51 protein-coding genes (2 of these 51 cut by a window edge) are annotated in these 57,671 nt (G+C 52.5%); 16 read left to right on the top strand and 35 right to left on the bottom strand.

Going from position 1 to position 57,671, the window contains the following annotated elements; translation table 11 throughout:
* Positions 1-180 carry the end of a late competence protein ComER gene (comER, locus tag GC101_RS34105; protein WP_042139487.1) on the top strand. The gene continues 672 nt to the left of window position 1, outside the view, so only the last 180 of its 852 coding nucleotides appear in the window; its start codon lies beyond the left edge, outside the window; it ends in the stop codon at positions 178-180.
* Between the two features lie 207 nt (positions 181-387).
* On the opposite strand, the gene leuS is transcribed toward comER, so the two are convergent.
* Both leuS and GC101_RS34095 read right to left on the bottom strand, forming a co-directional pair.
* A complete protein-coding gene (gene leuS / locus GC101_RS34100) occupies positions 388-2,835 on the bottom strand; it encodes a leucine--tRNA ligase (protein ID WP_171720918.1) in 2,448 nt (815 codons plus the stop codon).
* Positions 2,836-3,693: 858 nt separating this feature from the next.
* The gene (locus GC101_RS34095; protein ID WP_171720917.1) at positions 3,694-4,761 is read right to left on the bottom strand and encodes an AI-2E family transporter; all 1,068 of its coding nucleotides are present in this window, start codon (positions 4,759-4,761) and stop codon (positions 3,694-3,696) included.
* A gap of 266 nt (positions 4,762-5,027) precedes the next feature.
* Between GC101_RS34095 and bglS the strand changes: the two genes are divergently transcribed.
* Positions 5,028-5,702 carry a beta-glucanase gene (gene bglS / locus GC101_RS34090; RefSeq protein WP_246354643.1) on the top strand — a complete coding sequence of 225 codons (675 nt, stop codon included), beginning with the start codon at positions 5,028-5,030 and terminating at the stop codon, positions 5,700-5,702.
* 136 nt (positions 5,703-5,838) lie between these two features.
* Here bglS and GC101_RS34085 read toward each other — a convergent pair whose 3' ends face one another.
* Positions 5,839-7,428 carry an extracellular solute-binding protein gene (locus tag GC101_RS34085; protein ID WP_171720916.1) on the bottom strand — a complete coding sequence of 530 codons (1,590 nt, stop codon included), beginning with the start codon at positions 7,426-7,428 and terminating at the stop codon, positions 5,839-5,841.
* A 143-nt stretch (positions 7,429-7,571) separates the two neighbouring features.
* Between GC101_RS34085 and GC101_RS34080 the strand changes: the two genes are divergently transcribed.
* Both GC101_RS34080 and GC101_RS34075 read left to right on the top strand, forming a co-directional pair.
* The gene (locus tag GC101_RS34080) at positions 7,572-9,317 is read left to right on the top strand and encodes a sensor histidine kinase (RefSeq protein ID WP_171720915.1); all 1,746 of its coding nucleotides are present in this window, start codon (positions 7,572-7,574) and stop codon (positions 9,315-9,317) included.
* Positions 9,295-10,905, top strand: coding sequence for a response regulator transcription factor (locus tag GC101_RS34075; RefSeq protein WP_171720914.1), 1,611 nt, complete (start codon positions 9,295-9,297; stop codon positions 10,903-10,905). The genes GC101_RS34080 and GC101_RS34075 overlap by 23 nt, the downstream gene beginning before the upstream one ends.
* Before the next feature lie 61 nt (positions 10,906-10,966).
* Here the strand turns inward: GC101_RS34075 and GC101_RS34070 are convergent, their stop codons facing one another.
* The 5 genes from GC101_RS34070 to GC101_RS34050 form a co-directional block, all read right to left on the bottom strand.
* Positions 10,967-15,478 (bottom strand): carbohydrate binding domain-containing protein, encoded by a 4,512-nt coding sequence (locus GC101_RS34070; RefSeq protein ID WP_171720913.1) that lies wholly within the window; start codon positions 15,476-15,478, stop codon positions 10,967-10,969.
* 277 nt (positions 15,479-15,755) lie between these two features.
* A complete protein-coding gene (locus GC101_RS34065) occupies positions 15,756-15,965 on the bottom strand; it encodes a hypothetical protein (protein ID WP_039300906.1) in 210 nt (69 codons plus the stop codon).
* Between the two features lie 14 nt (positions 15,966-15,979).
* Positions 15,980-16,501: a PRC-barrel domain-containing protein gene (locus GC101_RS34060; protein WP_039300903.1), complete on the bottom strand. Its 522-nt coding sequence runs from the start codon at positions 16,499-16,501 to the stop codon at positions 15,980-15,982.
* Positions 16,502-16,589: 88 nt separating this feature from the next.
* A complete protein-coding gene (locus tag GC101_RS34055; RefSeq protein ID WP_171720912.1) occupies positions 16,590-17,741 on the bottom strand; it encodes a cysteine desulfurase family protein in 1,152 nt (383 codons plus the stop codon).
* 270 nt (positions 17,742-18,011) lie between these two features.
* Positions 18,012-18,506 carry a 2-thiouracil desulfurase family protein gene (locus tag GC101_RS34050; protein ID WP_171720911.1) on the bottom strand — a complete coding sequence of 165 codons (495 nt, stop codon included), beginning with the start codon at positions 18,504-18,506 and terminating at the stop codon, positions 18,012-18,014.
* Between the two features lie 132 nt (positions 18,507-18,638).
* On the opposite strand from GC101_RS34050, the gene GC101_RS34045 reads away from it, so the two are divergent.
* Both GC101_RS34045 and GC101_RS34040 read left to right on the top strand, forming a co-directional pair.
* Complete coding sequence (locus GC101_RS34045; protein ID WP_171720910.1) at positions 18,639-19,322, top strand: SOS response-associated peptidase; 684 nt, start codon at positions 18,639-18,641, stop codon at positions 19,320-19,322.
* Positions 19,323-19,577: 255 nt separating this feature from the next.
* On the top strand, positions 19,578-21,410 hold the full coding sequence (locus GC101_RS34040; protein WP_216626861.1) for an alpha-glycosidase: 1,833 nt from the start codon (positions 19,578-19,580) through the stop codon (positions 21,408-21,410).
* A gap of 523 nt (positions 21,411-21,933) precedes the next feature.
* Here the strand turns inward: GC101_RS34040 and GC101_RS34035 are convergent.
* The 8 genes from GC101_RS34035 to GC101_RS34000 all read right to left on the bottom strand — a co-directional run bounded on the left by GC101_RS34035 (position 21,934) and on the right by GC101_RS34000 (position 28,475).
* Positions 21,934-22,359 carry a GNAT family N-acetyltransferase gene (locus GC101_RS34035; protein WP_171720909.1) on the bottom strand — a complete coding sequence of 142 codons (426 nt, stop codon included), beginning with the start codon at positions 22,357-22,359 and terminating at the stop codon, positions 21,934-21,936.
* Positions 22,360-22,374: 15 nt separating this feature from the next.
* Positions 22,375-23,133, bottom strand: coding sequence for an amino acid ABC transporter ATP-binding protein (locus tag GC101_RS34030; RefSeq protein WP_171720908.1), 759 nt, complete (start codon positions 23,131-23,133; stop codon positions 22,375-22,377).
* On the bottom strand, positions 23,126-23,866 hold the full coding sequence (locus tag GC101_RS34025) for an amino acid ABC transporter permease (RefSeq protein ID WP_171720907.1): 741 nt from the start codon (positions 23,864-23,866) through the stop codon (positions 23,126-23,128). Before GC101_RS34025 ends, GC101_RS34030 begins: the two co-directional genes overlap by 8 nt.
* A 12-nt stretch (positions 23,867-23,878) precedes the next feature.
* Positions 23,879-24,739, bottom strand: a complete 861-nt coding sequence (locus GC101_RS34020; protein WP_171720906.1) for a transporter substrate-binding domain-containing protein — start codon at positions 24,737-24,739, stop codon at positions 23,879-23,881.
* A 232-nt stretch (positions 24,740-24,971) separates the two neighbouring features.
* Positions 24,972-25,982, bottom strand: coding sequence for a glutathione S-transferase C-terminal domain-containing protein (locus GC101_RS34015; protein WP_171720905.1), 1,011 nt, complete (start codon positions 25,980-25,982; stop codon positions 24,972-24,974).
* A 64-nt stretch (positions 25,983-26,046) separates the two neighbouring features.
* Positions 26,047-27,024, bottom strand: a complete 978-nt coding sequence (locus GC101_RS34010) for a glutathione S-transferase family protein (RefSeq protein ID WP_171720904.1) — start codon at positions 27,022-27,024, stop codon at positions 26,047-26,049.
* Positions 27,017-27,475, bottom strand: a complete 459-nt coding sequence (locus tag GC101_RS34005; RefSeq protein ID WP_171720903.1) for a GNAT family N-acetyltransferase — start codon at positions 27,473-27,475, stop codon at positions 27,017-27,019. The genes GC101_RS34010 and GC101_RS34005 overlap by 8 nt, the downstream gene beginning before the upstream one ends.
* Positions 27,476-27,500: 25 nt before the next feature.
* Positions 27,501-28,475: a glutathione S-transferase family protein gene (locus GC101_RS34000; protein WP_171720902.1), complete on the bottom strand. Its 975-nt coding sequence runs from the start codon at positions 28,473-28,475 to the stop codon at positions 27,501-27,503.
* Positions 28,476-28,703: 228 nt separating this feature from the next.
* On the opposite strand from GC101_RS34000, the gene GC101_RS33995 reads away from it, so the two are divergent.
* Complete coding sequence (locus GC101_RS33995; protein WP_171720901.1) at positions 28,704-29,543, top strand: helix-turn-helix domain-containing protein; 840 nt, start codon at positions 28,704-28,706, stop codon at positions 29,541-29,543.
* A gap of 4 nt (positions 29,544-29,547) precedes the next feature.
* Here the strand turns inward: GC101_RS33995 and GC101_RS33990 are convergent, their stop codons facing one another.
* The 4 genes from GC101_RS33990 to GC101_RS33975 form a co-directional block, all read right to left on the bottom strand.
* A complete protein-coding gene (locus GC101_RS33990; protein WP_171720900.1) occupies positions 29,548-30,021 on the bottom strand; it encodes a YhjD family protein in 474 nt (157 codons plus the stop codon).
* Positions 30,018-31,277: a DNA polymerase IV gene (locus GC101_RS33985; RefSeq protein WP_171720899.1), complete on the bottom strand. Its 1,260-nt coding sequence runs from the start codon at positions 31,275-31,277 to the stop codon at positions 30,018-30,020. Before GC101_RS33985 ends, GC101_RS33990 begins: the two co-directional genes overlap by 4 nt.
* Positions 31,270-31,467, bottom strand: a complete 198-nt coding sequence (locus GC101_RS33980; RefSeq protein ID WP_171720898.1) for a hypothetical protein — start codon at positions 31,465-31,467, stop codon at positions 31,270-31,272. Before GC101_RS33980 ends, GC101_RS33985 begins: the two co-directional genes overlap by 8 nt.
* Before the next feature lie 840 nt (positions 31,468-32,307).
* Positions 32,308-32,514 carry a ribbon-helix-helix protein, CopG family gene (locus tag GC101_RS33975; RefSeq protein ID WP_039300864.1) on the bottom strand — a complete coding sequence of 69 codons (207 nt, stop codon included), beginning with the start codon at positions 32,512-32,514 and terminating at the stop codon, positions 32,308-32,310.
* A gap of 428 nt (positions 32,515-32,942) precedes the next feature.
* Here GC101_RS33975 and GC101_RS33970 point away from each other — a divergent pair, with 428 nt between their 5' ends.
* From GC101_RS33970 to GC101_RS33955, 4 genes are all read left to right on the top strand, one after another.
* Positions 32,943-33,185, top strand: coding sequence for a DUF7667 family protein (locus GC101_RS33970; protein WP_171720897.1), 243 nt, complete (start codon positions 32,943-32,945; stop codon positions 33,183-33,185).
* On the top strand, positions 33,182-33,409 hold the full coding sequence (locus GC101_RS33965; RefSeq protein WP_171720896.1) for a hypothetical protein: 228 nt from the start codon (positions 33,182-33,184) through the stop codon (positions 33,407-33,409). The genes GC101_RS33970 and GC101_RS33965 overlap by 4 nt, the downstream gene beginning before the upstream one ends.
* A 221-nt stretch (positions 33,410-33,630) precedes the next feature.
* On the top strand, positions 33,631-34,242 hold the full coding sequence (locus GC101_RS33960) for a hypothetical protein (protein ID WP_171720895.1): 612 nt from the start codon (positions 33,631-33,633) through the stop codon (positions 34,240-34,242).
* An 80-nt stretch (positions 34,243-34,322) separates the two neighbouring features.
* Complete coding sequence (locus GC101_RS33955; protein WP_171720894.1) at positions 34,323-34,652, top strand: hypothetical protein; 330 nt, start codon at positions 34,323-34,325, stop codon at positions 34,650-34,652.
* A gap of 62 nt (positions 34,653-34,714) precedes the next feature.
* Here GC101_RS33955 and GC101_RS33950 read toward each other — a convergent pair whose 3' ends face one another.
* The 6 genes from GC101_RS33950 to GC101_RS36660 all read right to left on the bottom strand — a co-directional run bounded on the left by GC101_RS33950 (position 34,715) and on the right by GC101_RS36660 (position 37,071).
* Positions 34,715-35,095, bottom strand: coding sequence for a phage holin, LLH family (locus tag GC101_RS33950; protein ID WP_171720893.1), 381 nt, complete (start codon positions 35,093-35,095; stop codon positions 34,715-34,717).
* Position 35,096: 1 nt separating this feature from the next.
* Complete coding sequence (locus GC101_RS33945) at positions 35,097-35,990, bottom strand: M15 family metallopeptidase (RefSeq protein WP_171720892.1); 894 nt, start codon at positions 35,988-35,990, stop codon at positions 35,097-35,099.
* Positions 35,977-36,354, bottom strand: coding sequence for a hypothetical protein (locus tag GC101_RS33940; RefSeq protein WP_171720891.1), 378 nt, complete (start codon positions 36,352-36,354; stop codon positions 35,977-35,979). Before GC101_RS33940 ends, GC101_RS33945 begins: the two co-directional genes overlap by 14 nt.
* The gene (locus GC101_RS33935) at positions 36,341-36,538 is read right to left on the bottom strand and encodes a hypothetical protein (RefSeq protein ID WP_171720890.1); all 198 of its coding nucleotides are present in this window, start codon (positions 36,536-36,538) and stop codon (positions 36,341-36,343) included. The genes GC101_RS33940 and GC101_RS33935 overlap by 14 nt, the downstream gene beginning before the upstream one ends.
* The gene (locus GC101_RS33930) at positions 36,520-36,843 is read right to left on the bottom strand and encodes a hypothetical protein (protein WP_171720889.1); all 324 of its coding nucleotides are present in this window, start codon (positions 36,841-36,843) and stop codon (positions 36,520-36,522) included. The genes GC101_RS33935 and GC101_RS33930 overlap by 19 nt, the downstream gene beginning before the upstream one ends.
* 99 nt (positions 36,844-36,942) lie before the next feature.
* Positions 36,943-37,071: a hypothetical protein gene (locus GC101_RS36660; RefSeq protein ID WP_281365945.1), complete on the bottom strand. Its 129-nt coding sequence runs from the start codon at positions 37,069-37,071 to the stop codon at positions 36,943-36,945.
* 104 nt (positions 37,072-37,175) lie between these two features.
* On the opposite strand from GC101_RS36660, the gene GC101_RS36410 reads away from it, so the two are divergent.
* The 3 genes from GC101_RS36410 (at position 37,176) to GC101_RS33915 (ending at position 39,162) form a co-directional block, all read left to right on the top strand.
* Positions 37,176-37,406 carry an XRE family transcriptional regulator gene (locus tag GC101_RS36410; RefSeq protein WP_246354637.1) on the top strand — a complete coding sequence of 77 codons (231 nt, stop codon included), beginning with the start codon at positions 37,176-37,178 and terminating at the stop codon, positions 37,404-37,406.
* 6 nt (positions 37,407-37,412) lie between these two features.
* Complete coding sequence (locus GC101_RS33920) at positions 37,413-37,871, top strand: ImmA/IrrE family metallo-endopeptidase (protein ID WP_171720888.1); 459 nt, start codon at positions 37,413-37,415, stop codon at positions 37,869-37,871.
* A 79-nt stretch (positions 37,872-37,950) separates the two neighbouring features.
* Positions 37,951-39,162: a tyrosine-type recombinase/integrase gene (locus tag GC101_RS33915; protein WP_171720887.1), complete on the top strand. Its 1,212-nt coding sequence runs from the start codon at positions 37,951-37,953 to the stop codon at positions 39,160-39,162.
* A 67-nt stretch (positions 39,163-39,229) separates the two neighbouring features.
* On the opposite strand, the gene cymR is transcribed toward GC101_RS33915, so the two are convergent.
* Positions 39,230-39,649 carry a cysteine metabolism transcriptional regulator CymR gene (gene cymR, locus GC101_RS33910; RefSeq protein WP_039294546.1) on the bottom strand — a complete coding sequence of 140 codons (420 nt, stop codon included), beginning with the start codon at positions 39,647-39,649 and terminating at the stop codon, positions 39,230-39,232.
* A gap of 319 nt (positions 39,650-39,968) precedes the next feature.
* Here cymR and mnmA point away from each other — a divergent pair, with 319 nt between their 5' ends.
* Complete coding sequence (gene mnmA, locus GC101_RS33905) at positions 39,969-41,090, top strand: tRNA 2-thiouridine(34) synthase MnmA (protein ID WP_171720886.1); 1,122 nt, start codon at positions 39,969-39,971, stop codon at positions 41,088-41,090.
* A 156-nt stretch (positions 41,091-41,246) separates the two neighbouring features.
* Here mnmA and GC101_RS33900 read toward each other — a convergent pair whose 3' ends face one another.
* The 4 genes from GC101_RS33900 to GC101_RS33885 all read right to left on the bottom strand — a co-directional run bounded on the left by GC101_RS33900 (position 41,247) and on the right by GC101_RS33885 (position 49,109).
* A complete protein-coding gene (locus GC101_RS33900; RefSeq protein ID WP_171721041.1) occupies positions 41,247-44,156 on the bottom strand; it encodes a glycoside hydrolase family 48 protein in 2,910 nt (969 codons plus the stop codon).
* Between the two features lie 30 nt (positions 44,157-44,186).
* Entirely contained in the window at positions 44,187-46,877 is a 2,691-nt protein-coding gene (locus tag GC101_RS33895; protein ID WP_171721040.1) for a glycoside hydrolase family 9 protein, read from the bottom strand.
* Between the two features lie 453 nt (positions 46,878-47,330).
* Positions 47,331-48,641, bottom strand: coding sequence for a replication-associated recombination protein A (locus tag GC101_RS33890; protein WP_171720885.1), 1,311 nt, complete (start codon positions 48,639-48,641; stop codon positions 47,331-47,333).
* 186 nt (positions 48,642-48,827) lie between these two features.
* Positions 48,828-49,109: a CD3324 family protein gene (locus GC101_RS33885; protein WP_039294537.1), complete on the bottom strand. Its 282-nt coding sequence runs from the start codon at positions 49,107-49,109 to the stop codon at positions 48,828-48,830.
* Positions 49,110-49,711: 602 nt separating this feature from the next.
* Here GC101_RS33885 and GC101_RS33880 point away from each other — a divergent pair.
* Positions 49,712-51,727 carry a methyl-accepting chemotaxis protein gene (locus GC101_RS33880; protein ID WP_171720884.1) on the top strand — a complete coding sequence of 672 codons (2,016 nt, stop codon included), beginning with the start codon at positions 49,712-49,714 and terminating at the stop codon, positions 51,725-51,727.
* Between the two features lie 738 nt (positions 51,728-52,465).
* Here the strand turns inward: GC101_RS33880 and GC101_RS33875 are convergent.
* The 4 genes from GC101_RS33875 to aspS form a co-directional block, all read right to left on the bottom strand.
* Positions 52,466-54,667, bottom strand: coding sequence for a HelD family protein (locus GC101_RS33875; RefSeq protein ID WP_171720883.1), 2,202 nt, complete (start codon positions 54,665-54,667; stop codon positions 52,466-52,468).
* Between the two features lie 116 nt (positions 54,668-54,783).
* Positions 54,784-56,085: an NCS2 family permease gene (locus tag GC101_RS33870; protein WP_171720882.1), complete on the bottom strand. Its 1,302-nt coding sequence runs from the start codon at positions 56,083-56,085 to the stop codon at positions 54,784-54,786.
* Between the two features lie 194 nt (positions 56,086-56,279).
* Positions 56,280-57,038 (bottom strand): tRNA threonylcarbamoyladenosine dehydratase, encoded by a 759-nt coding sequence (locus GC101_RS33865; protein ID WP_171720881.1) that lies wholly within the window; start codon positions 57,036-57,038, stop codon positions 56,280-56,282.
* A gap of 76 nt (positions 57,039-57,114) precedes the next feature.
* Positions 57,115-57,671: the final stretch of an aspartate--tRNA ligase gene (gene aspS, locus GC101_RS33860; protein WP_042139534.1), read on the bottom strand. 1,222 nt of this gene lie beyond the right edge of the window; the window shows 557 of its 1,779 coding nt (coding positions 1,223-1,779); its start codon lies off the right edge, out of view; the stop codon is at positions 57,115-57,117.

The raw sequence follows: 57,671 nt of genomic DNA, 5'->3' as shown, positions 1-57,671 counted from the left end.
GAACGGGTTGCCGTCCGCGGAGGCATTACAGCGGAAGCGCTGAACCACCTGCGCACGAGTCTGGAAGGGGTGTTCGAACGCCTGATCACCACTACGCATGACAAATACGATGAAGATGTGGAAAAGCTCGACGAGCTGTTCGGGCGCAGTAGCATCGTCCAGAGCCCACTTGACCGCTAAGGCAGCTGCGGCGATAGCCTTCTGCCAACGTCCATTGCCATAGCTTATTGCAAGGGCTGTATGCCTTGCCATCGTCCTTCTCCTCTTGCCATGCCGCCTTAAGCTACGCTCTGCCTCTCCGTTCTCCGCTTCCGGTGAACTGCCGGAAACCAATAAAACCCGCAGCACGGAGTCATCCGTTGCTGCGGGCAATGTTGCGTTCTTCGCTTAACCCACTACTATATTTACCAGCTTGCCGGGAACGGCAATAATTTTACGTACGGTTTTGCCTTCGACGGCTGCCTTCACGTTCGGCAGGGCCAGTGCATGGTTCTGCATATCTTCCTGACCCATATCCATAGGGATCAGTGCGCGCTGAACGATTTTACCGTTAACCTGCACGACGATTTCCACTTCCGCATCTACGGTCCAGGCTTCATCATAAGCCGGCCATGCGACATAGCTGATGCTTCCTTCGTGACCCAGCAGCTGCCACAGCTCTTCGGCAATATGCGGTGCCAGCGGCGACAGCATCTGGACGAACTGTTCTGCGGCTTCTGTGGACAGGCTCTCCTGCTTGTAAGCGTCGTTGATGAAAATCATCAGCTGGCTGATCGCCGTATTGAACCGCAGATGTTCAAAGTCTTCGGTTACCTTCTTCAGCGTCTTATGCCAGGTCCGTTTGAATTCATCGGTACCGCCATCTGCCGAGATCTTAGCGCTGATGCTGCCATCTTCGTTCACGAACAGGCGCCATACGCGGGAGAGGAAGCGGTGGATGCCTTCCACGCCTTTTTCATTCCAAGGCTTAGTCGCTTCCAGCGGCCCCATGAACATTTCGTAGACGCGCAGTGTATCTGCGCCGTAAGCTTCTACGATTTCATCCGGGTTGATGACGTTGCCGCGCGATTTACTCATCTTCTCATTGTTGTTCCCCAGGATCATCCCCTGGTTCACGAGCTTGTGGAACGGTTCCTTCGTATCGACTACGCCGATATCATAGAGAACCTTGTGCCAGAAGCGGGCATACAGCAGGTGGAGCACCGCATGCTCAGCTCCGCCGATATACAGGTCAACCGGCAGCCATTCCTTCTGCTTCTCCGGTGAACACAGCTCCTGATCATTATGCGGATCGATATAACGCAGGTAGTACCAGCAGCTGCCGGCCCATTGCGGCATGGTGTTGGTCTCGCGGCGGGCTTTCATGCCGGTCTCCGGATCGATCGTTTCAACCCACTCGGTTACATTCGCCAGCGGAGATTCACCTGTGCCCGAAGGCTTAATCGCATCCACATCCGGCAGTACCAGCGGCAGCTGGTCTACAGGAACGGTCTTCATTGTGCCGTCTTCCAGATGCAGAATCGGAATCGGCTCGCCCCAGTAACGCTGGCGGCTGAACAGCCAGTCACGCAGGCGGTAGGTTACTTTGCCCTTGCCGCTGCCTTTCTCTTCCAGCCAGGCAATCATTTTGGCAATGGCTTCGGTATTGGACAGGCCATCGAGGAATCCGGAATTCACATGCGGACCGTCGCCGGAATAAGCCTCTTCTTCGACGTTGCCGCCTTGCACTACTTCAATAATGTTCAAGCCGAACTGCTTGGCGAACTCCCAGTCACGGGTATCATGACCCGGTACAGCCATAATCGCTCCGGTTCCGTAGCCGGCCAGCACGTAGTCGGCAATCCAGATCGGCACCTGTGCGCCGTTCACCGGATTAATCGCATAAGCGCCGGTGAAGACACCGCTTTTCTCCTTGGCCAGATCGGTACGTTCCAGATCACTCTTGCGTGAAGCCTTGTCGCGGTAGTCCGCAACGGCAGCCTTCTGCTCTTCTGTTGTAATCACATCAACCAGCTTATGCTCGGGTGCCACAACGCAATAGCTTGCTCCGAACAGGGTGTCCGGACGGGTGGTGAACACTTCAAGTGTAGCCTCATGCCCTTCAATGGCAAAAGTCACCTCAGCACCGGTCGATTTGCCGATCCAGTTGCGCTGCATATCCTTGATACTCTCTTCCCAATCCAGCTCCTCCAGATCCTCGAGCAGGCGGTCAGCATATTCGGTAATTCTCAGAATCCACTGGCGCATCGGTCTGCGGACCACGGGATGGCCGCCGCGCTCGCTTTTGCCGTCGATCACTTCTTCATTCGCCAGGACGGTACCCAGCGCTTCACACCAGTTCACGGAAACCTCAGCTACATAAGCCAGACCGCGGTTGTACAGCTGGATGAAAATCCACTGCGTCCATTTGTAGTAACCCGGATCAGTTGTGCTGATCTCGCGGTCCCAGTCGTAGGAGAAGCCCAGCGACTTGATCTGGCGGCGGAAATTGTCTATGTTCTTGAAGGTAATGTCACGCGGATGCTGTCCGGTATCCATCGCATACTGCTCAGCCGGAAGTCCGAAAGCGTCCCAGCCCATCGGGTGCAGCACGTTGTAGCCGCGCATCCGTTTGAAGCGGGAAACAATGTCTGTAGCGGTATAGCCTTCAGGATGGCCTACGTGCAGCCCTGCGCCGGAAGGATATGGGAACATATCCAGTGCGTAGAACTTCGGTTTGCCTGCTTCTTCACTTGTTTTGAATGTCTTGTTCTCGTCCCAGAATTTCTGCCATTTCGGCTCGATGGTCTGGGCGCGGTAGCCGGTGTGGGCTTGGGTAAATGTGTTGTCGCTCATCTTATGCTCCTCCTTGGAGTGTTGCTGTCTTGGTTAACGCTTTTTTAAAAAGAGTTCAGAGAACAAACTGCACTGCGAAAAAGTTTTGGGCTTCCGATCGCTGTTATTCTCCGATTTCATGATTTGAACCGCTATTTGCGGTAGAAATCCGAGAATAAAGGCGAACACTTCGTTTCTACAGCTCCAAAATTTCTCTCCGTTCCGTTTCTCTGTAACTTTTATAGATTCCATCTGTTCGCCTGGCGGAGCAGCAAAGTCCAAGAACCCGCAATGATTCGCTGAGCCGGAAGGGCTGAAAAGCCAACCCGCCGTTGATTCGCCGGGGTGGCAGGAACCCGCCCAAGCTTCGCCGGGCCGGCAGAATCCGCAAAGCCCAGGACCCGCTTCGGTTCGCGGAACTGCTGGAATATCCTTGACCGTGCGGCGCCACTGGAACCATCCCAGCCTTCCCGCCACTCCGCCGGGCTAACCGCAAAAAAACCTCCCATCCCTAGCGTATTATCGCTAGGGACGAGAGGTTTGAATTCCCGTGGTACCACCCTAGTTAGCGGCGGACATTCTTTGTCCGGCACTCACTTTGACACCCTTTAGCGGGGGTGAGGCGACGACGGTTCACACGCCGGTCTCCTTATTAATGAAGCTTAAGGAACCCTGCGGCTCGCGCCATTACTCCGAGGTGAGTTCACTGCGGTCCGTTAACCGGCTCGCACCTGGGGTGCCGGCTCTCTGAATAACGGTCTCACGAATTAATACTCCTCTTCATCGCACTGCTATGTGTACTGCTCTTTACTCGTAATATTCACCACATTATAACCAAAAGATACATGTACCGTCAATGATTTAACGATATCCCTGCTTTTATGCCGGCTTTCTGCGGATATAATAGGCGATGATATGCTGAATGACCACTTTGCCGGCTGCGAAGAACGGCACCGCCAGAATCAGTCCGATCATTCCGGCGATCTCCCCGCCGACCAGCAGCGCGAAGATAATCAGCAGCGGATGCAGATGCAGCTTCCGCCCGACCACCTGTGGCGAAATAACGTTGCTCTCCAGCATTTGGCATAGTGTATTCACCACAGCAACCATCAGTACCAGGCGCCACGAGAGGGTTGAAGCCATTACAATGGCCGGAGCCGCCCCCAGAAACGGACCCATATAAGGCACAATGTTAAAGACCGCTACTACGCAGGCGAAGAGCAGCGCATAAGGCATACCGATAATCATATAGCCGATATAGGCCAGCACGCCGATGATGATGCAGACAAGAAACTGCCCGCGGATATAGTTGCCGAGTGCCTCATCAATGTCCTTCAGCAGGGTGACAATCGACTTGCGGCGGGACCGGGGCAGGCAGGATACGACGGTTCTTTCGAACACATCGAAGTCCTTCAGGATGTAGAACACCAGAAAAGGCACAATGAATGCATTGAACAGGATGCCAATGGTTGAAGCAATATTATCAAGGAAGTGGGAGATGCCTTCGGCCAGGCGGTTTTCCAGCTGATAAAACCAGTTATTCATTCCCGTCTCCACACCGGGCGGAATCAGTCTGGAGTTCATGCCCCGCATCAGGCCCTGCGCATGCAGTGTCATCTCCGGCAGATGCTCGTTTAGCTCCTCAAGCTGCTCGATGAACATGGGGATCAGGTTGATCAGAATGACCGCCAGTGAGGTGAGAAATACGGCATAGATCAGCAGGACGGCCACGCTGCGCGGCATTTTTCTCCTGGAGAGCATGGAAACCACGGGATTCAGCACATATGAGATGATCATTGCCGCCAGGAACGGGGCGAGGATCGCTTTTAGAAACAGGAATATTCCCTCCAGCATGGGGCGGAGCAGCCAGACGAAATACAGAATGATCAGGGAGAGCAGCACGCCGATCATCCAGCGGAACCATTTACTTTGGGACCATTGCTCCATGAGCACACCCTCCTTGCAGCAGTTCTGGACTGGCTTCAGTACTAAGTAAGTATATGTATGCCTGCCGCAAAATAACCGCCATTTCCCGCCAGCCTCATGAAACTTGATGATCTTGATTATTTGGTATGCAAATTCACAACTTGTTATAGTCCACCCCGCCCGCATCAGGTAAGATTAACCCGTAATTACAAACGCTTTCACGGGGAGCTGATGGTGTAATGAGGAATTGGAGAAAAATGTGGAGGGGCAGCCTGGCTATAGCATTGATGAGCTGTTTTATGATTACAACGCCTGCTTCGGCGGCAACGGTCTTTTGGGAACCGCTAACCTATTTCAATGCAGATACATGGGCCAAGGCAGACGGCTACTCCAACGGGGGCATGTTCAATTGTACGTGGCGTGCGAATAACATCAGCTTCACCAGCGGCGGACAGCTGCGGCTGGCCCTTACAAGTCCGGCCTACAATACCTTTGACGGTGCCGAACTGCGCTCTGTGTATAAATACGGCTACGGTAAATACGAAGTGAATATGATGCCGGCCAAAAACACCGGAATTGTCTCCTCCTTCTTCACGTACACCGGCCCGTCGGACGGCAACCCCTGGGATGAGATTGATATCGAATTCCTCGGCAAGGATACGACCAAGGTGCAGTTCAATTATTTCACGAACGGTGTAGGCGGCCATGAAAAGGTGGTAAATCTGGGATTTGACGCCTCACAGGGCTATCATATCTATGCTTTTGACTGGCAGCCCGGCTCGATCAAGTGGTACGTCGACGGAGTGCTGAAGCATACGGCCACCAGCAATATCCCCACCCACGCCGGTAAAATTATGATGAACATCTGGAACGGTACAGGGGTAGATTCCTGGCTCGGCGCTTATAACGGTGCGAATCCGCTCTACGCCTATTATGATTTTGTGAAATATACCAGCAACTGAACAGGCCCCCCGGGACCAACTGCTTATGCTGCAAAAAAACAGGAGACTGCGTATGCCGGAAGCATCCGGTATACACAGTCTCCTGCTGTATTCCAAGGCAAACCCGGCTGTCCTCAAGGGAGCTTCCGGTACCGTATTACGGCTGGGCGAGATACCACTCGCCCACTTCCCTGGTAACCTGCTCACCGCCATACTGCGACCATTTGGTGACAAAGGCGGGGAATTCGCTTACCGAAAGATCACCAAAGATGATCTGCTCGAACGTCTTCTGTTCCAGCTTCTGCAGCAGCTCCCAGCTGGTCCGCATGGTGCGTGTGGGCGGACCGGTGAACTGATCCTGGAGGGAGGCATCCAGCTGCGAGAGCAGCACAGGAGCTATATCTTGGGGAATCTCCTTAATCACTCTGGACGGAATACGGGCTCCATCGAAGGTCAGCGTATAGGACTCGACACGGATCCCTCCCTGCGGGAGCAAGGCCGGATCCGTCACAGTCTCGCCATCCTGCTCCGTCCAGTCATATCCCTTAGCCAGCCCGTTTGCGAATTCTCCGCTCGAGGTGGCGTAATAATCGAACAGATAATTCTGATAGGTGAAAAAGATTTCCGGATGCTCCATCTTCTTATTGATCAGAATGGCTCCGTTAACAGGAAGCAGCCCCCGCCGCTGCACCCTCCCGTCAGGTCCCGAAGGAAGGGGGACGGCCTGGATTACGGCCTCCGGGTCAAGATCCGCCAGCTTGGTCAGCGGCCAGCCCCTCATCCAGAACGGCCCGGCAATGATGCCGGCCTTGCCCGAAGTGAATAGCGCTGCGGCTCCTTCTTCATCCTGCCAGGCGTTATCCTTGGAGAGGTACCCTTTGTCCACCCAGCTCTTCATGAGGGCAAGCGCCTGCCCGGCGGCCGGCATCACGGACCCGTACTGCAGAGTGCCGTCCGGCAGAGTGTTCCACTGCTCGGGGACTGTCCCGAAGGCTCCGAAGATCCAGCTTGCATCGCCCATCCAGGTGCTGGCTCCATTTCTGAAGCTTACAGATAATCCGAACGTATCCTTCAGGCCGTTCCCGTCCGGATCACCGTTTGCAAAGGCATCCATAACCGTCTCCAGCTCATCCAGGGTCTCCGGCACTGGTAGCTTGAGCTTCTTCAGCCAATCTGCGCGGATCCATAATACCGGGTCCGAGTTATATTCATAATCGAGAATGGGAATTGCATATTGCTGGCCGTCCCGCTCCAGGCTGTTCCAGACCGCCGGCTCCTCGTCCATTGCAGCCTTCCATGCCGGAGAGGCATAACGCTGGAACAGGCTGCCGGCTTCCCGGAATTGACCGGAATCAATCAGCTCCTGAATCACTTCGCGGTCCCGTGTGGTTACGATATCCGGCATATTCCCTTTGGCCAGCTCCAGACGCAGCTTATTGGCATAGATCTCTGAGGAGCCGGGTAACGTCCATAAATAACGGATGCGGATTCCCAGCCGCTCTTCGGCCCAGCGGGTATGCACGTTAGACTCCAGGCTTTCGCCTTCTTTGAAGCTCATGTCGGGATTAATCACTCCGACGGTATATAAATCTACAGCGGGAACGTATTTGCCAAGCCGTTCATCATAATGTACAGTCTGAGCCTCTGGCTGCACGGCTGCCGGAATGATATCAGAGGGATCATCTCCGGCGAAGGAGCAGCCGGAGACCAGCATGATTCCTACAGCGAGAAGTGCATATAGACGCATAGTCTCCTCCTAACAGCGTTTTCATAGTAACGAATATTCAAAAGTATAGCATAACTGCCGGTGCAAATATGGTATAGTTTTCATGATTCATGAAAGCGGTTCAATCTATTATATACTTGAAGAAAAAGGATGATTAACAGCGGATGCGCGCTAACTTGTTCGTCAAAATGGTTGCTATTCTGATCTCGCTCATTATGGTAACCCTTATCTTCTACGGGTTCTCCTACCGCAAGGATATCCGCGTCATCACCCGGCAGATCAAGACGACTGACCTGAACCATCTGGAGTTTCTGACTGCGCAGATCGACAATAATATTAACCAGCTGGCCGGAAGCGTATATGCCCTGCGGCGGGACCCGACGATCCGTGATTATGTGCAGCTGCAGCAGCTCGGCCATCTCATAGATGTCAGCCAGACCATCCGCACGGTGCTGGAGAAGCTGTCCCTGCAGACCGGCTCAAGCACCTGGGAGAATCAGCTTCTAATCTTCAACCTGCTTAAGGGAGAGACGCTCTCCACCGATCCTTCCCTGAGCTTCGACACAGCCGATTTGCGGCATTCGCTGCCTGCAGGCTGGGAATATTCGCCCGGCCCCTCCGGGAATAGCGGCGCTGGCGGCTTCCGGCTGATGCTCTCCGATCCGGCTAATTTCCGGGAGAAGCCGTCCCAGGCTAATATGATCATTGAAGTGAAGTTCCCTGTCTCCAACATTGCTAAAATGCTCGGGAGTTACCAGCCGCCGGGCAGCGGCGGTACCTTTCTCTATCATACCGGCTACGGGGTACTGAATCCGCAGCCTGCGGACGAACAGATTGCCGGGCAGCTGGTGAGCCAGTTGCCCGATTTCCCGCAGGCTCAGGAGATCTCAACGATTCTTAAGCTGGGGAATGGAAGCTATCTGGTCAGCGCCGTCCGCTCGGCCACGCTGGGCTGGCATGTCATCCACTACTCCCCGCTGGAGCAGATTCTGCAGCCGATTCACAGCAGCCGTTATTCTTTCATTACAGCGACCGTTGTGCTGCTGGGGATGAGCCTGCTGCTGACGCTGCTCTTGTACCGTCAGGTGCAGCGGCCGATCAGCCTGCTCCTGCGTTCGCTGAACCGCATGAAGGAAGGCCGCTGGTCCACCCGTATCCATGTCCGGACCAACAGTGATTTCTCGCTGCTGAACCAGGAGTTTAACGAGATGGCTGCCACGCTGCAATCCTTGATTGAACAAGTGTATCTGGAGCAGCTGCGGGCTAAGGACGCTTATCTCAAACAGCTGCAGTCACAGATTAACCCGCATTTTCTGTACAACTGCCTGTTCTTCATAAAGAGCAAGGCCAGCATCGGAGATACGGACTCTGTCGAGGCCATGGCACTGAATCTTGGAGAGTACTACCGCTATATCACCAGGATGGATCATTCACTGACTACGGTTGCCGATGAAGTCAAGCTGCTCGAGAATTATCTGTCGATCCAGAACCTCCGCAAGCAGCGGCTCAGGTATGAGCTTGAGATTCCCGCAGAGCTGCTGGACGAGCGTATTCCGCGCCTCTTGATCCAGCCGCTGGTGGAGAACAGCATCATCCACGGGATTGAGCGAAGAATCGGCCTCGGCTTCATTCTCATCCGTGCCGCCCGCAGCGGCAGTGAACTCGTCATCTCCGTTGAAGATAACGGAGCCGGAATGGATGAGACCGGAATCGCCTTGCTGCAAGACCGTCTGAATGAACAGGAGCGCCTGGACGGCGGCTGCGGCCTCTGGAATGTGCAGCAGCGCCTGAAGCATCAATTCGGCGAAACATCGGCAATCCTGATTACAGCATCTGAGCAGGGCGGACTTATGGTCACCCTGCATATCCGGAAGAAAGAGGACAACTATGTATCAGATTCTGCTGGTTGACGACGAACCCTATGTTGTAGACGACTTATTCATCTCCATCCCCTGGAATGAGCTGCAGGTCGAGCAGGTGCACAGAGCCTATTCGGGATACGAGGCGCTGGAGATTCTCCGCCAGCACCCGGTGGATATTGTGGTCACCGACATTAATATGCCGGAGATGTCCGGCCTGCAGCTTATCGGGCATACCCGCCGGGAGTGGAAACACATCAAAACGGTTCTGCTGACCGGATATTCGGAATTTGAATACGCCAAACAGGCCATTTCCCAGCAGGCCAGCGCTTATCTGCTGAAGCCGATCGGCAACGGGCCGCTCATGGAGGTGCTTGAACAGCTGCTGCTGGAGATCCGGAAGGAATGGGAGACCCGCGCTTCCTATCAACGGACGCTGCAAACCTTCCGCGAGCACCTGCCTCTGCTGCGGGACCGGCTCCTCAACGGGCTGCTGCAGGGCCGCAAGCCGGGCAACCGGCAGCTGGTAGAGCAGCTTGACCAGTTCAGTCTGCCCTTCACACTGGAGCGGCCGGCGGCCTTGCTGGTGATCCGGCTGGAGGATTATTTTCAACAGCATGATGTGAACAGTATGCAGTTATTTGAATATGCGATTGTCAACATCGCCCATGAGCTGTTTCAGGAGCGGTTTGCCATGTGGTCCTGCAAGGATGTCCATGATTATCTTGTGCTTGTTCTTCAGCCGCTTACGGAGGATTGCCGGGACAACCTGCCGTCCCTGCACAGTCAGATGATCCAGACGGCTTACCAGCTGCAAAAAAACGTAAGCACCGTCATCGGCGGCGGCATTTCCGTGATTGCTACAGGCTGGGGATCGTTCCCGGATCAGGTGTACAGCCTGTACCAGACTGCCATATCCACGATCAGAGCGCATATCGGCCACGAAACAGGTGTTTTTCTGAAGGCGGAAGACACCGCAGAGAAGCGGATCACGACCCTTCAGTCGCTGTATGAGCCGCCCACTCTGTTCCATCTGCTGGAGGCTAGTAACTGGGACAGCATCGAGTCCAAAGTCCGGAATATCCATGCCGAGCTAATAGAGACGGACGGCCATTCCCCGGAGCATATTGAAGAGGCCAAGCTGTATATGGAAACGGCCTTCTACTATTTCGCCCACAAAAACAATACAATGCTCGGGGACATCACCGGGAGCACCATGCCTGGCGGGGGAAGCTTCCACACTCCGGACAAGCTGCTGGATTATGCACTACGGATGCTGGCGCTGCTTAAGGAGCATTTTGACAGTGAACGCAAGGATATGCGCAGTGTATTGATTCAGAAGGTTCATGAATACATCGATCTCAACCTGCACTACGTGTCGCTGAATGCTATTGCGGACGAGGTTAAGCTGCATCCAGTCTATCTCTCCAAAATCTATAAGGCAGAGACCGGGAAACGGCTCAGTGACCATATCAGTTCAGCTAAAATGGAAAAAGCCGCTTACCTGCTTACCCATTCCGCACTTAAAATCTATGAAATATCCGCTGCACTCGGCTACTCCAATGCCCATTATTTCATTAAGCTGTTCAAGGAATACAGCCATATGACGCCGCAAGAATTCAGGGACCGGGCGAATTAGCCCCGGTCCCTGCTCTATTCTGCCTGCTGTGCAGGCAGGTGTAATTATGCTGCTGTAACGCTTATTCTGCCGGGATCTCCCCGCTCTTCACCAGCAGGATATCGTCAATCTGAACATTCAGGTTACCAGCCGCACCCCCGGCAATATTCCCAAGCTCCAGGGAAATCCGGCCAATCTCCGTACTGGCTTCATTCACATCGAACACGATGGTGTAGAGCTTGTCCCCGTTCGTAAGATCCACAATCGCGCTGGTGTAGCCATGCCAGGTGTAATTGTTCGCGGCATCCAGCCAGCCGATGCTGATATTCATTAGGCGCGCTGCTTCTGCCTTCGCCTTGAAGGTCAAGGTATAACGGTTGCCTTGTTCTAACGCCAGGCCTTCATAGAAGACCTGACGGTCCCAGGAATTGCTGCCAACCGTACCTACATGAATCTGCAGCGCTTCCTCCACATTCGCAATGCTCAGCTCGCCGCTGTCTGTTGAATACAAATTCCAGCCTGCGGTACCGGAGGCGAAATCACCGTTAGCCATCATATTCTCCTGGACAGGTCCGCCTGCCAGCGCCGGATGTACCCGGATGAGCGAGATATTGTCCAGTGTAACGGTATGTTCACCAAGCACCTGATCGATTTTACCCAGGGAGAATTGCAGGATGGCAGATGGTTCGTCTGCCCCTGCGATGAACATATACGTATAGCGGGTGTCTTCTCCGCCCAGAACAGCCGCCTGCTCCAGATAAGCTGCAGACCAGTTGCCGTCCGCATTCCCGTCATGCTGGATCAGTGCAAGAATACTCCGGTCAAGACTCGCGCGGGCATCGAAGCTGAGCTGATAGGTTTTGCCTTTTTCCAGCGTAAGCCCCCTAAGATTCAACTGGGCATTCCAGGACTCATCCCCCGTTCCGCCAAGCTTCACTTCAAGATTGCCATATACAGCGTACGCCACCGTATCCTTGACCGGATCGCTGTCATCCCAGTCCTTCTTGAACAGGGTCCAGCCTTCCATGCTCTTGCTGTCAAAGCTGCCGCCCGCTACCATCTCCCGGGACAGATCCAGCCAGGCCAGATTGTAGCCCTGGCCGCTGATCCGCAGATAATAGGTTCCTGCCGGAAGGGTCAGTGCAGCACTGTTGATCGGCTGGTAGCTTTGGAGTCCGCCGGTGTTGCCGATAGCAACACGGAAAGGTTCCGCCACCGCCTGCATTGACTGGTCGAGCACTTCAATGACTACTTCGGAGTCTTCCTCGACACTTGCCACCCGTGCTACTGGTACGAAGGTTCCGCCCGCAGCAACCCGCAGCTTATAATCGGTATAATCGCCTTCATCCACACTGGTAATATCCTTCGTACCTTCACCGCCGGCGATCAGTGAGGTACCCTCCGTATTCCAGTAGCTGTCCGCCTGGAAATGAAGGTATCCGGAGATTACAGGCGGATTCTTCTTCGGCGTAAGCCGGACATTATCCAGCTCTGCCAGTCCCGCGGATTCCCCCAGCAGGAAGGACAAGTTTCCTTCTGCCCCGGCATCTGCACCAAGTTCAATGATCTTGCTGTAGTGCTTCTTCTCTTCCGTGAGGACAACGGCTGTCCCTGCAGCATAATTGACACTGCTGTCCCCTGCTTCGAGCCCAATCTGAACCGGCAGATTCCGGTCCGCCTTCCCGTCGAAGCTCAGCTCGTAGGCGGTTCCCGGAGTCAGCGGAAGCCCGCTCTGCGACAGCTTCACCGATCCTGCATCCGCACCCGGGACTTGAACGCTGCTAACCAATTTACGGTCCATTATAGGGAACACAAGCTCATTCGTAACTCTAGCTGCTGCGCCTGCACCAGAACCCGCCGCCACTTCATAAGTCCAATACTTCATCCGGTCTTCCCCGAGATCGAAGCCGCTGTTGAAGATCAGATTTCCGTCCGGAAGCGGCTCTCTAATCACCGGCAAAGGTTCGGTCTCCACTACCTTCACATTCGTGAAGTAAGCAGCAGTGGTGTCGAGGCCAAGATTGAATTCGAAGCGCACATTATTGTCAGAGGAATTACCCATGTTAAAGGTATATTCATAGGTCTGCCACTCCTCCGTGAGCTGGAAGGTACGCTCCTTCGAGTAGGCCGTCCAGCCGCCGCCGAATTCGGTGAGCTTGGTCATGAACGGTCTTGCTGCGTCCGCCTTCGCATCGAAGGTTACCTTGTAGGCCTTCCCGTTCTCCAGCAGCAGCGGCATTTGCGTAAGCTGCAATGCATAATTCTGTGTACCCGGCTGGGTTACGGCAACCTTGGCAACTGCACCTTTATCCGGGTCATTCACCACACTTGCCTCTCCCTGTCCGCCGGTGTTCAGAATAAAGTCCCAGTTCTCCGGCAGCCCCGAGCTGTTCACAGTACCATTGAAATCGCCGTTGTAAATCTGGTTGCCGTCCGGAAGCGGCGGACGTTGTGCGGTTACCGGAGGCAAGCCCTCCCCGCGTTTACCGGTCACATCAGGCCAATTGGCCATATCGGTATATTTATACACTCTGACATAATCGACATACATCTTGTCGGACTGGAAGCTATCCAGCGGATTGCCCGGCCAGTCCCCGCCAACAGCCAGATTCAGAATCATATAGAACGGACGGTCGAACGGCGCAGGGAAAGTATAATAATCCTGCTGGCCTTCCGCTTTCGTTCCCCAGTCTCTGGTCTCGAAGTACTTCTCTCCATCCACATAATAACGGATCAGGCCCGGCAGCCATTCCATCGTGAATTCATGATATCCGTCAGCGAAGGTCTGGCCTTCCGGCAGCAGATATTCATCCGTCTGTGACAGATGAGGAGAATCATAATGGAGCGATCCATGGACAGTTCTCGGATATTTACCTGCGTTGTCCGGATCGCTTGCGACCGGTCCGGTCAGTTCCATAATATCCATTTCCCCGCTGCCCGGCCAAGGCCCGTACTGCTCCAGCTCATCGGTCGGCATCATCCAGATTGCCGGCCACATGCCCTGCTGGACCGGAAGCTTCGCGCGGACCGTGAATTTGCCGTAGGTCCAGTCGCCCTTCAGCTTGGAGGTCAGCTTGCCGGAGGTATAGTTCTTGCCCTGATGGGATTCATTCTTCGCCTCCAGGACCAGCACCTGATTCCCTTCATCCTCCTGCAGCCCTGCATTCTCCGGCCGGTAATATTCCAGCTCATTGTTATACACAAGCCCGGTGTCCTGCACATTCCATTTCGCTGTATCAATGGCCTCGCCATCGAATTCATCGTTCCATACCAGCTCCCAGGCATCTGCCGGCTCAACAGGCCGCTGCGGAGTCGCCGTAGGAGTGCTGGTTGGTACAGCAGTTGGTGCCACTGATGCAGCGGGGCTTGGTGTGCTTGCCGGCGTTGCCGTCGATGAGCCAGACCCTGTGTTTACTGTTACTGTGCTTGCCGGTGCCGGCGTTGATGTTGCTGTTGGCGTTGCCGCAACGCTGCCGGGCCGCTCCAGCTTCGAGCCTTTGGCAACAGGCTGGCCGTTCAGCAGAACGCCGTCTGCCTCCACTTCAAGCAGGGTGATGGTTCCGTGGTTCACGATACTGGAACCTGTCGCCTTCGGTCCGATGGTTATTTGCCCGACCTTCGAACCGGCAGACACCTCGATCATCGACTTCTGACGCACGCTAATGCTCTCCGCTGCCGTATCTCCATTCAAAGCCAGCCGGACAGGAGCGCCGCTTTTGTCAACAACTACTGCGCCAAGCTCCGACTGCTCAAACACTACGGAATTCACTCCGCCGCCTCTGATCAGCACCCTGCCGGTCACGTTAACCCTGCTGGCGCGGAATTCTCCTTCGCCTACACCTTCAGTTACGTAAAGCGATCCGGCAATGCTGCTGCCTTGGAGTACTGCCCCGGTGCGGTTTACAACCGCATTGCTCTTGACCTCACCCGGCGTGTATTCTCCCGCAGCCGGGCTGATCCAGCCAATCATATGATCGAGGATGACCGCAGCTTCGCCCCGGGTCAGCGGTGCACGCGGATTCAGCCGCTTGTCCAGATCACCGCTCACATACCCCGCGGCAACCATTGAAGCCACTGCCGATGATGCATAAGACGCCACCTGACCGTTGTCACTGAAGGCCGTCAGTTCTTGAGCGGCTGAAGCTTCAAGCTGAAAAGCCCGGCTTAGCATGACGAATCCGTCCTGCCTCTGTACCTTCGCATCCGGCATAAATCTGTCCCCGCCGGTTCCGTTCACTACTCCGGCCTGATAAGCCTTCATAACAGGCTCCGCATACCAGGCGGAATCGCTTACATCAACAAAGGAGATTGTTCCTTGGGCAGTATATTGAAATACCCGGTTCAGCATCATTACGAGTTCTGCCCGGGTAACCGGTGCCTGCGGATGGAATAGTCCGTCCGCGTATCCCTTCAGGATACCGTCTGCTGATAATCTGCCTGCGGCATCACCCGCCCAGTGCTGTATTACATCCGGATAAGCTGCGGCTGATGTCTGCTGCGGTTCCGCCGGGGCGGCCATACTAACCGGTGTTCCCGGTAAGATAGATACGATAAGCTGTGCGATCAGAAGTATTGCTATGGCTCTGCGCTGCAATTCAATTCCTCCCTGCTGATAGTTCCGGCAATTCTTGGGTCCGGTCTTATCCAGTATAGATTCGCCGCCTGAGCGCTTATATAACAATTTCTTAGCTTGGATAACAAAGATACAAGTTCTGTAAGCTGGATTTAGGATATTAGCTAAAAGCGCTGCAAAAGCAGTAACGCGCACAAAAAAGCGTCAATAACCCTCAGCAGAGTAGACGCTGAAAGGAAATTGACGCTAATTTTTATAATATGTACCCAGTGGTTAATTGAGCGATGTGATCACCGGTTCAGGAGGATGCATGGATCTGCGGGAAATCCTGTGCAACATCTTCACCCGAGAACAGATCGTCAAGCGAACTGAGCGTGCCATCTTCTTCAACCTGATAAACCGACATTTTCTCGCCGTTGACCGTTAGTTCGATGAAACAGCCCCAGCAATAGAACTGGTGGGAACCGATCTTGCCGATATCCTTGGAGTTGCAGTTTGGACACTTCATATAATACATTCCACCTATCCGTTAACAATATTAATGGCTTTTTGAAGCCGTTCTTCGCTCATCGCAGGAACCAGTACCGAATTCTCCCCGATAGACATTCCTTCAGAACAAGGCAGCCATTTGCGGCCTTCGATCAAATCAGTTACAAGCCCGTCACTGATTTCCAGCGCTACTATTGTGTTTCCCATCTTTTGGTCAAAATAAACATCCGATATTCGTCCAAGTATCGTTCCGGATGCTGTAAGCACCTGCAAATCCTTCAACTTGTTCTTTCCCAAGAGGAAAGTATAGGGTATATGGTCAGCGTCGGTCTTAATAATCGACTCTTTATTGCGGATCATGACAGCATCTTCGCCATAAGCGACAATATCATCCCATGCCACAACTTTCACATGACTGGAGAAAAAAGTTTTGCTTTCCAGTTCAATACCCGTAATGTTCCAGTTTGAATCCAGTCCAATATCGATTATTTCACCGACTTCAGTACCTTCTTCAACTTCATATACGGTGAGGCCAATCATATCTTGAAGTTTCATGGCGTCCAAAGTCCCCTCACCTTAAATAGTACTTACGAGTTCCCTGAGGCTAGAAACCTTCCAAACGGATGCCAGACCGCAAAAATGCCTAGTCTTTAGTACGCAGCCGGTTTAAGATGGTTCCAACTTTTTGGGCAACAACCTGCATTTCTTCATTAGTATTACCCAAACCTGTACTAAAGCGAATCGCCGAGTTCAAAAGTTCTTCCGGAAGCTTCATCGCCTGCAGGACATGCGAGATTTCCAGAGAGCCCGAGGTGCAGGCTGAACCGCTGGCGGCCGCAATCCGCTCCATATCGAGATTCATCAGCAGCACATCTGTCTTCGCACCCGGGAAGCTTACATTCAGAATTCCGGGCACCGTCTGCTGTTCATTTCCGTTAATTACATATCCGCCGGCTCCGGTATGCTTGTCCAGCTCCTGCAGCAGTGTGCTCCGCAGCCTGACCGCCTGCTCATGATGCTCCGCAAGTCCGCCTACTGCCAGCTCTACTGCTGTGGCGAAGCCGGCTGTACTGGCCAGGCTCTCCGTACCTGCCCGTCTGCCGCGCTCTTGAAGTCCGCCATGCTGCCTTGGCTGCAGCGGCGCTCCCCGCCGGACATACAATCCGCCAATCCCCTGCGGACCGCCAATCTTGTGGGCCGAGAAGCTCATATAGTCGACAGGCAGCTCGCGGAGCACCATAGGCAGCGTGCCCAGGGCTTGTACAGCATCCACGTGAAAAAGAATGCCCCGCCCGGCCGCTAATCTGCCAATCTCTTCTATAGGCTGTACAGTTCCCACTTCATTATTCACAAACATTACGCTAATCAATACTGTATCCTCACGCAGGGCAGACTCCACATCCTGGAGAGAGACAAGTCCTGTGGAATCTACGGGAAGATAAGTAACCTCGAAGCCCTGTTGCTCCAGTTGTCCGCATGTATGCAACACCGCATGATGTTCTACTGCTGTGGTAATGATATGTTTACCCTTATGAATAGAAGCATAGGCTGCGCCGAACAGGGCGAGGTTATCGCTCTCTGTACCGCCGCTGGTGAACACCCACTCATCAGGGGAACAGCCCAAAAAGCCCGCGATCCTATCGCGCGCTCCATTTACAATTCTTTTGGCCGACCGTCCGAACTGGTGCACACTGGACGCATTGCCATACTGGTTCAATAACATATTGTACATAACCATAGCCACCTCCGGATGAACCGGTGTTGAGGCGGCGTGGTCCAAATAGATGGGTTTCATGACGAGATTCTCCGCTTCTTGAAATTCAGGATTTTCTTAAAATATAAGAATTTATATGCTTCACACGATAATTTTCCCTTCTATTTCTCGCTGAAACGGTACCGTCCTTGAGAGAACGGCAAGGCCGTTTCCACTTGCAGGACTACTCAATTATACTGCTGAACAAGCCCTTTTACCACCTGTTAATAAACACAATATTGTAACATTTGTCCATGGAGTATTACTTGGGAAAATTGATCGTGGACATCGCTCTCCTCTGCCCCGGCACCCTCATTCTGCTGGCTTGGCCGGTTCGTCAGCCCCGAGTTCCGGCAACCGCGCAGCCAGCTGCTCCTCGGAGATCACTTCAATCCCGTGCAGCCGCAAGAGCGCTGAGGTTACACCTTCTCCCGGCACCTTCACACCGGAAAATTCTCCGTTATAGATCATGGAACTGCCGCAGGACGGGCTGTTCTCCTTGAGCACCACCAGAGTTGCCGATAAGCTCCTTGCCTGCTCCAGTGCGGCATAGGCTCCCTCTATATACATTGCAGTTACATCATTGCCTGTTCTGTCGATCACCCGGGCCTGTCCTTCCAGTACATCCCTGCCATTGCCGCCTATGATCTCAGCCGGTTCCCGGGGAGTAGAGAAGCCGCCCATCAGTTCAGGGCATATGGCAACCGCCTGATGATTGTCCAGCAGGTGCTGGATGCCCGGATTCAGACAATCCGTGCCGTTATATCTAACCTTCATTCCGGCCAGGCAGGAACTTACGATAATCATAGCCGCCGCTCCTCCTTCACAATCCCTAAGTTTCTTCCTCTATAATGTAATGCTATCATGAGAAATATAGGCAGCATAGCACGAAGCGGCCATGCTGTAAACTGGCAGCCACTAAAGGGAGGCACGGATAAGATGTGCGGAAGATATACAATTACCGTAACACTGGAAGAGCTGATGACCAGGTATTTCACCGGCGATCCTTCCTTCGACCATTATGCACCGAAGTTCAACGCGGCTCCGATGCAGTATATTCCGGCGGTTATTCATGACGGCAAGCGCAATAAGCTTGGCCAGCTACGCTGGGGGCTTCTGCCTTCCTGGTCCAAGGAGGATAAGAACGCTGCGAAGCTAATCAATGCCCGCAGTGAATCGCTGCTGGAGAAAGCTTCATTTAAAGGGCTTGTATCGTCCCGCCGCTGTATTATTCCGGCAGACGGCTTCTATGATTGGCAGGTCAAGGAGAGCGGCAAGCAGCCGCTGCGCATCACCTTGCGGGACGGACAGCTCTTCTCCATGGCCGGCCTGTATGATATCTGGACAGACCCAAGCGGCCACAAAATCGCCACCTGCACCATCATCACCACAGCTGCGAACAGCCTCATGGAGGAGATTCATGACCGGATGCCGGTCATTCTGGGCAAGGACGCGGAAGCACAGTGGCTGGACCGCAGCAATCAGGATATCCCCTCCCTGATGAAGCTGCTGCAGCCTTATGATGCAAGGCAGATGCTGGCTTATCCCGTCTCATCAGCCGTAGGCAATGTGCGCAATGACTACCAGGAGCTGATTAACAGAGCCGGGGCAGATGCGGGCTAGGCTGCATCACTCTATCCCGGTATTATCTGCCGGTCATCCATCTGCTGACCGGCAGTTGTTTTGACCAGATGAGGCTGTATGATTCGGAAATCCCCACCTTTGTAAGCCCTCTATCTTCGCTCCCGATCACCCATTATTTCCCATCTCATAACCCTTCAATCTGGTGTTTAATTCCTATTTATCCCGGGTATTAACTAAAGCTCATAATTCATTCGTTATTATATCCATTCATTATTGATCCCAGGAGGAATAGACATGGCTATCAGCAGACATGCACTGACATCAGCAACAGCACCAGGCACCTCCATTGAGCTTGAGTGCCTCTATCATTCTCCGCAGGGCAAATGGGCCTATGCTTATAACAGCACTACCTTTCACCTGCGTCTGCGCAGCAAAAAGAACAATGTGAAACGGGTATTTGCGCTAACGGGCGATAAATACGATTGGGAGCATCATCATCAGGAGCTGGAAATGCTCAAGGTGGGTTCAGATGCCTATTTCGATTACTGGGAAGCTGAGGTAACGCCCGAACGCAAACGTTTCTCCTACGGCTTCCGCCTGGAAACGGATGCGGAGACGGTATGGATGGTTGAATCCGGCTTCTATAGGAAAGAGCAGCCTACGCCTCCCGGAGGCTATTATGAAATGCCTTATATTCACGAGGTGGATCTGCTGCATGTTCCGGAATGGGCGAAGTCCGCGGTCTTCTATCAGATCATGCCGGACCGGTTCGCCAACGGCGATCCGGCGAATGATCCTGAAGGAACGCTCGAATGGGGCGCTACGCCGGCGAGTGACAGCTTTTTTGGCGGAGACCTGAAGGGCATTATCGACCATCTGGATTATCTGCTGGAGCTTGGCGTAACGGCGCTGTATCTGACACCTATCTTCCAGGCTCCCAGCAACCATAAATACGATACGGTAGACTACGGAACGATCGACTCCAGCTTCGGGGATTTGGAGCTGCTGAAGCAGCTGGTCAGCCTGGCCCATTCCAAAGGGCTTAAGGTAGTGCTGGATGCCGTCTTCAACCATACAAGCGCGGAGTTTCTGCCATTCAAGGATGTAATTGAACAGGGGGCAGACTCCAAATACGCCAATTGGTTTCATATCTATGATTATCCGGTTAAGGCCGAAGGTGACAATCCCAATTACGATACGTTTGGCTTCTTCGCCGGGATGCCCAAGCTGAATACAGCCAACCCGGAAACCAAAGAATATCTGCTGGACATCACCCGCTTCTGGCTCAGCGAGGTCCAGATCGACGGCTGGCGGCTGGATGTGGCTAACGAGGTGGATCACGCCTTCTGGCGCGAATTCCGCCAGGCGGTCAAAGAGATTAACCCGGAGGCGTTCATCATCGGTGAGGTATGGAGCGACTCCCTCAGCTGGCTGCAGGGGGATCAGTTCGATTCCGTAATGAACTATCCTTTCTCTGACCGGCTGCTGGAGTTCTTCCGGGGAGAGGAGATGGAGCCGGCGGCCTTCGCCTCCCATATCTATGGGCTTCTAATGCGGTACCCGCGGCAGGCCAATGAAGTGCTGTTCAATCTTCTCGCCAGCCATGATACCCCCAGAGTTCTTACCCGGCTCGGCGGGGATACCCGGAGACTGAAACTGACAGTCACCTTCCTGCTTACTTTTACCGGAACGCCTTGTATCTTCTATGGAGATGAAATCGGACTTACGGGAGAAGATGACCCGGATTGCCGTAAATGTATGATCTGGGAGGAGGACCGTCAGGACCGAGAGCTATTTAGCTTCTATCAGCGCATGATTGCCCTGCGCAAGGAACATGAGGTACTGCGTACCGGTCACTTCCGTTTCCTGCAGAGTGATGGAGATAGCCGGGGCCTCGTGTATGAACGGTTTGATGACAACAGCCGCTTTACTGTCTGGATGAACAATTCCAGCGAACCGTTAACCCTTCAGCAATCATTCACCGGGGGCAGCTGGCAGGACGCCTTCAGCGGTGAGCCGGTGGAGATGGACGGCGACGGAATCAGCATTACGCTGGAACCGCTGGGGTTCCGGATACTGCGGAGTGTGGCTGAGGCTGCGGATGATGGTGCGAAGCCTGAGAATTAATTGACCCGGCAGGCTGCCAAAAAAAAGAGGTGTTCCTGAAGCCATTACTGGCTGCAGGGACACCTCCTTTGCATGCTGACAGCGATGTTTGCAGCTATGAACGCCTCCGCACTGTAATCGCAGGGACTTCCGGCCGCTCACTTCATCGTTTCCGTACTCGCGCACACTATTCGGTTGCTCACTTTGCCGATTCTCCTCATTGCCTGGACAAACATATAGTCGCCTTGCACTTCGTATACCGTTTCGCGACTCAGGTTCGCCGTACGCACCTGTAGACACTTGCTGGTCGCCAGTTTTGCCACACCGCCCGAAATAAGTGGATTTTCAGCATCTATTCATCCCTTGGAATTCACTTTACGGGTAACAAGTGGATTAACGCCACTTATTTCCATCCCATCCCCCGTTATTAGGCAGCGTCAGTGAAATTAAGTGTCGTTTGTCCAACTAATCCTGCGCAAACAGCAAATCCCCCAACTTTAGATGTCGTTTATCCACTTATTTCCCCGGCGCAGATAGCGCTTGGTTAGATAAATCCCATCCGCGCTATTGCTGTGATCTTATCCGGATGATACAGCGCCAGCCCCGTCTTCATTCTCCTGAAGCCCTGCTCCTCATACCAGGAGACCGTATCGGGATGCGTATACAGAACAACATTGCAGTCCGCCGTCTCCTCCAGGATGAGCGCGATGAGCTTTTTACCGAGACCCTGGTGATGGTACGCCCCGTCTACAGCAATGTTATAGATCGCCGCCTGCGAAATCCCGTCGGATAAGGCTCTTCCACACCCGATGATCTTATCTCCATCCAGGATGAATACATTCACCGCACTGTTGCTGAAGGCCGTTTCCGTCTGTGCCGGAGTGAAGTCGGTTAAGCCGAAGCCGTTCAGCAGGACGGTGACCTGTGCCCAGTCGATATTCGTGCGGTCTTTCCGGTAAGTGTATGTCATCTGCGTTCCTCTTCATTAAATAGTGAATTCCGGTTCCTGATCCCGGTAATAATTCGCCAGAAACTGCTTGGTGCGCTCCGACTTCGGACGGGAAAAGACTTCCTCCGGCGTTCCGTCCTCCACGATTACGCCCTGGTCCAGAAACAGCACCCGCGTAGCTACCTTGCGGACAAAGCTCATCTCGTGCGACACCAGCAGCATCGTATTGCCTGCCTCCGCCGCCTTGCGGATCGTATCCAGCACCTCGCCGACCAGCTCCGGATCAAGCGCCGAGGTCGGCTCGTCGAACAGCAGAATCTTCGGCTGCATCGCCAGCGCCCGGGCGATACCCACCCGCTGCTGCTGTCCGCCGGACAACTGCTTCGGATAATGGTGCATCCGGTCGGACAGCCCCACACCGGCAAGATGCCTGGCGGCAATCTTCCGCGCTTCTTCCTTGGGCACCTTGCGGACGACAATCAGACCCTCCATCACATTCTCCAGTGCCGTCTTCTGCCGGAACAGATTGAACTGCTGGAACACCATCGCCGTGCTCTTCCGCAGTTCCAGCACATCCGCTTTCGTTTTCCGGGCAAAATCGACCTGCAGCTGGTCCAGCCTGATCGTCCCTGCGTCCGGCACTTCCAGGAGATTGATCGACCGCAGCAGGGTGGATTTGCCGGCGCCTGAAGACCCGATGACCGCGACTATATCCCCTTTGCGGATCGTCAGGTCGATCTGATCCAGGACCTTATGCTTGTGGAAGGACTTCGTTAACCCGCGGATCTCAATCAAGGATGACATCTCCCTTCCGTTTTCTCAGGCTTTTGAAGTCAATATCCAGCCGCTTCTCCAGCAGGGCAATCGCCTGTTCAATCAGGATCGTCATCGCCCAGTAGATTAGGGCTAGGGAACAATAGGACTCGAAGAACCGCAGATTATTCCCGGCCAGAATCCTCGACTGCGCAGTAATCTCCACCACGGAGCAGACGAAGGCCAGCGAGGTGCCCTTCATCAGCCCGATCAGGGCATTCCCCAGTGTAGGAAGGGCTACGATAAACGCCTCCGGAAGAATGATGCGCCGCAGCACCTGACCATACGTCATACCCAGCGAATGTGCCGCTTCAATCTGGCCTTTGTCCACCGACTGCAGGGCCGCACGGATCACCTCGGAATTATACGCCGCCTCATTCAGCGACAGGGCCAGCAGCACATAAAAAATCGAAGGAATCGAATTCACGTTATAGCTGGTTTCATGATAATAGTTATAATATTTCAGGATCAGCGGAATGCCGGCATAGGACAAATACAGCTGAACCAGGATGGGCGTTCCCCGGACAAACGAAATGAACACGGCGCTGATCTGGTAGAGCACGGGGATTCTTTTCATCTTAATGATCGCCAGCAGAAGCCCCAGAAGGAGCCCCGCCAGCATGGCAATCACCGTCAGCTCGAGCGTAACCGGCAAGTATTTCAGCAGCTTGGGAATCAGGGTGAAGACCAGCTCAAGATCAAATATATTAGGCATCGCGCCGGCCGCCTATTGAATTTCCGGAGCGAAATCACCATTTAAATACTGCTCGCTCAGCTTCGATACCGTACCGTCCTTAATGAGCTCCTGAATCCGCCCGTTGACATCCTTAAGCAGCTGCTCACTGTTCCCGCCCTTGCTGAGAATCAGATAGCTGTACGGCACGCCGATCCGGTCCGTGTCCTCCTGGGACAGCGGAATCGCCTTCAGCTTCAGACCATACTCCTTGATGTACAGCTGCAGCATCGCCGCATCAATCAGGTTGAAGTCATCGGCGCCGCTCTCCACATTCTGCAGAATCGTCACCAGCTCAGCGTCACTGTATTTCAGATCTACCGGCGTTTTGGCAATTTCCTTATTGTATTTCTCCAGCGCAACCGTATAGTTCACACTTGGGCTAACCTCCGTTGTCTTCCCTTCCAGATCGGCAAAGGACTGAATATCTCCGCGGTCTTCCTTCACGGCAATGACAAACTGGTTTTTGAAAATCGGATCAGAGTAGTTATACTTCTCCCTCCGCTCCGCATTGCTGGCGAAATTGTTCGCGCCAATCTGATAACGGTCCGAATCGAGGCCCGCGAAGATCGACGGGAATTCCGTCTTTTCAATATTAATCTCGTACTGGGGCAGTCCCTCAAAAACGGCTTTGACCACCTGGATATCGTACCCGTCGATTTCATTCTTGTCATTCACATAAGAGAAGGGCTTGGGCGCACCGCCTGTAGCAATATTAACCATAATTTTATCGTTGTTTGCCGAAGCTTCACCTGCTGAATTTCCGGATTTCTTGTTATCATTTCCGCAAGCCACAACCCCCGCCAGCAGTACCGCCGCCGTAAGTCCCAGTCCAAGCTTTCTCCATATCTTCATCCCCGTAATCCCCCTATAATCTATTGATTTATCTAGGTTGAACTTAATTTTTGAAAAAGGATAAGCCGCCGCTGCGGTGAGTTTTGGACTTCCAGCCGCTGTTAGGTTTGAATTTCCTGATTTTATTCCGCTGGTTGCGGATGAAATCCAAACCTAAAGGCGGACGCTATCGCTCCTACAGTTCCAAAATCCCCTCCGCGGCTCCTTCCTTTTCTACAGACTATAATTCAATCTATGATCTCGTCTTAAATTTCTGCTCCGGGTTACTGCTCTTCGCCCCTCTGTCATGCGGCTGCGACCACAGTCCCTCATAATCAATCTGATCCCAGAACCGCGTATTATAATCGATGAAAATCGTTGATTTGTCGCCATTCCCCCTGGCCAGATCCCGCAGATATGTATTGTTCTTGAACGCCGGGATTGCGTACAGGTCTCGTGCATACCCCCAGATGTTCCTGAAATCCACAATCCGGTTACGAAGGGGTCCGAGATTCTTGAAATAGTACGTATCGAACCGGGCCAGTGTTACGAATAACCGTACATCAGAGTCCGTAACATAATCCCCGAATAAAAAGCGGCGGTGCGCCAGACGTTCCTCGATGGAATCCAGCGCTGTATACAGATGCTCATAGGCATCGTTGTAGGCTTCAATGGACTGGGCGAACATCGCTTTATAGACGCCGTTGTTCACATTGTCGAACAGGAAATCATTGTACTTGTCGATGTCTGCCCTAAGCTCCGCCGGATATAAATCCGGTGCGCCAGCCTTATGAAAGGGGGCGAACTCCTTCTCCAGATAGTTGGTCAGCCAGACGTAATCGTTATTGACCACTTTCCCCGTCTGAACGTCGATAACCGCAGGAACCGTGGGTCTGCCTTTATACTCCGGGTCGGCGTTCGCGTATAGCTCACTTAAGAATTGCACGCCCAGCACGGGATCACTCTGATTCTCATTGAAAACAAACTCCCAGCCCAGATTCTGCTCATGCTTACCGTGACCCGCCAGATTGATGCTGATGACATCCTCAAGGCCGAGCAGTTCTCTGACGATCGAGGCCCGGTTGGACCAGTGGCAGCCCTTGGCCCAGATCAGGCGGTAGCGTCCCGCTTCCACTGGCAGCTTGCCCTCCCCTTCGCCGAAGGGGGTGGTGAAATGATTCTTCTGGCGGACAAAATAGCCCTGCTCATTGATCTCATGCTCGGTTTCTTTCGGCCGGACACGTACGTTAGCTTCAGAACTCATCGGTAATGCCTCCTCTTTGCTATTATTTTACCGGGGACAAGCCTGTGTATCCTTGCTCGCTTCCTTACTTGCTGAATCTGCGCCGGTCATGCGGTTCATTCCAGATCGATACATCCGGCCCTTTGGCCAGCAGCTGATGGGGATTATTCGCATGATTGCCGAGCTGGTAGCCTCTTTTGATCGAATCGAAGTCAGTCGTATCCCCGAAGCCGGGGGTCTGATACAGATCCTTGGCATAGTTCCAGAGGTTCGGGAAATCAATAATCCGGTTCCGGTTCGTCCGGAAGACCGGATAATACGCCGCATCGAAACGCACCAGTGTCACATAGAAACGGACATCGGAATCTGTGATGGAATCGCCGAACAGATATCTTTGTGCCGATAGTCTCTCCTCCAGCTGATCCAGCCGGGTGAACAACACATCATAAGCCTGCTCGTAGGCCGCCTGGGAATGGGCGAATCCGGCCTTGTATACTCCGTTATTCACCTCATGGAACAGCAGCTCGTTGAACTCATCAATCTCTGCCCGAAGCTCCTCTGGATACAGGTCAGGAGCCCCTTCCTTATGAAAAGGCTTGAATGCTGTCTCGAAGTAGTGGGTCAGCCGGAAATAATCGTTATTCACGACCTTCCGCTCCAGCACATCCACGACCGTCGGTACGGTTGCTCTGCCGCTGTAGTCAGGGTCCGTCTCCGCATAAATGTCCGGCAGATAGCGGATACCCAGCACCGGGTCCACGCCGCCCTCGTCCAGCGAGAACTCCCAGCCATTCTCCGTCCGCACCGGACTGGCCGTGCCAAGACTAATGACATCCTGCAGTCCCAGCAGCTCACGTACAATAACCGCGCGGTGCGCCCAAGGGCAAATCCTTGCCCACAGCAGACGATAGCGCCCTGCCTCTACCGGCAGTTCACCGGACTGATTGCCAAAGGGAGTGGTGAAGCGGTTCTTTTGACGGTTAAAGGCTCCATCCTTGGTGATTTCCTTCGCGATCTCGTGGTTCACAATCTTCGTACCCTCGATGGTATTGTTATTAGGCATGATGCTGCTCCTCTGCTTGGTGGATTTCTTTCTCGGTATGGACGACCGGAATGGAGGACTTGATCACGATCTCCGGCCTCGCGGTATAACCCAGACTCTCATAGAAACCTACGGCCTGCTGCTGGCTGGTAATGACGATCCGCTGAATGCCCAGCTCGCCGATCCATTGCTCGGCGGCCCCGATCAGCTGCCGGCCATAACCTTGGTGCTGAAACTCAGGAATGACACCGACCCGTTCGATCTTGGCGTACTCCTCATGGTTCAGATTAATCCGGGCGGTGGCGACAGCCTGCTCATTCTCCTCCAGCAGCAGGTAGTGATACTGCCCGCCATAGACTTCATCAAATTCAAATTGCTTGGGGATTCCTTGTCCCTGTACAAAGGTTCTGGTTCTGACCTCGTAGACACCGGCCAGCTGCCATACCGCATCTACTCTGTAAATGTTCGTCATGTTCGTCCTCTCTGCTTCTGCCGGCTTAGGCCGGATATTCCCGGTCACGCCCATGGGGAGTATTCCACTGGCTTAGATCAGGTCCTTTGGGCAGGATGCGATACGGATTAGAGCCTTCAGCAGCCAGAAGCACCGATAAATGATAATGCCGTTTGATAGCGTCAAAATCCGTTGTATCTCCAAACCCCGGAATCTGGTATAAATCCCTGGCATACGCCCATAGATGGCGGTAATCGGCAAGCCGCTGACGGTTGGCGCGGAATGCCGTGTAATAAGCGATATCGAAGCGGGCTAACGTGGTGTACAGACGGACATCCGCATCGGTCAGCTGATCCCCGAACAGATAGCGGCCTCTGGAGAGCCGGTCTTCCAGTTCATCCAGCCGTTCGAATAGAGCGTGATAGGCCGCCTCATAGGCTTCCTGCGAACGGGCAAACCCGGCCTTGTATACACCGTTGTTCACATCATGGAAGATCCGTCCGTTCAGCTCATCAATCTCTGCCCGCAGATGCATGGGATACAAATCCGGCGCATCCTGCTTATGCAGCGGAGCCCAGGCGGTCTCCAGGTGATGGGTCAGCTTAAAATAATCATTCTGGACTACCTTCCCGGTCGCGATTTCTACAACCGCCGGAACCGTAGGGCGCCCCGCATAACCGGGATCAGCAGCCAGATAAGCCTCACTCAGGTAGCGGGTGCCCAGCACCGGGTCTTTCCCGCCTTCATCCAAGGTAAAAGCCCAGTCCGTATGCGGAAGAGCCGGCCGGAGCGGGTCCACCGTGCCCAGACTGATTGCTTCTTCAAGCCCGAGCAGGCGCCGAACTATGACCGCGCGGTGGGCCCATGGGCAAGCGGCTGACCAGATTAGCCGGTACCGCCCCTTTTCCACGGGAAGCTCACCAGGGTTATCGCCGAACGCGGCAGAGAAACGGTTAGCCTGTCTTACAAATGCTCCGCTGGCCGCAAGTTCTGCGGAAGCTGCCTGGATCTTATTAGTCATCTCTAATAGCCTCCTTTTACAAGTGCCCGCCCAATATTTCCGACTAACTTCATCGGTTTATATGATTATAGTTCGATAAACCATTCACTTATAGTAAAAATCGGAACCCCTGTTCACACTTTCGTTGCTTGACTTGAGCGGCAGGACTCGTTTTAATGTGAATATCTTATTAAATACTATTATTCTCATTGGCTAAATAGGTTTTGAGAGAAGAGAGGTGTCTTCCATATGTATTTGCCAGCCAGACCATCCGTACTCTATCGCCCCTTTCAGCCAACTTTTGAAAAACAGCTGCAATCCTACTCCGAGTACAAGCCTTCCTTGACCGCTCCTTTTGGCGGCGGTATTCAATTTCACGGATTTTATATGGATGACCTCAGCGTCAATCAAATGTTTGTCCTTCCGGAAGGCTGCATGAGTCTTGTCATTTGCTGTTATCCGGAGCACCCGTCAGCCAACATATGCGGCACGTTATATAAAGGCAGACAGGGGTTATTTGTCCGGTCGGAGTGCGAGTACTTTGTGATCCGCTTTCTTCCGGGCTACGCGGAGCATTTCTTCCGTTATTCTATTGGGGAATTCAGTGAACTGGAGATTCCGGTCGGGGATGTTCTTCCTCATGCGGCGGAATTGCTGGAGCGGGTGGTGGAGAAGAAGACTTTTCATGAACGGGTCAGAGCCTTTGAGGAATATTACAACACCTACATACTGGGCCGGCTGGAGATCCCGCGGCTGATTGAATATTTAACCGATCGGATTATCCGCAGCCGCGGCACACTGCATGTTAACGATCTATCCAAAGACACGGGCTATTCCAGCCGTTATATGATCAAAGCCTTCGAGCGTTATATCGGGGCCTCCCCCAAGCTGTTCAGCCGCATTATCCGCTTTCAGCATGTACTGGGGTTATTGGAGGGTAACCATTACAAAGAAACTCTCGAGCATATCTTCGAGCTTGGTTATTTCGATCAGAACCACTTCATTAAAGAGTTCAAGGAATTCAGTCTGACGACGCCCAAAAAGTATATCATCAAAGGAACTACGGGGAATTTGGCGGATGAATCTTAAGTTCTTATTTCAGATATTCTTTCCATGCGGCTCCAAGTTCCGCAGTATACCGGGTCAGCCGTAAGCTGATCTCAGTGCGCATCACATCACGCGTAAGTCCGAACCGTTCCTGATATCCCCGGCAAAAGATTTTGTGATACACCAGGAACTCCTCCTGCTCATCGGGCAGCACTCTGATATTGCGCTGCTTCAGCTCTTTTTGCAGCTGGTAGGTATCCTGCATGATCCGGCGCTGTATCGCTTGACCGGCAATCACAAAGGCGCGCTTAAGAATACTGCTGGACAGCTCGATCTCCTTCAGGCTCCGGCTGACCATAGTATCTATGTAAGGGAGCAAAATGAGGTCACGCACCATCGTCCGCTCCTCGACAGTGATCATTTTTCTAACTGTATCCTCTTGCTTCTCCTCAAACTGATCCACATGCTCACTCATCAACATCTTAGTTTTCCACCGCTCATTTCCGTTTAATTTGCTCATTTATAATGACCCCCAATCTGCTGCGCCCGTTCCAGTGCAACCCCGGATTCCAGCAAAGAGGATGCGCGGATAAGCGCCCGGCTGCCGTATCTGGTTTTGATCTGATCCACTGCCCGTTCTCTGCTCAATGTGCGGATGCGGTCATCGAATAAGGTGAGCTGCATGACACTGTCATCGGTCAGCTGGGAGATAGAGATCGCCAGGCGGCTTAGCGGCATCCCCGTCCAATGATCCACAAACAAGCGGTAGGCCGCCGCTGCCACCTCATGCGTTAAAGACGACGGCTCCGGCAGTGTCACTTGTCTGCTGTAGGAGTTAGATTTGTTGCCGTCCGTCTCTGCTACCACGATAGACACCACCGACCCCATATACCGGTATTTCCGCGCCCGCTGGCACACCTCGATCACCAGTTCCAGCAACACAACCTCAATTTCCGGCAGCCGGGTATAGAGATTCCAGCGCAGCGCCTTCCCGTGCCCGACCGACTTGATCTGGTGGCGTATCCCGGTAACAACCGGGCTGGGATCGATCCCGCGCGCCGTCTGCCAATAATATTCCGCTTGAATATCACTCTGCTTGCCCATGGTTGTGCGCATTCTCCGCTTGAATTCCCCCAGCTCCATCCGCGCAATATCTCCAATCGTAGTAATCCCCATACGGTAAAAATTCTTGGTCATCCGTCCAGCCACCATAAACATTTCATGCACCGGCAGCGGCCAGAGCTCTGTGTCTATATTATCGTAATCGAGCCTGAAGATCCCTCCTTCCTTCTTCTTGGCAAAGTTGTTGGCCATCTTGGCCAGAATTTTGGTCGGTCCGACTCCCACCCGGGTCCACACCCCCGTAGATAACAGGACATGATGCTGGATGGAACGAATCATATCCGGCAGATCTCCTCCAAAAACACTCAAAGAACCGGTCACATCCAAAAACTGCTCATCGATGCTAAAGGCCTCAACCTGGTCGGTATATCCCTTATAGATTTCTGAAATCATCAGCGAGACCTGGATATACGTACTCATCCGCGGGCGGATCACTACGAGATCCCGGCATTTGGTCATGGCTTCACCCACGCGTGATGCGGTGGTTACACCATGAGATTTGGCGATAGGGCAGGCAGCCAGGACAATACCGTTCATCCGCGTGGGATCGCCGACTGCGACAGGCATATCTTTATACTCGGGATGCGCAGCCTTTTCGACACTTGCATAGAAGGATTGGCAATCCGAGAGCAGAATGATCCGGTCTTTAGGCATATTTCTGCCTCTGTACCGGGTGCCACGACAAGATGCTGTCTGTCAGGAAAACACGGGGCAGGCCGGTGCTCAGACAGGTAGCCCGTATGCGGCCGTCACGAATCCCGTGCACTTCAATTTTCCGCTGCGTAATCCTGCCCGCTTTGTCCAGGTATATCATTTCAATCGTTTGGCCGATACTCATTTTCATGACTGATCGCCTCCGGTATAATAAGAACATTTGTTTGTATTATAACCAGGATTAAGTTTTTTAAGCAATGGTAAAATAGAACAGGCGTTCTTGTTTGATAAGAGTAGCTTATGCGTTGCTGGTGAGTATTAGAACCGGATAGGAGCGGGATGGGCTGGGGGGAGGTAACAGTGAGAGACAATTCGTATTGGGAATACGGGGAAACCCTGGGGCGCATCCAAAAAGTAGGCTTATAAAGTCTCCTTTTTTTGTCTGCGGCGTTATGTGTAATGATGCTTCGGAATTTATTGGAAAATAGGGATAACAGCATCCGGACTGCGAGGCGGCTGATGTTGACGCAAGAATTCCTTGATCCAGCGATATCTGTGGCAGAGATCAGGAGGTTTTTTATAGAATCCTGCACATAATACAACATTTTCCTCATCCTATCGGCCCAAATCCAACATTGTTGTATAAAATGCAGGATTTCACCTCACCCAAGCGGCTTAGCAGGATTATTCTTGTATTTCATACAACAATCCTCCCAAATACCTCGCTATCTATGAATCAAAGTTGCAAAACGTACAACATTTATCTCTAAAGAGATGTATATCCAGCAACACAACAAAGCCCCTTCAAAGTCGCGAACGACTCGAAGGGGCTTTTTGTCCTAATTACCTTAGATATAAAACATCTATTTGGCTATATCTACAGGGAGCTACAAGAAATGAGCTAAAGCCTTACGGGGATTGGGTTTAGCTCATTTTATATCGAGTTACAGCTACAAGGAAAAACATACATCTACAACGTGTTTTACGGGTAATTTACGGGTAACAAAAACATCAAAAGAGCCGTCCAGGATCACTCCTGTGGCGGCTCTTTACCTTCGCGATTTATCTTCTCTTCAACAGCTTCCAATATGAAGGCATTGCGGCTCATATCCGCCGCCTTTGCTGCAGCGTCAATACGCTCCTTGTCACCCTTCTTTACCCACAATTTTACTTGATCGTAATTTGCGGCATTGTACTTGTCTTTTGCCCGGGTAGAGGCTTTACCTTGTTGCTCCATAGGCTTGTCCCTCCTTTCTCAAAGGATATCACAAAAAATATACTGATACCAGTACAAAAAAACCCTGATTATATACTGGTACCAGTATATAATTGAGATAAAAAAGGAGGTGAACATGGCACATGAAAGATTGGGTAACACTCCTTACAGCAATCATCCAGCTCATTACCGCAACATTGCTGCTAAAGGACAAAAAGAAAGGAACCAAAAAACGCAGCCGACCGGGCAAACGTAAATAGGTTCCACGGAGGAAGGGTTCACGGCCCTTCCTCCACCCAATCATAACATAAACGGTTTGGACGATACAATCAGCCGGCGGGCATACGCGGGGAGGAATTAACCATGCTGAATACAATCACCTGGATCATTATCGGGGCCGCACTGGTCCTGTCGATCATTGCGCTGATAAAAGCTCGGGGGCGGCGCTAATGCTGCCCACACACCTGAGACTCGCGGAGCTGTACCACCTGCACAAAGTAGGTAAGCTCACAACGGCGGATGGACCTGAGCTGCTGCAATGTCTGGCCGTCAACGCCCAGTACTGCTGGGACACGTTAAAGCTGCGGCAGCTCTCTAATCTGGCCGCAGCCACACAAGACACGGATTGGCTGAATGAACTGCGCATCCGGGAAGATGCCCTGCAGCTGACCGGGAGGGCACCCACTTTATGAAATTAGAGGAGCTGAAGCCAGGGCTACCTGTGCAGATCACGAAGGGCTATCATGCAGGCAAGACCGGCAAAGTGATTACCATAGGGACGTTTGAGGGTGGCCCAAAACGGATTGGGGCGCTGGTGGATATTGCAGAGCCAGTGCTGGTGATCATGGATCCGGAAGCGCTGGAGAAATTACTGGAGGAGCCGCTGCCGCCAGGGTGGGAGCAATTTGAGGTATAGACAAATAAAAGCCCTGTTAGCCGATGAAGGCTAGCAGGGCTTAAAGCTCAATATTTTTTATATAAATACCGTTATAATATTACATATATTTGAACCTAATATAGCAATATACCTTTTATAGAATATTATTTCAAGGAATATAATTACATTTATTTTCCTTTTTATTCTATATAATTGGAATTGTAATATTTTACTATAAAACTAATTTGGAGGTAAAAAATTTGAAAAAGTTAACCGCAGTCTTGTCCATCGCTTTATTGACTACCGCAATTGCCCCTTTTGCGTCTGCAAATCAATCTAACCCGACAGCAGGACCTACTCAACAGGTAAGCAGTCAACAAGAAGCAACAAACACATATACTTATAATGGCCTTCAAATTAATTCGCCTCTCGCTCTGAGTGACGAACAGCTAGCTTCTATTTACAGCAATGTCCAAAAGCAAGCCCAATCGCGTGATTTGATCACTCCTTTTTCACATGAAATTGGAGGTTCTGGAGAACTGGTTTACGGACCTAAATATGAAACCCACACAAATAAGGATGTTGTCATTTTTGCCACAGCTGCTACAGCTTGGTTAAATAATTACATCTATACAAAAATCGGTTGGAATCCCTCGTGGTTTAAAAAATGGGTGATTTCCGCTACGGAGGGTTGGTTTGTTAATCAGGGTGTAAACCCTACTTATACAGGAATATGGACAACAAGAGCTGGCGACCCTCAAGTCCCTGGATTATCGCGTTTTTACCTAACTTTAGTACATTATACGAACAACTCATTCAATACTCCTATTAGTGTGCAGTATAATGAAGTAGCGACTGAATATAATCCTTAATGAATCGTATTGTAATTTCAATACCCGTTGTATTCAAATTGAGTTCAACGGGTATATTTAAAAAGATTGGAGGAACGATCATGACAGATATCGATGAGAGAAATTGGGGCCAACAGGAGCCGGTCAAAGAACCGAAGGACCGATATGCACAGTTTCTAAAAATTGTATCAATAACCTTTGTAAGTGTAACCCTTACTATTATTTTTACTGAGTTAAACACAGGTAAATATCCCCTGAAGCTCGTTTTCTTCGTTATTGGGCAATTCTTCATATATAGATATGTCATGAAGAATGTTTCAGAGTCCTCAGAAAAGTTCAAAACCTTCTGTATAAAATTTAAAATAAAATTACCTATACTCTACATTTTGTATTTCTTGTTTCTCTTCTATATCGGGCAACCCTATTTATAAACTTACTTTGCATTAAAAAGACCTATTAAAAAAACCACCAGCCGGAGCCAGTGGGCAGATGATTACCGCAAGGTATTCTTCTTGTCTTTTCCTTCATACTCATACCAAGCCTTTTCGATAGCAGCCCGGATCTCTTCGGCGGAAAAAGATATGCCCAGCTGCTTCAGCTTATCTGAGACATACCACAATGCCTTAGTTAACTTATCCGACCCCTCCAGCTCCACAAATGCCGATTCTGCATAAATGTAAGCCTCCAGCGCTTTTGCCCACAGTAGCGCCTGCAGTTTGTTCTGTTGTTCCGCTTCAGCTGCCCCCTTCTTGGCCTTGATCCAGCCACCCAGCGCCCGCCAGTGACGCAAGAGAAAAGCAATCAACACCAATGACACAGCCGTCACCATGTAAGCCAGCAGGTTCTCTGCGACATTCTGAAATACAGTATCCATATTACTTTCCCCCTTTCTGCTGCGCCGCCAGCCCCAGCCGGTACAAGATAGTAATCAGCCGCGCCTCTGCGTATGTGGCCTTGTCCGGTGTATCTATTACCGGCTTGCCATTGAGTACTGACGGTGTGTTCGCAAAAGCCTTCAGCGCATCCTCGGCCCATGCCGGAGGGTTGGTGTCGGTCAGCTCCAGCAATAAGGCGCTCAACTCCTTGATTTCTCCGGCCTGCAGGATTGACTGCTGCTTAAGTACGTCCTTGCTATTGGTCAGCCCGGCCACAGTAGATTCCAGCTCCTTCACCAGTGCTTCAATTCTGCTCATGTCTTCCTCTGCCTCCTCCATGTATTTATCAATTACGGCGAATGCCTTCGTTATCAAAGATACTGCCGGTTTCTTGCCTTCACGTAGCTGCGAGGTCGTCAATCCAAAAACCATTTCCAGATGTGGCATGTCAGTAAATGTCCGCCAGTCACCGCCCCATGAAAACCCGAGGCGCTTGGCTTCCTCCACAACCTCCGACCAATCTGGCAGGCTGTCCTTGTCATCGTCCCGCAGCATGTCCCAGGAGACTGTGCGACCGTCCGGCAGGAGCAGTGCAAAGTCAATTGCCCATCCGTAGTTGTGATTGCTGTAACCGCCTCGGGCATTGGTCACAATGTCCTCTTTGGGCTGTGCAATTACATGAGACAGCCCCACGGCGGCAAGCTGCTTCGCGGTCCGTCCCTTGGCGTAAAGGTTATCTTGCTCGGCCTTGGTGCGAAGTCCCTGCGTGATGATGATCTGTACACCGCGATTGTAACAGCCTGTAATCAACGCAATCATTCCTGCTGCAATAACAGGCTGCAGCCCCGACAGCTTGGACACTGATTTAAGCTTTACCTGATCAAGCGTCAACATCTTGCTTAACCTCCTCTTTAACAGCCGGGAAGATCATAAACAGATCCTGCCGCCGGGTATACATGAGATACGTCAGTATCATCAGCCCTAATGTTGTGCCGACCTGAGCCGCAGCCCATGCATTGGATTTAAGCGCAGCAAGCACAGCATCACCGGCAGTAAATTTGCTGAAGCGAATCCAAAATGCTACGGCCATCTTGACCGTATATGCCCCCAGGAAGAAGAACGCCGCCAGCATGAACAAGCTCACCACCCGGGCGCGGAATCTCTTTCGGAAGTATAAAAAAAGCGCGGCCATAAGCAGCAGCGCACAAATAAATGAAATACCGTATGCAATTAGTAACAAGATATCAATGCCCCCCATGATTAACACCCCGATCATAAATTAAAAATTCGGCAAAACCGTTATTCCGGATCTCCTCTTGAATGTCCTTGGAGGTATCCTTGTATCTGGCAATCGCAAATGATACCCTGCGGGATGCCCACGCCAGCTCCTTTTCTCTCTCTTTATGCTGGGGCGATAAACGTTTTATCCATTGACCAAACACGGTTCTCCTCCCCTGTCCTCATCATTGCCGGCATTACTTGCGGCATGATCTATTTTGAGCCTCTGCAGCACTTGAAGTGTCGGTGCCATGAAGTCTGACCGCTCTTTGTCGAGGATTGCTTGCAGCCGGTCCCGATCTTCTTCTGCACGATCCAGCAGCTCACGCGGCACCCATTTCCCGCGCCGGATGTCTCTCACAAAACCAAAGACGATAAACACCAGTACCAGCGCCACAATGTAAGCCAAGCCGTATTTGTCTGCGAGCAGCAGCAGCTTTTCCAAGTTTGATACATTATTGCTATCCATTCCCCCGCTCCCCTCTATCTCTAATGGTGTGTAAAAAAGCCCCCGAAGCAGCTCCGAGGGCAAAATAAAAACGCCTCTATGGGCGCCAGCAAATTCTATCTATTCAGCCAGATATTCCACTCCACTATCAACCAGGATCTCCAGTACTCCCGGTTGCAGAGTCTTCGGAACCTCGGCGTACTTGGTTTTACCCAAGATTACGCGTTGTGCGAAAAACATTGCCATCATGACATCACCCCCTTTCAAGAATTGAAGCCGGAACACAGCGCCCCCAGCCCGAAACACTTAGAGCTTTAGCTCCTCACTTAAGACCGCATACTTACGGACAGCTAATGGAGCAAGCAGGATACTTTGAGGGCTTACCTACCGAGGATGTCGATTTTGTTAAGGATTTATTTAATGAGAGCGAACAAGTAGAAACTGATAAATCCGATTTGAAGAAAGACACATCCACTATTGCCGCCCATCATGACGGTGAAGAGTGGACTGAAGAAGAACTGGAAGAAATCGAACGGTTTAAACAATTTGTCAAAATGAAGAGAGGACCTCGCACCGAGGAGTGACACGCATTGACCTATCAGAACCTCATGAAAGATGCAGATGTGAGAGGGATTGAAGTTTATGAGGTAACGTTCCGTGGGAAACTTAAGGGCCTGTATCAAGATAAAATCATTTGGCTGGATAAATCCCTATCAGTTATGGAAAAGCATTGTATTCTTGCCGAGGAGATCGGCCATTATGAGACAACAACAGGTGATATCCTTGACCAAACAGATATTAGAAATCGCAAACAGGAGCTCAAAGCGAGACAATGGGCATATCAAAGAATCATTCCGCTGCCTGCTATTGTACAAGCCTACCATTCGGGTGCGAAGGATCGTTATGAAATTGCAGAATTTTTAAATGTTACTGAAGAGTTTTTACAAGTGGCGGTTGATCGATATAAGGATCAATTTGGCCTCCTTTCGACAATTGATAATTACATAGTCTATCTCGATCCTCTGAGGGGCGTTAAAGTCCACCTATAACCCCCCGCGCTCTTCAGCCGAGAGGCTGTTTATATATAGCCAAAAACAGAACATATGTTTGCGTAAAGGAGAAAAAAGGATGAAAAATGCTAAGAACGAGCTTCCAACCAATGTACGAGAGCGAGACGGTAAATACACCTATCGGTACTATGTGCCCGTCACGAAACTTGTCGATGGCAAGGAAGTCAAGGACAGCAAGGAGAAAGAGTCCCCACGCTTTGAAACAATCCAAGAAGCAGTCGACTTCGGAATCCTTATTCAAGCCCAAAAGATTCAAAAAACGCTAAAACACAAAGAGGAACTAACAGTTAGCGTCTGGGGTAAAAGTTGGCTTAAGCATTACATTATTGAACGTGAGCCAACCGGCAATACGATTGAAAACAGGAAGTATGGACTTGGAATCATACTAAAAAAATTTGGAGGTTTTACTTTACCTGAGGTAACTGCGGGGTTTTATCAAGAATTGTTATACCACCTGAAGGAAGAAGGAAAAAGCCGAAATACAATTACAGCAGTCCATACCGCAGCTTCTCTCATGTTTAAACATGCCAAAAGAAATGGGTTAATAGAATCCGATCCAACTGCAGATGCCGTAATCCCAAAAGATAAAAAAGTAGCAAGAAAAAAGGGAGAGAAAAAACAAGTCCTCCCAAAATTTCTTGAGAAGGATGAGTTGAAAGCTTTTCTTCAGTTGTGTCGGTTCATATTAACTATTAACCTATGGGCTTTATTCGTTGTATTGGCTTATACAGGGTTACGAATCAGTGAAGCCGGTGGCTTGCAGTGGGAAGACATCGACATGGAAAAACGGACAATTGATGTAAACAAGCAGATTTACGGTACAAGCGTCCGTAATTACATTTTTATCCCTACAAAGAATGATCAGAGTGAACGGATAATTAGTTTTGGCGACACTGTAGCTAAAGCTCTGGAGCTGCTAAAAGGTTGGCAGCGTGAAGAAAAACTGTCTGCCAAAACCTTTAACCCAAAAGATGACTTCGTCTTCTGGTGTCCATCCCTGCCAGGATATCCAATCCAAATTACGTCTATGCCTAAAATTATGAAAGCAGTGCTAGGGAAAGCCGGGCTACCAACCCAGCTTACACCTCATAGCCTACGTCACACACATGTATCCCTACTCGCATCGAATCCGCGTGTAGGATTACCAGAGATCCAGGCCCGTATCGGCCATAAAAGCAATTCTAAAGTAACTGAATTGATCTATCTCCATGTAACAAAGCAACGGCAATACGAAATTGCAGACGACTTTGAATGGGCAATGAATCAGTAAATTACGGGTAATTTGCGGGTAACACTTTTCAAAAATCCCTTTGAAATCAACAGGTTTCAAGCCCCTGTTAAATATAGAACATATAATTATCCGCGTGGCTCTCTTCCTTGAAGTTGATCAGGTCGGATAATGTGGTGGAGTCCAGCACATCGGCGATGCTGTCGCGGATGCGCAGCCACAGGTCGCGCTTGGCCGGGTCATCTTCTTCTGTGAAGTCCACAGGAGAAATCGGGCCTTCCAGTACACGGATGATGTCTCCGGCAGTAATGGTGCTGGTCTCGCGGGACAGAATATACCCGCCGTATGCGCCGCGGATACTTTTTACAAGTCCGGCATTACGCAGCGGGGCGATCAGTTGCTCCAGATAATGCTCGGAAAGTCCGTTTTTCTCGGCAATGCTCTTAAGTGATGTTGGCCCTTCACCAAATCTCAGGGCAAGCTCCATCATAATGGTTAATCCGTAACGTCCTTTGGTTGATATTTTCAAAGGGGCACCTCTTTCGGTTTAGTTGCTGGTTCTGTGGTTCCTGTTTCGCTGGTTAGACATGAGATATGTCATATCAACGTATTCCGATGTTTGCTCTCAGCTTATGTTATCATATCTTTGGACACATTTGGAACACCCAACGGGAATAATTCGCGATTTTGTTCACCAGTGGTGGACAAATTGTCAATTTTGAACCGTTTTCCGCTATATTTTATAACAGCCTTCTCCTGTTTGGGGTAGACAGGTATGTTATAATACACAATGAGCCGGGTGTTCAGTCAGAACGCCGGTATTTTGTGCATAGAAAATGGTGATCACGATGACAAAAGCTAATCAGGATATCCGTGTCGTCGTCGGTATGTCGGGTGGGGTCGATTCCTCTGTTACAGCGCTTCTGCTGAAGCAGCAGGGTTATGATGTCATCGGCATCTTCATGAAGAATTGGGATGATACCGACGAGTTCGGCGTATGTACGGCTGAGACCGATGCCGAGGATGTGCGCCGCGTGTGCGAGCAGATCGATATTCCTTACTATACCGTTAATTTCGAGAAGGAATACTTTGATAAAGTCTTTTCCTATTTCCTCGAAGAATATAAGGCCGGCCGGACACCGAATCCGGATGTGATGTGCAACCGCGAGATCAAGTTCGGGGAATTCCTGAACAAAGCGCTGCAGCTTGGCGCTGATTACGTGGCTACCGGGCACTACGCCCGGGTAGTGGAAGAAGACGGCATGTTCAAGCTGCTGCGCGGCGTGGACAACAACAAAGACCAGACTTATTTCCTCAATGCGCTGAACCAGTACCAGCTCTCCAAGGCCATGTTCCCGATCGGGCATCTGCCGAAGCCTGAGGTGCGGAGAATTGCCGAGGAAGCCGGACTCTACACCGCCAAGAAAAAAGACAGCACCGGCGTCTGCTTCATCGGAGAACGCAATTTCCGTGAATTCTTAAGCCAATACCTGCCGGCACAGTCGGGCAATATGGTCGATATCGCCACCGGTGAAGTCAAAGGCCGTCACGACGGCCTCATGTATTACACGCTGGGCCAGCGCCAGGGTCTTGGCATCGGCGGCTCCGGCACAGGTGAACCGTGGTTCGTGGCCGAGAAGGATCTGGCAAGCAATACCCTGTATGTTGTACAGGGCGAGAAGCATGTCAGCCTGTACTCCACCAGCCTCATAGCCTCCGGCGTGAACTGGATTGATGCAGCTACACTGGGCGATACGCCGCTGAAGTGCACCGCCAAGTTCCGCTACCGCCAGCCGGATCAGGGCGTTACGCTGACGAAGCAGGAGGACGGAACCGTGCATGTTGCATTTGATGTTCAGCAGAAGGCGATCACGCCGGGACAGGCTGTGGTGTTCTACCTTGGTGATACGTGTCTGGGCGGCGGAACCATTGAGACTGCCGAGAAGGTTGTGCCGCTGCCGCAGGTGTAACTGCATCACCTGCCTGAGACGAGCCCCTAATGCATACAAAAGAACCTTCAACACCACCGGATGGTGGAGCTGAAGGTTCTTTTATTCGTTATTGTACGGGATAATGCTCAGACCAGCAGATTCCGGCCGGATTCCGGCAACGGAATGTCCGCTTTATTACGGCTGAACCCCCCATAGCCGTACGCCATTCAAGTACAGTGGTACCCGGTTCCAGTCTGTATAAGCCGTTTTAGTTGAATCATAGGAATAATCATCGGCCTTATTGTAATTGCTCCAATCGGTTTTGTTAATGCGCAGCTGAATTTCCCCGGTGTTCGCCCCGGGTGCCAGACTGCCGGCACCGGCGCTGAAGGAAATCTCCACATAATAATCCGCTCCTGCAACCGCAGGATCAAGCTTCACGAAGCTGCCCAGCACATTGCTGCCGCCGAGTGTTGCATAATCGACATTGAACTGCTGAGGTTTCTCTCCGTCAATCGTGTAATAGTAACGGAGCTTGACCTTACTGAGATCTACCGCTGTCGTCCCGTTGTTGACAATCCGCAGCTGCGGACGGAACTGCGAATCTGTGGCGTTCGTATCCGTTGTACGGTATTGAACCACCAGGTTCGCCGCAGCAGGCGTAGCCGTTGGCGTGACCGTCGGTGTAGCCGTTGGCATTGTCGTCGGTGTAGCCGTTGGCGTCGGCGTAGCTGTTGGTGTGGCCGTTGGTGTGGCCGTTGGCGCTACTGTCGGTGTGGCCGTTGGTGTAGCTGTTGGAGTGACCGTCGGCGTAGCTATTGGCGTAGCTGTTGGCGTGGCCGTTGGCGTTATCGTCGGTGTAGCTGTCGGTATTGGACCGCTGCCGTTATTGATTAGCCGGTCGTATTCCGCATAGGCTGTAGCGATGTCCACCTGTGACCAGAAGCGGTGATAGGTGAACTCAGGTGCGCCATTGTCCCATGTCTTGGTTGTTTTGTTGTATGAGCTGTTGTACTTGCCTTCCAGGTAACTCCACTTGGGATCATTTTTGATATCGGGAAGCACATCGGTATAGCTCGCATAGACTCCGTTTCCGCCCTTGGCCGGATCAGAAGGTACTGTCGCGCTGCCCGGTATAGTGTTTCCTTGGCCGAAGGTCCCCGTCCAGCCCGCAGGGAAATATACCTCTTTGGTGAAGAACCGGAAATAATCCGCCCGCTTCTCAAGCGTCGTAATTCCCAGTCCATCATTGTAGCCCCAGGCTGTATCCAGCAGGGACTTGGCCAATTGTGAAGCGGTTCCGCCGAGCGCAGTATAACTGCCGTGTTCCGCTTTGCTTCCTGCGGCAAAGAACGTAAGCGCTTTAATATAGCTGCCCAGCACACCGGTATCCTGTCCGGGATCTTTGGTCACTGCCTTGAGGCCGCTGTTGCCGCTAAAAGAGTTGAAGCCGCCCCATGTATCCGGCTGGCCCTGCCACTCCACATTGCCCGGAATCCAGAACTCGCCGGGTGCGGACACGGTGGCAATCTGCGGATCATCTCCGCCCAGAATCCGGTTTCCCTGCAGGTCCAGATAATAGCCGGCGGCATCCGTTACCGGACGGCTGCCCGCAAAGGCATAATCTGTAGACCAGTCAATCCAGTTCTCAATCACCCGTTTGGCCATTTTGAAATTGGCCGAGGTGGTATCCCCGCTGGAAGCCAGAATGTAATACAGCTCGGCTACCCGTTCCACACTCCAGGCCTGCATCCCGAACCAATTGTTGGATGGCGGGTCATGGTAGACTGGAGCCTCGTCGTAGGCCATGCCATAGAAGGTGCTTGTTCCGGCGGGATAAGCGCTGTATGAACCGCCATAACTGTTAGTAGCTCCTCCCGCAATGGCTCCTTCAGAGGATTGCAGCCAGTTGTAGAATTCCAGCTGGCGGGTCAGCGATTTGCCCCAATCCTCTCCGGCTGTTGCCGAAGCCGGAATCAGGCCGCCGTCTGCAGTGGACAGTGCATAGGCTGCAACCACATTCTGATAACCCTGGTGCGCATGGCTCGCGCCAATTCTCCAGGCCCAGTTGCCGGTTGTTCCAAGGCCCCCGCCCCAGGCAGTATACCAGGCCAGCAGATACTGGCTGGAATCCTTGCCGGTTCCCGCTTCAGGTGTGCCGTCAGCAGCGCTGCCGACTTTCTGGAAGTACTTATCGTACATGCCATAACGCAGGAAGTCGCCCATTTTCTTGGCTTTGTTCAGATAGACCGTATTGGTGTATCCAAGGTCCTTGGCCCAGTACATCGCTTGCACAGCGCGTGCATCCGCGTCTGTAGCATTCGTATAACGCCATTGTGCGGAAGGTACGCTATTTTCCTTGGTGAATAGGCTCATGAAGCCTTCATTCGTCTTGCCGAACGATTTGTCATCCTGTGAAGGATGCGCCACCGCTTCCCAGACGGATTCCTGCACTCCGCGCTGGAAGGTATTCACATAAGCAGCGGTATGCGCAGGATTCAGCAGATTGCCGAAGCCGTACCAGTTGTCCACATCCACCAGCCAGTGCATCAGATAGGTCTGGTTATTGCCGTAGGTCGACTTCAGCTCTCCATCCAGCGGGTCCTTGCCCGGCGTATATTTGCCGTTCAGCGCACTTGGATACAGATCCGGCTGGGCAAGCTCCGAGGCGTAGGTTGCCGGACTGTTCGGGTTGTAATTGCTCATCGTCGGCTGCTCCTGCACGCCGTCGCCTTCATTAACCGGGATGATGTATTTCTCCATATTGTCCCAGGCGGCTTCGAGCTTGCTCCAGTCTCCGGTATTATAGCCATACAGCACTTCAAGCCACATCCAGTAGCTGTAGGCCTCGGAGGTGGTCATATGCCCGTAGTTGGGCGCCTCGCTAAGCAGGGTCTCCACCGCGTGATAAGGAATGCCTTCCGCCGAGAAATAGCCGCTCGCCGGGTCTTTCAGCTGGGCATATAATTGCAGAAATCTTGTCTTTTCTACCGATGCAGCCTTGGCTGTCCCGGGTCTGAAATTAAAGATACCGCTTGTAAGAGAAATGATCAGGATGGCAGCCATTACTATGGAGAATGGTTTCTTGATTGAACTCAGCTTCATCATTTCGGCATACTTCCTCTCTGGAATGATTTATGGTTCCAAGCCCCACACAAGCGTTCCTGCACGGTAAAGTGTAGCTTTCTCCCAATCCGCGAAGGTCTGCTGGGTTCCACCATAGGAATAGTCATTGCTCTCATTGTAGGCCGTCCAGTCCGTCTTGTTGAACCGCACCTGAATCTCCCCGCTATCCGCCCCCGGAGCCAGGCTTCCTGCCCCTGCGGCAAAGGAAATCTCCACATAAGAATCCGCCAGGGATACCGGCGCGTCCAGCTTCACAAAGCTTCCGCTCAGGTTGCCGCTGCCGACAACAGCGTAGTCACAGTGAAATTCCTGCGGCTTGTCCCCGTCCACTGTGTAATAATAGCGCAGCTTCAGACCACTGAGTGCAATGGTCTCGGCCCCTGTGTTGACAATCCGGAACTGGCTGCGGATCTGCGAATCACCGGGACTTGTGTCATTGGTGCGGTACTGTACACGCAAAGCTCCAGTAACCGGCGGGGTGGTCTCGCGCGGCCGGGCCGTAGCCTGTGCAGACGCCGTACTCTCCCCCACATTGTTCGATGCGGTCACCACGTAATAGTAGTCCACTCCGTTCGTCAGCCCGCTGTCGCTGTAGACGGCTCCGTTTGCCGTGCCGATCACCGTGTACGGTCCGCCGCTCACCAGAGAGCGCTTGACCGTATACTGGGAAGCACCGCTGACCGCATTCCAGCTCAAGGCCACGCTGGCATTGCCGGGTACAGCCTGCAGGCCGGACGGACGGCCCGGAACCTGGGGTTCACCGGGGGTTCCGCCGCCGGGAGGCAGCTCCCCGTACACCTTGACACCCGCATCAAATACCGGAATATACGGATTCTTCGTCGCCGAGGAAGCACCTGGAGCCACTCCCTTGAAGGAGAAGTCATTACTGTTGTCCCAGAAGGTGGTGTTCAGCGGCCCGGCAATCCGGAACTGGACCTCCTTGCGGTAAGCGGATTGTCCGCCCGGATAAATCGGTGTGCCGGAGAAATCTACTTTGGTGTAGTAAATATGATTCGCTTCATCATAAGGCAGCAGCTGCGAGACGGTTGCCCCCTGATTGTAGCCTCCCGCCTTGACGGTGATATCTGCTGGTCCATACCCTGCAGCCACAGCCTCACTTATGTCCATATAGTAGTTGAAGGACATTTGACTGCTGGAGCGGGCAGGCCACCCGGAGCGGTTATTGAGCAGTGCACGGATTTCCACAAAATTGCTGCCGCTGGCGTTCACAGAGGTCTCGGTGAACATTTCATCCTCACGCGTTTCGGCCGGCGGGAAATTCACAAGCGGCTGCTGGCCCTGCCCGTGGAGCAGCATCATTTTGGCCAAAGCGCCGGTAAAGGCTGAATTGTAATCGGTTGCAACTTCGTTGGAGACATAATCGCTGATTGTATCGGTGTAGCTGTCTGTCTTGGAAGGTCCTCCGACCAGTGCGCCGTACAGCACATGCCGGTGGTTCGCAGGAGTCGTCTGGCTGTCGCTCCAGGAGCCGTGCGAAGTGCGGTGATGAGGATGCTGTGGCGCATTCGCGCCGAAGCCGATCACATAGCTGCTGTTCCGCGGATTATCGCCCAGCATATAGGTAATCTGCCGCTCCGCAAAGGTCTGGGCGGTGCTCTTCTTCACCGGATCTGAAACCCAGTCCGCATAGACAAAGGCCATGAATGCCTGGTTGGCGGCATACCGCAGCGCCCCCCATTGGTCCAGATGGGCCAGCCCCCCGGGAGTATAAGCTACCCGGTCAGAGGTACCGTTCACTCCGGTGGTCCAAAACTGCATATTCCGTTCAGTGGATTGAATGAATTTGGGATCACCCGTAATGCGGGAAAGCAGGAGCTGTGCACCGTAATGCTTGTCATCCCAGGATTGGGTCCACTGATAACCCCAATCTCCGGCTTGGTTCGTGCCCCACAGATTGCTGGCGGCAGTAGCCTTATCCAGATAGGTCTGCTCGCCGGTCGCTAAGTACAGCCAGACTCCGCCCCAGCTTAATTCATCGGCGTAGCTGCTCCACGAATTGTAATACTGCTTGGCATCAGTGATTGTATCGGAGTAAGCCCCGCGGTACGTATCGGCAAAATTGTATAATTGCTTGGCATGCAGCAGCAGCTTGTCCGCATAAGCGGCATCCGAATCCCTGAAAATAATGGAAGCTGAGGCAAGTGCAGCAGCGGTCTCCGCTGCCAGATCAGAGCCGGGATGCGCAGCATCAATCTTGTAGGATGGACGTGCCATTTGCATGACCTCCGCCGGTCCCCACCAGTTATGATCCGCCGTGCCGTTGCCGACCTGTCCCCACAGCTCATTAGGAGCCGTATGCGCTTTCACAAAATAGTCTGTTGCCCAGCGGATATTGTCCAGAATCTCATCCAGCTGCCCCGATTGCACGTAGCCATCCTTGTATTCATAGACCGACCATGCCAGCATGGTGGAGGTGTACGCCATAGGAAATCCGAATTTAACATGATCCCCTGCGTCATACCAGCCTCCCGTCAGATCGTGGCCGACATCCGCACCGTCCTGCAGCCCCGAATCGCTCCGCCATTCCACACGATTGTTCGCCGGCAGATCACCCGACCGCTGTGTCTCATAGAAATAGATAGATTTCTGCAGTGCCTCTGCATAATTAATCCCGGCGGTTGCGGCTTTGCTGACATGCGGATGAATAACAGTCCCTGAAGCAATAGTGCAGGTTAGCATTAAGCTCAGTGCTGCGATACAGCCTGTCTTCCGTCTCGTTTGCTTCACCTTAACTCATCTCCCTTCGATTCTTACGTTTCAGCCCGATCGGGTGACTCACGCGCAGATACCTCCCCAGCGTCCATTGAAGACATTTCATAAGACATTCTATTCAGTACACTCCATCCTCCACCCCCACTTACAAATTAAGGAAATAATCTCCCTATCTACACATATACCACATAAAGTAATTTAATTCTATATATTTACAATTATATCCACCGAAAATAGACTCATTTTGTCAAAAAATTTCCATTTTTATCATATTTGCCGTTTCATCAACCGAAAAAAACGCCTAACGTGCTTCAGGTGCACGCGGATACGCAAGCAAAAGACCACCGCAGTTGAGTGCATGCGGTGGTCTCACTTTACTTTTCTTCCTTTATTGGTCTTCCAATGCATCTGAGTGGAGCGCTATTGCCCGCGCCGCAGCTGCTGGTTATGGCGGATCTTCGCCTCGTTGCCCTGCTCGGTCGCCTGATAGAACACCCTCCGGGAGATCGCCTTCGGAAGATAGTCCTGCTTCACATAATGGCCGGGGAAATTATGGGGATACTGGTATCCCTCATGCCCCAGCTGGGCTGCGCCCTTATAATGCGTATCCCGCAAATGCAGCGGCACCTCAGCCGACTTCAGATCCTCCAGGCTATCCATAACGTTCGCGATTGCCATTACCACGCCGTTTGATTTCGGGCTCTCCACCGCAAACAGGATTGCCTGTGCGATATTCAGCTTCGCCTCCGGCCAGCCGTTGTTGCGGTAGGCATCCAGCGCACTGACAGCCTGAACCATCGCCTGCGGGTTAGCCAGGCCGATATCCTCGCTGCTCGCGGCGATCAGACGGCGGATGAAGGTCATCGGGTCCATGCCGAGCTTCTCCACGGCGTAGAGGAACCAGAACAGGGCGGCGTCGCTGGAGCCGCGAATGCTTTTGTGAAAAGCGGACAGCACATCATACTGCGTAGACTCGTCCGCTTTGACAATCGGCCGGCGGATGGACTCCTCCGCCACCTCCAGCGTGATATGCACGCTGCCGTCACTCTCCGGGGCAGTGGTCATCGCCGCCAGCTCCAGCGCGTTCAAGGCGCGGCGGATATCGCCGTTAGCCATCGTGGCGATATGCTGCAGCGCGTCCTCATCCGCCTTCAGATCCATGAACCCCAGGCCCCGCTGCTCATCGGCGAGCGCCCGCTTCATGGCAATCAGGCTATGCTCACTGGTCAGGGACTCCAGCTGGAACAGCGTGGAGCGGCTCATAAGCGCCCCGTTCACATAATGGAACGGATTCTCCGTCGTGGCGCCGATGAAGGTAATCGTCCCCTTCTCCACTGCCGGCAGCAGCGCATCCTGGCGGGAGCTGTTGAAGCGGTGGACCTCGTCCAGAAACAGAATGGTCTTCGAGCCGTACAGCGCCTTGTTGCTCTGGGCGCGTTCAATAACCTCGCGGACATCCTTGACCGAGGCTTCCACCGCGTTCAGCCGGACAAATTCACCTTGGGTATGATGCGATATGATATGAGCCAAGGTTGTTTTGCCGCAGCCCGGAGGCCCGTACAGCAAGATGGAAGATACCTGGTCGGCCTCAATGGCCCTGCGCAGCAGCTTGCCGCGGCCTACAATATGCTCCTGTCCAATATATTCATCGAGATTCACGGGCCGCATCCGGTCTGCAAGCAGCCGTCCGCTCCCGTTCCCGTTATCCTCACCCAGCGAGAATAAATCCATAACTCCACTTCCTTGCTAGTAATCTGGTATTTCGCTATTTCTTCGATAGAAAGAACTGGCTGCCTTCTATCATACCATACCCGCAGCTTTCATTAAAAAGAGCATGACCTCGCCATCACCGGCGGGAGCATGCTCTTTGTTCTATTCTTAGAACTTATATGTTTGGGGTTGTTTCAAATATTCAGGCTAGCTGTTCAGTGCCAGCCGCATTTTTGAAATGATTTTGCGGATGCTTTCTTCGGATAAATGATATCTCTTCTGCAGCTCGTTCACCGAGCAGCCGCTGCTGTGACTACAGAAGATCTCTTCATTGCGGTTCGCAATTTCTTGCCGGGAGCCGCTGTTCTCGCCCCATCGTACCCGCTCTTCCGTCTTCTTCGGGATGTATAGCAATTCACCCTGGATGTAGCCCTGTAGCTCTTCGAGCAATCCCGGGGGGAGCACATCCTTTCCATTTACGTAACTCACGTTCTGGTTCCTCCTTCAACAGGTGTGTTCCGTTAAGTCCGATCACTGCGCTGTTCTTGATAATCATGCCACCTGCCTCCTTTCTTCTCCTCAAATTTGGTAAATAACCTAAATTCATTATATTAAACCCTGCGGTTAGCGTCTACATTCATTGTTTATCAGTAATCTATCAGTGGTTTGTCAGTGTACTTCTATATATTTTAGCTAAGCCTGAAATATATAGCCGCTATCTATACATAAGGAGGCCTCGCGGCCTCCCCTTAAACAGGCTTCCGTCTTAGACGGAAACCACCTCGTATTCTGAAAACATTGCCATCAGCCTCCTTCCAGAAGTAATCTTGCCCGGCCGGACACTTATTATTAAGCCACAGGTATCCGCGGGTTACAAGTTCAAGAATAGTTATAATCGTTCTCCACCTTGAGCTCACGTTAATCATAACTTTCAGGAGGAATGCATAGCGGTAATTTTATCCAAAAAAATTTTGACGAAAAACTAATTTTTTAGTCGATTAGTGTCGAAATATATATTAAATTATCTATTTACTTCGAGATATGGAAATTAATTTAACCCCATCCATTCAGAAATTCAGGAGGAACCTTCTATGACAACCCCACGGAATCCTTTAAAGCGTGTATTTCACATCACCAAGCTCAGAACGGAACTCATGCTGCTAATCATCATAGCCATTGTGCTCCCCTCCCTTGCCCTGGTTGTCATATCCACGGAAACCTCAGAGTCGGCCCTGCGCTCCAAGATGGAAGAGACCACAAACTCAAGCATTCATATTCTCGATAAAACCCTTTCGCAATTAATCCAGCTGGAGAGCGCAGGTGTGAATGAGCTTGCTTACCAGATTAGTGCCGCCGATCTCACCAGCGATACTGCAAAAGTACGCAGCCTGATCGACAAATTCAAGCTGGAGCATCCTGAAGTGGATATCGTAGCTCTGGGCAACGATGAAGGTAAATACATGTTCGCTCCGGATTCAGAGCAGCAGAATTATGATCCCCGCATCCGGGACTGGTACATAGACGCTCTAAAGTCACCGGAGACCACATCGGTTATTGATCCGATTTTCTCCAAAGTGACGAACAGCTACATTCTGCCGGTTTCCAGGGCTTTTCCGGACGGTAAGGGTGCCGTTACCATCAGCATCAGCATGAACGAGCTTATGGAGCTGACCAAAAATGTCAGTCTGGGCGACAGCGGTTATGTATATATTCTAGACGGCAATAACAAGGTGATCTATCACCCCACCATGGAGGTGGCTTCTGAAGCAACAAGCCAGATGCTGGCTGAAATGGGCAAAGGTCCGGCAGGCAAAATCTCCTACAAGGACGATACAGCCAATACACAAATGGACGGCTTCTACATTACAAACGAGCTGACCGGATTCAAAATGGCCGGTGTGCTGCCGGAGAATGAATACACCAAGGCTGTATACCCGATTCTGTACAAGTCAGGTATCGTGCTTGTCGTCTCTCTGCTGCTTGCTTCGATCGTAACATTCCTTATCATCCGCCGCATTACCGGCGCTGTGGAACGCTTGAACCGTTCGGCCAAACGGGTAAGCGAGGGTTATCTGGATGAGTCTGTGGAAACGAACCGCAAGGATGAGATCGGTCAGCTTGCCGGCAATTATAATGCGATGGTGTCTTCCCTGCGCAAAATGGTTCAGGAGGTCGCTGAAACGTCAGGCCACCTGGCGGCAGCCAGTGAACAGCTGACAGCCAGCACCGGCGAGAACAGCAAAGCGGTCGAATATGTGACTGAGCTGGTCGAGGAATCCACCCGTGGTGTGGAAACCCAGGCTTATGCTTCCGCCGAAGTGGCTATAACGATGGATGAAATGTCAACCGGCATTCAAAAAATCGCCTCCGCCTCAGAGATGATAGTGGGCGCTGCAGTACAGACGGAACAGGATGTCTCCACCGGCAGCGCCAAGATGCAGCATGTCGGAGAACAGATGAAGACGATCCGCGAATCCGTACATCAGTCCGGCAGTCTGATCGCCGAGCTCAACGGCTTAAGCGCCAAGGTGGCGGAGACCAGCACGGCCATCTCTGCTATTGCCAAGCAGACCAATCTCCTGTCGCTGAATGCCGGCATTGAAGCTGCACGGGCCGGAGAACATGGCAGAGGCTTCGCTGTAGTCGCCGGTGAAGTGCGCAAGCTGTCCGAAGCTACCAATGTCAGTGCAGGACAAATTCAGGAGACCATCTCCGAGATGGTAGACCTGATTGCCAGCGCCTATGATGTGATGCGGCATAAAGTGGTTGGAGATGTGGAGCAGGGAATGGCGCTTACACAGGAAGCCAGCGAGGCCTTCCATCAGATCGAGCAGTCCACCCGGCATGTAGGCGAGCAAATCCATGAAGTATCCGCGATTACCGAGCAAATGTCGGCCAGCAGCGCAGAAGTAGCAGCGTCTGTTCAGGAGATGGCCAAGATCGCCCAGGCCGCGCTGGAATCCTTCCAGAGTGTAACAGCGGCGACAGAAGAGCAGCTTGCTTCCATGGAGGAGATCACTTCATCCTCCGCTGCGCTGTCCGCCATGGCATCGGACATGCAGGGACAGGTGGAACGGTTTCACTTCGAGCCGAAGGGCAAGGCTTAAGTCTCCCGGGCAACTATCACCGGCTGCTTGGGCGGACGGTCCGCAAACGGACCAACATTACATTCTCCATTCGCCTACTTCTGGCGGCATCCGGCATAATGAGGAGCACTAATGCTCCTCATTTGCTCAGTTGGCACGCATCCAGCGAATTCAGGGGCACTAATGCTCCTCATTTGCTCAGTTGGCACGCATCCAGCGAATTCAGGGGCACTAATGCCCCTCATTTGCTCTTTTTGCCCGCTTCCAGTGAATTCAGGGGCACTAATGCTCCTCATTTGCTCTTTTGGCCCGCATCCACCGAATTCAGGGGCACTAATGCCCCTCATTTGCTCCTTTGGCCCGCGTCCAGTGAATTCAGGGGCACTAATGCTCCTCATTTGCTCTTTTGGCCCGCTTCCAGTGGATTCTGGGGCACTAATGCTCCTCATTTGCTCATTCAGCACGCAAAAGAAACCTCTCTTTTGAAATGGTTAATACATTTCGCCAAAGAGAGGTTTCTTTTTTGCGTTTTTTAAGATTGCATATATGTTTCCCGCTTAAATAGCGGATCGGACCGGACGACCCGCGGATAAAGAGTTAGCGGTCGCCTTGTGTCCGGATTTTCACCGCTAAGAGAATTTAAAAAACCTGGATTGGGCAGCGATTGGAACAACGTTCCGTTTGCGGAGTGTTCTCACCAAGCGCAACCCTTTATCCCATTCCAAAACAGGGCTGCCCTTGCCCAAGATAATGTAAACCTTAATTCCCTTCGGGTACCGGCCAGCCGGAGACCGTCTCGTCTCCAAGCAGCTGTACGTAATGCGGAAGACCGCCGTCATGCAATAGCCATAGCTCATGCAGGGCACGTGTACAGCCTACATACATCAGCTTGGCATCCCAGGCTGCTCCTCCGTAGTGCGCACTGTCCGCATCCGCCAGGATGACAGCATCGAACTCCAGTCCCTTGGACAAATATACGGGCAGTACGGACAAGCCGCCGCGGTATTCGGTGATGCTGCCGTCAATGAGATGAATATCCTCGAATTGTCCGGCAAGCTCAGCGTACAGCTCAGCGGCTTCCCGCAGGCTGCGGGTCAATACAGCCACTGTGCGGTATTCGCGCCCGGAGAGCGACGACAGGGCGCTCCTGACAGCGCTGAGCCGCTGGCTACCGCCTGTAGCCGGTTCCGGCTGCGCATCCTCATAGGAAATCAGCCGCACGGGATTACCGCTGCGGAAGACCGGCACGGCCAGCAGCGCGCTGCCGACGCCGGCGGACAGAATACCGTTGGCGAATTCAATAATCTCCATCGTTGAACGGTAGCTGCGGGTAAGCGCATGATACGCTGTATACTCCCCGGCAAACAGCGACTGCATCTCATTCCACTCATGTACCCCTTTGTAGGCATGAATCCCCTGGGATAAGTCACCCAGAATGGTGAAGGAATGGCCCTTCACATACAGATCCAGCACGGCAATCTGGAACGGGGAGAAATCCTGCGCTTCGTCAATAACAATATGATCGAAGCGTTCAGTCCCCTCATTGCCGTTCAAAAGATAATGAATATAGAGCAGCGGCGGCAGATCCTCTTCCCGCAAAATGCCTTTCTTCAGCTCTTTCACCGTTTCCTTCAGTACAGCCTGCGGAATTTCTTCCGGCGCCTCAGCCGGCCAGTCCTCCGGAGTCTTCGCCGCACGGAATATCTGCTTGTAGATGGCCAGCGGCTCATATTTCGGCCACTTGGCGCTATACGCCTTCTCGCGCGCCGCACCTTTTTTCTTGCGGTCCTTCAGCGCAGCGGCCGACGGGCTCTTCTTCAGCTCCATCTCGATCCAGCGGTGAATCCGCGCCATCACGCGTTCCTTGCGTTTGGCCGGCGGATACGGAGCGTATTCTTCATTATGCCAGCGCAGAATCATCGAGCGGCGCAGCACAGCCCCGTCCCACGGGCTGAAATCCCCTTCAGGCACGGCGCTGGTCTCCAGCAGCTTAATGCTGGATTCAATGACACTCATCAGCACCGTGGAGCCTTTGAAGCGTCCCGGGGTCTCTTCTGTAATGACAGGCATCGCTCCTGCTGTTTCGAACCAGCGGTTCATCGTTTCCGAAGCGTCCTGCTCCGGCAAAGTCACACCCAGCACACCTGCCGCCCAGTCCGGGAAGGTGCTCTGGGCAATATTGCCGACGCCGAGCTCCGGCAGCACATCTGAAATATAATCCAGGAACATCCGGTTCGGAGCGAAAATAATCATTTTCTCCGCCGAGACCTGATCCTTGTATTGATACAATAAAAAAGCCAGCCGGTGCAGCGCGACGGTGGTTTTACCGCTTCCCGCCACCCCTTGAATAATCAGCGCCGTGTTCTTCGCTGCCCGGATAATCTTGTCCTGCTCCTCCTGGATCGTCGAGACGATATCACGCAGCCGGTTGTCCTTGTTCTCACCGAGCCGGTACACCAGGAATTCATCCGACACCGCCGGCGCATCACTGTCGCGGTTATACGTATCCGCAACCCGCTCCAGAATCTGCTTGCGGATGACCACGTTGCGTTTGAGGTAGACGAGCCCTTCAATCAGCCCTTCCGGTGCTTCATAGGAGGCCGCTTCTGTCCCTCCTGTAAACGAATAGAACAGGCTTGCCACCGGTGCCCGCCAGTCAATGACCAGCGGACGGTCGCTTACCTGCTCACGGTCTACGCCGATTTTACCAATATAAAGTGCCTTGCGTTCTTCCTCGTCATTGCCCTGAAAATCAAGCCGTCCGAAATAAGGCTCCTGCCTAAGCTTGGCAAGATCTTTGCGCTTCTGTTCCCTGGAGTCCTCCAGCACTTGCTCCGTATACTCGTGTCCTGTGTACACCGGAGTGCTGCGCAACCGCTCAAGGGTAGAGTCAATCTCTATAAGCGCATGGTTCAGCCTGTCTTCTTCCTCTTGATAGGCACTTTGAAAGTTGTCTTCCAATTTCAGTTACCTCCTAAAAGTGATGTGAGCAGTACATCATATCACAAGAGGACAGGGAAAGCCATATATTTCAAACTGCCGTATAGAACGGCTCACCTGCCCTGTATGAGGCGCATTTAGCCCATCAGCGCATGGAGCACAAAGTTTGCTACGAACAGCCCGGCAATCCCGTACAGCGCCGGCGGGACGTCCTTGCCTTTGCCTGTAGCCAGCTTCACAACCGGGTAAGTGATGAACCCAAACGCCATCCCGTCCACGATACTGTAGGTGAATGGAATCATCACCATAATCAGAAACGCAGGGAACAGCTCCGTCATGTCGCTGAGATCCATCTCGCGCACACTCTGGACCATCAGTCCGCCGATCACGATCAGAATCGGCGCAATGGCGCTGTCCGGCACATAAGCCAGCAGCGGAATGAACAGGAACGTCGCCCCGAACAAGAGACCGGTGACAAGCGAGGTTAAGCCGGAGCGTCCGCCGGCAGCGATGCCGGCTGTAGATTCGGCAGCGGCTACTACGGGACTGCTGCCGAACAGACCTGCTGCGATGTTGGCGACGGACAGCGCCCGCAGACTGCTTTTGAAGCGTTCCGGTCGGCCTATCATCAGCGTCTGCGAGGAGATCAGGCCGATGTTCTCGAAGACAACGATCAGCAGCAGCAGGAATACGGCAATCCAGAAGACCAGGCTGATGAATCCGCTCCATTCCATACTGGCGAACACATCGCCATATCCGCTGAACACATGTCCGGATTCGGTATTCTCAGGCGCATGAGCCGCTCCCAGCAGGTAGGCCAGGCCTGTCCCCGCCAGCATACTGATCAGCAGGCCGCCGCGCGTGCCGCGGATGAACAGGACCAGGGCGAGCAGCAGCGTCACCACCGAGGTAATGACCGCAGGATCGCTGAAATGCCCGATGGCGACAAAGGTCGTGGCGTGAGCAATCACAATCCCGCTTTTTTGCAGGCCGATAAACGTCAGAAACAGACCGATTCCGACAGTTATCGCATGCTGCAGATTATGGGGTATGGCATCACTCAGTATGCGGTAGAGCGAAGTGAACGCTACAATGGCGAACAGCACACCCGTCACCACAACAACGGCAAGCGCCTCACGCCAATCCAGCTTCATAGAATGTACCAATGTATAGGTGAAAAAGGCATTGATCCCCATGCCTGGGACGACGATAATCGGCGTTTTGCCGCCAAAAGCCATCAGCAGACAGCCTGTAATCGCTGTCAGCAGGGTGGCCACCATTCCCGCCCGCAGCGGCATGCCTGCATCATGCAGAATCGCTGCATTGACCATAACAATATATACCGAAGCGAAATACGATAGGATGCCTGCCGCCCACTCCCGTTTCCAGTTGTCGCCCGGTGCAAGTCCCACGCTATCCCGCCAAAAATTCGATTTCATCTAAAAACCTCCACTAGAGAACGTGAACCTAAGAATGTTAAGTTCATCTTATATTATGATGTTAAGTTCCGCTGGCTATTACCCGGTTTGTCTGATCTGTAATCAGCCATCTCACCGGTATATGCTGCTCCAGGCAGCAATAAAAGGGCATGCAGCGGGGAATCAGCTGCACGCCCTTGAATCCTGTCAAACCCTCATTCAAACGTGATGCCGCCGGTTTCCAGCAGATCCCGTACTGTAACGCTAACCATGATCAGGCCGACTACCGGAGGCACGAATGAATTACTGGCCGGAGGCTGCTTCGCTTTACGCCGGTCCGGTGCATTGGCAGGAACAATCTGCTCGGTGACATCCTCACGCGGCTTCACAGGCTTTTCGGTCGAGAATACAACCTTGACGCCTTTCTTGATCCCTTCCTTGCGCAGCTTTGTGCGGATCACCCGCGCAATCGGGTCCATACTCGTCTTGGAAATATCGGCCACCTGGAAACGGGTCGGGTCCATCTTATTCGCCGCTCCCATGCTGGAGATCATCGGGATCTTCCGGGTCAGACATTCCTTGATCAGATGAATTTTGTAGATAATCGTATCCGAAGCGTCAATGACATAATCCAGCTTGTATTTGAACAGCTCCTCATAGGTCTCCTCGGTGTAGAACATGTTTAATGCAATCGCTTCGCAATCCGGGTTGATCAGCTTGACGCGGTCTACCATCAGATCGGTTTTGTTCTGGCCGATGGTCGTCGTCAGCGCATGGATCTGGCGGTTGATATTGGTAATATCGACGGAATCCTTATCAATCAGGATGATGCGTCCGATACCGGTACGGGCGAGGGCCTCTACAGCCATGGCGCCTACTCCGCCAATCCCCAGCACAGCCACTGTGCTGTTCTTCATGATCTCGAGACCTTCCGGTCCGATCGCCAGTTCCGTACGCGAGAACTGATTCAGCATGATGTCAGCCTCCTTATGCAGGCCTGCGGGGCATAGCCGCTTAAGTCTGCGCTATGCCCCGTCAGCCATTTATGTTTTATTTCTTTTCTTTTTCCGGTTTTGGCGCCAATTTGATATGCAGCTGCTCGAGCTGTATAGCATCTACCGGGGACGGAGCGTCCATCAGCAGGTCGGTTGCACTTGCGGTTTTAGGGAAGGCAATGGTTTCACGCAGGTTCGTACGTCCGGCCAGCAGCATGATCAGACGGTCGAAGCCGAAGGCAATCCCGCCGTGCGGAGGAGTGCCGTATTCGAAGGCATCCATCAGGTAGCCGAATTTCTCATACGCGAGTTCCTGTGTGAAGCCGAGAGCTTCGAACATTTTCTCCTGAACCTCACGTTTGTAGATACGCTGGGAGCCGCCGCCTACCTCGTAGCCGTTAAGCACGATGTCATAAGCCTGCGCGCGGATCGCACCCGGATCTGTATCGAAGAGATGCAGGTCTTCATCCATCGGGCGTGTGAACGGATGATGCTCCGCCATGTAGCGCTTCTGGTCTTCGTCATAGCTGAGCAGCGGGAATTCTGTAACCCAGGCGAATTTGAACACACTGTCATCGATCAGGCCAAGCTGACGGCCGATCTTCAGGCGGA

This window comes from Paenibacillus phytohabitans (assembly GCF_013141775.1).
In the GTDB taxonomy this organism is placed as follows: Bacteria; Bacillota; Bacilli; order Paenibacillales; family Paenibacillaceae; genus Paenibacillus_AQ; species Paenibacillus_AQ phytohabitans.
This window is presented reverse-complemented; position numbering and strand designations above follow the sequence as displayed.

What these genes read in the sequence shown, in the direction of transcription:
- GC101_RS33930 (WP_171720889.1), bottom strand. Translation starts at nt 36,843, where the DNA reads ATGGATAGCAATAATGTATCAAACTTGGAAAAGCTGCTGCTGCTCGCA.
- GC101_RS34060 (WP_039300903.1), bottom strand. Translation starts at nt 16,501, where the DNA reads ATGAAACTTCAAGATATGATTGGCCTCACCGTATATGAAGTTGAAGAA.
- GC101_RS33890 (WP_171720885.1), bottom strand. Translation starts at nt 48,641, where the DNA reads ATGGATTTATTCTCGCTGGGTGAGGATAACGGGAACGGGAGCGGACGG.
- GC101_RS33945 (WP_171720892.1), bottom strand. Translation starts at nt 35,990, where the DNA reads ATGTTGACGCTTGATCAGGTAAAGCTTAAATCAGTGTCCAAGCTGTCG.
- GC101_RS33965 (WP_171720896.1), top strand. Translation starts at nt 33,182, where the DNA reads ATGAAATTAGAGGAGCTGAAGCCAGGGCTACCTGTGCAGATCACGAAG.
- GC101_RS34035 (WP_171720909.1), bottom strand. Translation starts at nt 22,359, where the DNA reads ATGACATACACTTACCGGAAAGACCGCACGAATATCGACTGGGCACAG.
- GC101_RS33950 (WP_171720893.1), bottom strand. Translation starts at nt 35,095, where the DNA reads ATGGATACTGTATTTCAGAATGTCGCAGAGAACCTGCTGGCTTACATG.
- GC101_RS33980 (WP_171720898.1), bottom strand. Translation starts at nt 31,467, where the DNA reads ATGAAAATGAGTATCGGCCAAACGATTGAAATGATATACCTGGACAAA.
- GC101_RS33975 (WP_039300864.1), bottom strand. Translation starts at nt 32,514, where the DNA reads ATGGAGCAACAAGGTAAAGCCTCTACCCGGGCAAAAGACAAGTACAAT.
- GC101_RS33985 (WP_171720899.1), bottom strand. Translation starts at nt 31,277, where the DNA reads ATGCCTAAAGACCGGATCATTCTGCTCTCGGATTGCCAATCCTTCTAT.
- GC101_RS34040 (WP_216626861.1), top strand. Translation starts at nt 19,578, where the DNA reads ATGGCTATCAGCAGACATGCACTGACATCAGCAACAGCACCAGGCACC.
- GC101_RS34015 (WP_171720905.1), bottom strand. Translation starts at nt 25,982, where the DNA reads ATGAGTTCTGAAGCTAACGTACGTGTCCGGCCGAAAGAAACCGAGCAT.
- GC101_RS33995 (WP_171720901.1), top strand. Translation starts at nt 28,704, where the DNA reads ATGTATTTGCCAGCCAGACCATCCGTACTCTATCGCCCCTTTCAGCCA.
- GC101_RS33955 (WP_171720894.1), top strand. Translation starts at nt 34,323, where the DNA reads ATGACAGATATCGATGAGAGAAATTGGGGCCAACAGGAGCCGGTCAAA.
- GC101_RS34055 (WP_171720912.1), bottom strand. Translation starts at nt 17,741, where the DNA reads ATGAAACCCATCTATTTGGACCACGCCGCCTCAACACCGGTTCATCCG.
- GC101_RS34075 (WP_171720914.1), top strand. Translation starts at nt 9,295, where the DNA reads ATGTATCAGATTCTGCTGGTTGACGACGAACCCTATGTTGTAGACGAC.
- GC101_RS33940 (WP_171720891.1), bottom strand. Translation starts at nt 36,354, where the DNA reads ATGGGGGGCATTGATATCTTGTTACTAATTGCATACGGTATTTCATTT.
- GC101_RS33880 (WP_171720884.1), top strand. Translation starts at nt 49,712, where the DNA reads ATGACAACCCCACGGAATCCTTTAAAGCGTGTATTTCACATCACCAAG.
- GC101_RS34080 (WP_171720915.1), top strand. Translation starts at nt 7,572, where the DNA reads ATGCGCGCTAACTTGTTCGTCAAAATGGTTGCTATTCTGATCTCGCTC.
- GC101_RS34020 (WP_171720906.1), bottom strand. Translation starts at nt 24,739, where the DNA reads ATGAAGATATGGAGAAAGCTTGGACTGGGACTTACGGCGGCGGTACTG.
- GC101_RS34045 (WP_171720910.1), top strand. Translation starts at nt 18,639, where the DNA reads ATGTGCGGAAGATATACAATTACCGTAACACTGGAAGAGCTGATGACC.
- GC101_RS34095 (WP_171720917.1), bottom strand. Translation starts at nt 4,761, where the DNA reads ATGGAGCAATGGTCCCAAAGTAAATGGTTCCGCTGGATGATCGGCGTG.
- GC101_RS34000 (WP_171720902.1), bottom strand. Translation starts at nt 28,475, where the DNA reads ATGACTAATAAGATCCAGGCAGCTTCCGCAGAACTTGCGGCCAGCGGA.
- GC101_RS33915 (WP_171720887.1), top strand. Translation starts at nt 37,951, where the DNA reads ATGAAAAATGCTAAGAACGAGCTTCCAACCAATGTACGAGAGCGAGAC.
- mnmA (WP_171720886.1), top strand. Translation starts at nt 39,969, where the DNA reads ATGACAAAAGCTAATCAGGATATCCGTGTCGTCGTCGGTATGTCGGGT.
- GC101_RS34050 (WP_171720911.1), bottom strand. Translation starts at nt 18,506, where the DNA reads ATGATTATCGTAAGTTCCTGCCTGGCCGGAATGAAGGTTAGATATAAC.
- GC101_RS34010 (WP_171720904.1), bottom strand. Translation starts at nt 27,024, where the DNA reads ATGCCTAATAACAATACCATCGAGGGTACGAAGATTGTGAACCACGAG.
- GC101_RS33970 (WP_171720897.1), top strand. Translation starts at nt 32,943, where the DNA reads ATGCTGCCCACACACCTGAGACTCGCGGAGCTGTACCACCTGCACAAA.
- GC101_RS34025 (WP_171720907.1), bottom strand. Translation starts at nt 23,866, where the DNA reads ATGCCTAATATATTTGATCTTGAGCTGGTCTTCACCCTGATTCCCAAG.
- GC101_RS34065 (WP_039300906.1), bottom strand. Translation starts at nt 15,965, where the DNA reads ATGAAGTGTCCAAACTGCAACTCCAAGGATATCGGCAAGATCGGTTCC.
- GC101_RS33865 (WP_171720881.1), bottom strand. Translation starts at nt 57,038, where the DNA reads ATGCTGAATCAGTTCTCGCGTACGGAACTGGCGATCGGACCGGAAGGT.
- GC101_RS36660 (WP_281365945.1), bottom strand. Translation starts at nt 37,071, where the DNA reads ATGATGGCAATGTTTTTCGCACAACGCGTAATCTTGGGTAAAACCAAG.
- bglS (WP_246354643.1), top strand. Translation starts at nt 5,028, where the DNA reads ATGAGCTGTTTTATGATTACAACGCCTGCTTCGGCGGCAACGGTCTTT.
- GC101_RS34085 (WP_171720916.1), bottom strand. Translation starts at nt 7,428, where the DNA reads ATGCGTCTATATGCACTTCTCGCTGTAGGAATCATGCTGGTCTCCGGC.
- GC101_RS33870 (WP_171720882.1), bottom strand. Translation starts at nt 56,085, where the DNA reads ATGAAATCGAATTTTTGGCGGGATAGCGTGGGACTTGCACCGGGCGAC.
- GC101_RS33900 (WP_171721041.1), bottom strand. Translation starts at nt 44,156, where the DNA reads ATGAAGCTGAGTTCAATCAAGAAACCATTCTCCATAGTAATGGCTGCC.
- GC101_RS33895 (WP_171721040.1), bottom strand. Translation starts at nt 46,877, where the DNA reads ATGCTAACCTGCACTATTGCTTCAGGGACTGTTATTCATCCGCATGTC.
- GC101_RS33990 (WP_171720900.1), bottom strand. Translation starts at nt 30,021, where the DNA reads ATGAGCAAATTAAACGGAAATGAGCGGTGGAAAACTAAGATGTTGATG.
- GC101_RS34005 (WP_171720903.1), bottom strand. Translation starts at nt 27,475, where the DNA reads ATGACGAACATTTACAGAGTAGATGCGGTATGGCAGCTGGCCGGTGTC.
- leuS (WP_171720918.1), bottom strand. Translation starts at nt 2,835, where the DNA reads ATGAGCGACAACACATTTACCCAAGCCCACACCGGCTACCGCGCCCAG.
- GC101_RS36410 (WP_246354637.1), top strand. Translation starts at nt 37,176, where the DNA reads ATGGAGCAAGCAGGATACTTTGAGGGCTTACCTACCGAGGATGTCGAT.